Annotated in this window: 55 protein-coding genes and 1 pseudogene (2 of these 56 cut by a window edge); 28 read left to right on the forward strand and 28 right to left on the reverse strand. The window is 59.6% G+C overall.

Annotated elements, in window-relative coordinates:
• The 3 genes in view from QOL84_RS14445 to QOL84_RS14455 are tightly spaced (each overlapping or abutting the next) and all read right to left on the reverse strand, a layout consistent with a single transcriptional unit that may run on beyond the window.
• Window positions 1-237 carry the 5' portion of a DUF3325 domain-containing protein gene (locus QOL84_RS14445; protein ID WP_283437629.1) on the reverse strand. 90 nt of this gene lie to the left of the window's left edge, so 237 of the gene's 327 nt are visible here — the first part of the coding sequence; it begins with the start codon at window positions 235-237; its stop codon lies off the left edge, out of view.
• Window positions 237-1,826, reverse strand: coding sequence for a PepSY-associated TM helix domain-containing protein (locus QOL84_RS14450; RefSeq protein ID WP_283437630.1), 1,590 nt, complete (start codon window positions 1,824-1,826; stop codon window positions 237-239). The genes QOL84_RS14445 and QOL84_RS14450 overlap by 1 nt, the downstream gene beginning before the upstream one ends.
• Window positions 1,823-2,128 carry a DUF3649 domain-containing protein gene (locus tag QOL84_RS14455; protein ID WP_129389346.1) on the reverse strand — a complete coding sequence of 102 codons (306 nt, stop codon included), beginning with the start codon at window positions 2,126-2,128 and terminating at the stop codon, window positions 1,823-1,825. Before QOL84_RS14455 ends, QOL84_RS14450 begins: the two co-directional genes overlap by 4 nt.
• Before the next feature lie 190 nt (window positions 2,129-2,318).
• Here QOL84_RS14455 and QOL84_RS14460 point away from each other — a divergent pair, with 190 nt between their 5' ends.
• From QOL84_RS14460 to QOL84_RS14475, 4 genes are all read left to right on the forward strand, one after another.
• Window positions 2,319-2,807, forward strand: a complete 489-nt coding sequence (locus QOL84_RS14460) for a sigma-70 family RNA polymerase sigma factor (RefSeq protein ID WP_283437631.1) — start codon at window positions 2,319-2,321, stop codon at window positions 2,805-2,807.
• The gene (locus tag QOL84_RS14465; protein WP_283437632.1) at window positions 2,804-3,736 is read left to right on the forward strand and encodes a DUF4880 domain-containing protein; all 933 of its coding nucleotides are present in this window, start codon (window positions 2,804-2,806) and stop codon (window positions 3,734-3,736) included. The genes QOL84_RS14460 and QOL84_RS14465 overlap by 4 nt, the downstream gene beginning before the upstream one ends.
• A gap of 175 nt (window positions 3,737-3,911) precedes the next feature.
• Entirely contained in the window at window positions 3,912-6,245 is a 2,334-nt protein-coding gene (fecA, locus tag QOL84_RS14470) for a TonB-dependent Fe(3+) dicitrate receptor FecA (protein ID WP_283437633.1), read from the forward strand.
• A 353-nt stretch (window positions 6,246-6,598) separates the two neighbouring features.
• Window positions 6,599-6,967, forward strand: a complete 369-nt coding sequence (locus QOL84_RS14475) for an endonuclease domain-containing protein (protein WP_283437634.1) — start codon at window positions 6,599-6,601, stop codon at window positions 6,965-6,967.
• A 392-nt stretch (window positions 6,968-7,359) separates the two neighbouring features.
• Here QOL84_RS14475 and QOL84_RS14480 read toward each other — a convergent pair whose 3' ends face one another.
• A complete protein-coding gene (locus QOL84_RS14480) occupies window positions 7,360-7,767 on the reverse strand; it encodes an HPF/RaiA family ribosome-associated protein (protein ID WP_129389333.1) in 408 nt (135 codons plus the stop codon).
• Between the two features lie 201 nt (window positions 7,768-7,968).
• Entirely contained in the window at window positions 7,969-8,916 is a 948-nt protein-coding gene (locus QOL84_RS14485; protein WP_129389330.1) for a LysR substrate-binding domain-containing protein, read from the reverse strand.
• 135 nt (window positions 8,917-9,051) lie between these two features.
• On the opposite strand from QOL84_RS14485, the gene QOL84_RS14490 reads away from it, so the two are divergent.
• The 3 genes from QOL84_RS14490 (at window position 9,052) to QOL84_RS14500 (ending at window position 12,435) form a co-directional block, all read left to right on the forward strand.
• A complete protein-coding gene (locus tag QOL84_RS14490) occupies window positions 9,052-10,428 on the forward strand; it encodes an L-serine ammonia-lyase (protein ID WP_283437635.1) in 1,377 nt (458 codons plus the stop codon).
• An 86-nt stretch (window positions 10,429-10,514) separates the two neighbouring features.
• Window positions 10,515-11,816: an HAAAP family serine/threonine permease gene (locus tag QOL84_RS14495; protein ID WP_283437636.1), complete on the forward strand. Its 1,302-nt coding sequence runs from the start codon at window positions 10,515-10,517 to the stop codon at window positions 11,814-11,816.
• A 304-nt stretch (window positions 11,817-12,120) separates the two neighbouring features.
• Entirely contained in the window at window positions 12,121-12,435 is a 315-nt protein-coding gene (locus QOL84_RS14500) for a DUF3509 domain-containing protein (RefSeq protein ID WP_283437637.1), read from the forward strand.
• Here the strand turns inward: QOL84_RS14500 and QOL84_RS14505 are convergent.
• Window positions 12,432-12,932 (reverse strand): phosphate-starvation-inducible protein PsiE, encoded by a 501-nt coding sequence (locus QOL84_RS14505; protein WP_283437638.1) that lies wholly within the window; start codon window positions 12,930-12,932, stop codon window positions 12,432-12,434. The genes QOL84_RS14500 and QOL84_RS14505 overlap by 4 nt on opposite strands.
• Before the next feature lie 338 nt (window positions 12,933-13,270).
• Here QOL84_RS14505 and QOL84_RS14510 point away from each other — a divergent pair.
• Window positions 13,271-13,525: pseudogene (locus QOL84_RS14510) on the forward strand (YebG family protein); the annotation flags it as partial.
• A 143-nt stretch (window positions 13,526-13,668) separates the two neighbouring features.
• Here QOL84_RS14510 and QOL84_RS14515 read toward each other — a convergent pair.
• The gene (locus QOL84_RS14515) at window positions 13,669-14,688 is read right to left on the reverse strand and encodes a Glu/Leu/Phe/Val dehydrogenase family protein (protein WP_283437639.1); all 1,020 of its coding nucleotides are present in this window, start codon (window positions 14,686-14,688) and stop codon (window positions 13,669-13,671) included.
• Between the two features lie 185 nt (window positions 14,689-14,873).
• Between QOL84_RS14515 and QOL84_RS14520 the strand changes: the two genes are divergently transcribed.
• A complete protein-coding gene (locus QOL84_RS14520; RefSeq protein WP_283437640.1) occupies window positions 14,874-15,677 on the forward strand; it encodes a SirB1 family protein in 804 nt (267 codons plus the stop codon).
• Window positions 15,678-15,728: 51 nt separating this feature from the next.
• On the opposite strand, the gene QOL84_RS14525 is transcribed toward QOL84_RS14520, so the two are convergent.
• The 4 genes from QOL84_RS14525 to hmgA form a co-directional block, all read right to left on the reverse strand.
• A complete protein-coding gene (locus QOL84_RS14525; RefSeq protein ID WP_283437641.1) occupies window positions 15,729-17,099 on the reverse strand; it encodes an MFS transporter in 1,371 nt (456 codons plus the stop codon).
• Between the two features lie 164 nt (window positions 17,100-17,263).
• Window positions 17,264-17,899: a maleylacetoacetate isomerase gene (gene maiA, locus QOL84_RS14530; protein ID WP_283437642.1), complete on the reverse strand. Its 636-nt coding sequence runs from the start codon at window positions 17,897-17,899 to the stop codon at window positions 17,264-17,266.
• 12 nt (window positions 17,900-17,911) lie between these two features.
• On the reverse strand, window positions 17,912-19,216 hold the full coding sequence (gene fahA, locus QOL84_RS14535; protein ID WP_283437643.1) for a fumarylacetoacetase: 1,305 nt from the start codon (window positions 19,214-19,216) through the stop codon (window positions 17,912-17,914).
• Window positions 19,217-19,219: 3 nt separating this feature from the next.
• Complete coding sequence (gene hmgA / locus QOL84_RS14540) at window positions 19,220-20,524, reverse strand: homogentisate 1,2-dioxygenase (protein ID WP_283437644.1); 1,305 nt, start codon at window positions 20,522-20,524, stop codon at window positions 19,220-19,222.
• A 164-nt stretch (window positions 20,525-20,688) separates the two neighbouring features.
• On the opposite strand from hmgA, the gene QOL84_RS14545 reads away from it, so the two are divergent.
• Window positions 20,689-21,471 (forward strand): IclR family transcriptional regulator, encoded by a 783-nt coding sequence (locus QOL84_RS14545; RefSeq protein ID WP_283437645.1) that lies wholly within the window; start codon window positions 20,689-20,691, stop codon window positions 21,469-21,471.
• 21 nt (window positions 21,472-21,492) lie between these two features.
• Here the strand turns inward: QOL84_RS14545 and QOL84_RS14550 are convergent, their stop codons facing one another.
• The 3 genes from QOL84_RS14550 to QOL84_RS14560 form a co-directional block, all read right to left on the reverse strand.
• Window positions 21,493-24,042, reverse strand: a complete 2,550-nt coding sequence (locus tag QOL84_RS14550) for a LuxR C-terminal-related transcriptional regulator (RefSeq protein ID WP_283437646.1) — start codon at window positions 24,040-24,042, stop codon at window positions 21,493-21,495.
• 139 nt (window positions 24,043-24,181) lie between these two features.
• Window positions 24,182-25,549, reverse strand: coding sequence for a DUF1329 domain-containing protein (locus tag QOL84_RS14555; RefSeq protein ID WP_430458718.1), 1,368 nt, complete (start codon window positions 25,547-25,549; stop codon window positions 24,182-24,184).
• Window positions 25,550-25,572: 23 nt separating this feature from the next.
• Window positions 25,573-27,366: a DUF1302 domain-containing protein gene (locus tag QOL84_RS14560; RefSeq protein ID WP_283437648.1), complete on the reverse strand. Its 1,794-nt coding sequence runs from the start codon at window positions 27,364-27,366 to the stop codon at window positions 25,573-25,575.
• 678 nt (window positions 27,367-28,044) lie between these two features.
• Between QOL84_RS14560 and QOL84_RS14565 the strand changes: the two genes are divergently transcribed.
• Genes QOL84_RS14565 through QOL84_RS14575 form a run of 3 tightly spaced genes read left to right on the forward strand, consistent with a single transcriptional unit; the run spans window position 28,045 to window position 30,758 of the window.
• Window positions 28,045-30,222: an S-type pyocin domain-containing protein gene (locus QOL84_RS14565; RefSeq protein ID WP_283437649.1), complete on the forward strand. Its 2,178-nt coding sequence runs from the start codon at window positions 28,045-28,047 to the stop codon at window positions 30,220-30,222.
• Window positions 30,212-30,475: a bacteriocin immunity protein gene (locus QOL84_RS14570; protein ID WP_129389283.1), complete on the forward strand. Its 264-nt coding sequence runs from the start codon at window positions 30,212-30,214 to the stop codon at window positions 30,473-30,475. The genes QOL84_RS14565 and QOL84_RS14570 overlap by 11 nt, the downstream gene beginning before the upstream one ends.
• 19 nt (window positions 30,476-30,494) lie before the next feature.
• Entirely contained in the window at window positions 30,495-30,758 is a 264-nt protein-coding gene (locus QOL84_RS14575) for a bacteriocin immunity protein (RefSeq protein ID WP_283437650.1), read from the forward strand.
• 44 nt (window positions 30,759-30,802) lie between these two features.
• Here QOL84_RS14575 and QOL84_RS14580 read toward each other — a convergent pair whose 3' ends face one another.
• The 5 genes from QOL84_RS14580 to QOL84_RS14600 all read right to left on the reverse strand — a co-directional run bounded on the left by QOL84_RS14580 (window position 30,803) and on the right by QOL84_RS14600 (window position 34,783).
• Window positions 30,803-31,714, reverse strand: a complete 912-nt coding sequence (locus QOL84_RS14580; RefSeq protein ID WP_129389280.1) for an SDR family oxidoreductase — start codon at window positions 31,712-31,714, stop codon at window positions 30,803-30,805.
• Window positions 31,715-31,904: 190 nt separating this feature from the next.
• Window positions 31,905-32,807: an alpha/beta fold hydrolase gene (locus QOL84_RS14585; protein WP_129389277.1), complete on the reverse strand. Its 903-nt coding sequence runs from the start codon at window positions 32,805-32,807 to the stop codon at window positions 31,905-31,907.
• Entirely contained in the window at window positions 32,807-33,589 is a 783-nt protein-coding gene (locus QOL84_RS14590) for a class II aldolase/adducin family protein (protein ID WP_283437651.1), read from the reverse strand. Before QOL84_RS14590 ends, QOL84_RS14585 begins: the two co-directional genes overlap by 1 nt.
• A 131-nt stretch (window positions 33,590-33,720) precedes the next feature.
• The gene (locus QOL84_RS14595) at window positions 33,721-34,407 is read right to left on the reverse strand and encodes an LrgB family protein (protein WP_283437652.1); all 687 of its coding nucleotides are present in this window, start codon (window positions 34,405-34,407) and stop codon (window positions 33,721-33,723) included.
• Window positions 34,397-34,783, reverse strand: coding sequence for a CidA/LrgA family protein (locus QOL84_RS14600; protein ID WP_283437653.1), 387 nt, complete (start codon window positions 34,781-34,783; stop codon window positions 34,397-34,399). Before QOL84_RS14600 ends, QOL84_RS14595 begins: the two co-directional genes overlap by 11 nt.
• A gap of 95 nt (window positions 34,784-34,878) precedes the next feature.
• On the opposite strand from QOL84_RS14600, the gene QOL84_RS14605 reads away from it, so the two are divergent.
• Window positions 34,879-35,766 carry a LysR family transcriptional regulator gene (locus QOL84_RS14605; RefSeq protein ID WP_283437654.1) on the forward strand — a complete coding sequence of 296 codons (888 nt, stop codon included), beginning with the start codon at window positions 34,879-34,881 and terminating at the stop codon, window positions 35,764-35,766.
• Here the strand turns inward: QOL84_RS14605 and QOL84_RS14610 are convergent.
• Window positions 35,756-36,211, reverse strand: coding sequence for a flavodoxin (locus QOL84_RS14610; protein ID WP_283437655.1), 456 nt, complete (start codon window positions 36,209-36,211; stop codon window positions 35,756-35,758). The genes QOL84_RS14605 and QOL84_RS14610 overlap by 11 nt on opposite strands.
• A gap of 154 nt (window positions 36,212-36,365) precedes the next feature.
• Here QOL84_RS14610 and QOL84_RS14615 point away from each other — a divergent pair, with 154 nt between their 5' ends.
• Window positions 36,366-36,824, forward strand: coding sequence for a PAS domain-containing protein (locus QOL84_RS14615; protein ID WP_283437656.1), 459 nt, complete (start codon window positions 36,366-36,368; stop codon window positions 36,822-36,824).
• 72 nt (window positions 36,825-36,896) lie between these two features.
• Window positions 36,897-37,502 carry a hypothetical protein gene (locus tag QOL84_RS14620; RefSeq protein ID WP_129389259.1) on the forward strand — a complete coding sequence of 202 codons (606 nt, stop codon included), beginning with the start codon at window positions 36,897-36,899 and terminating at the stop codon, window positions 37,500-37,502.
• Window positions 37,503-37,505: 3 nt separating this feature from the next.
• Here QOL84_RS14620 and QOL84_RS14625 read toward each other — a convergent pair whose 3' ends face one another.
• Window positions 37,506-38,465, reverse strand: coding sequence for a MerR family transcriptional regulator (locus QOL84_RS14625; RefSeq protein WP_283437657.1), 960 nt, complete (start codon window positions 38,463-38,465; stop codon window positions 37,506-37,508).
• Window positions 38,466-38,676: 211 nt separating this feature from the next.
• Here QOL84_RS14625 and QOL84_RS14630 point away from each other — a divergent pair, with 211 nt between their 5' ends.
• The 6 genes from QOL84_RS14630 to QOL84_RS14655 all read left to right on the forward strand — a co-directional run bounded on the left by QOL84_RS14630 (window position 38,677) and on the right by QOL84_RS14655 (window position 41,768).
• Window positions 38,677-39,243 carry a putative antibiotic biosynthesis monooxygenase gene (locus QOL84_RS14630; protein WP_283437658.1) on the forward strand — a complete coding sequence of 189 codons (567 nt, stop codon included), beginning with the start codon at window positions 38,677-38,679 and terminating at the stop codon, window positions 39,241-39,243.
• Between the two features lie 133 nt (window positions 39,244-39,376).
• A complete protein-coding gene (folM, locus tag QOL84_RS14635; RefSeq protein ID WP_283437659.1) occupies window positions 39,377-40,087 on the forward strand; it encodes a dihydromonapterin reductase in 711 nt (236 codons plus the stop codon).
• A 21-nt stretch (window positions 40,088-40,108) separates the two neighbouring features.
• Complete coding sequence (gene folE / locus QOL84_RS14640; RefSeq protein ID WP_129389247.1) at window positions 40,109-40,669, forward strand: GTP cyclohydrolase I FolE; 561 nt, start codon at window positions 40,109-40,111, stop codon at window positions 40,667-40,669.
• The gene (gene folX, locus QOL84_RS14645) at window positions 40,670-41,041 is read left to right on the forward strand and encodes a dihydroneopterin triphosphate 2'-epimerase (protein ID WP_053117178.1); all 372 of its coding nucleotides are present in this window, start codon (window positions 40,670-40,672) and stop codon (window positions 41,039-41,041) included.
• Between the two features lie 99 nt (window positions 41,042-41,140).
• Window positions 41,141-41,437 (forward strand): DUF1244 domain-containing protein, encoded by a 297-nt coding sequence (locus QOL84_RS14650; RefSeq protein ID WP_129389244.1) that lies wholly within the window; start codon window positions 41,141-41,143, stop codon window positions 41,435-41,437.
• The gene (locus tag QOL84_RS14655; RefSeq protein WP_283437660.1) at window positions 41,430-41,768 is read left to right on the forward strand and encodes a HopJ type III effector protein; all 339 of its coding nucleotides are present in this window, start codon (window positions 41,430-41,432) and stop codon (window positions 41,766-41,768) included. The genes QOL84_RS14650 and QOL84_RS14655 overlap by 8 nt, the downstream gene beginning before the upstream one ends.
• A gap of 242 nt (window positions 41,769-42,010) precedes the next feature.
• Here QOL84_RS14655 and trxB read toward each other — a convergent pair whose 3' ends face one another.
• Entirely contained in the window at window positions 42,011-42,973 is a 963-nt protein-coding gene (gene trxB / locus QOL84_RS14660; protein WP_129389238.1) for a thioredoxin-disulfide reductase, read from the reverse strand.
• A 311-nt stretch (window positions 42,974-43,284) separates the two neighbouring features.
• Between trxB and cysZ the strand changes: the two genes are divergently transcribed.
• Window positions 43,285-44,037 carry a sulfate transporter CysZ gene (gene cysZ / locus QOL84_RS14665; protein ID WP_283437661.1) on the forward strand — a complete coding sequence of 251 codons (753 nt, stop codon included), beginning with the start codon at window positions 43,285-43,287 and terminating at the stop codon, window positions 44,035-44,037.
• Between the two features lie 40 nt (window positions 44,038-44,077).
• Window positions 44,078-45,277: a glycosyltransferase family 4 protein gene (locus QOL84_RS14670; RefSeq protein ID WP_283437662.1), complete on the forward strand. Its 1,200-nt coding sequence runs from the start codon at window positions 44,078-44,080 to the stop codon at window positions 45,275-45,277.
• Between the two features lie 109 nt (window positions 45,278-45,386).
• Here QOL84_RS14670 and QOL84_RS14675 read toward each other — a convergent pair whose 3' ends face one another.
• The 3 genes from QOL84_RS14675 to QOL84_RS14685 all read right to left on the reverse strand — a co-directional run bounded on the left by QOL84_RS14675 (window position 45,387) and on the right by QOL84_RS14685 (window position 47,776).
• On the reverse strand, window positions 45,387-46,490 hold the full coding sequence (locus QOL84_RS14675) for an NADH:flavin oxidoreductase (protein ID WP_283437663.1): 1,104 nt from the start codon (window positions 46,488-46,490) through the stop codon (window positions 45,387-45,389).
• Between the two features lie 194 nt (window positions 46,491-46,684).
• Window positions 46,685-47,167 (reverse strand): glutathione peroxidase, encoded by a 483-nt coding sequence (locus QOL84_RS14680; RefSeq protein WP_077571144.1) that lies wholly within the window; start codon window positions 47,165-47,167, stop codon window positions 46,685-46,687.
• A 123-nt stretch (window positions 47,168-47,290) separates the two neighbouring features.
• Window positions 47,291-47,776, reverse strand: a complete 486-nt coding sequence (locus QOL84_RS14685) for an FKBP-type peptidyl-prolyl cis-trans isomerase (RefSeq protein ID WP_008085027.1) — start codon at window positions 47,774-47,776, stop codon at window positions 47,291-47,293.
• Here QOL84_RS14685 and QOL84_RS14690 point away from each other — a divergent pair.
• Genes QOL84_RS14690 through yihG form a run of 3 tightly spaced genes read left to right on the forward strand, consistent with a single transcriptional unit; the run spans window position 47,745 to window position 51,137 of the window.
• A complete protein-coding gene (locus QOL84_RS14690) occupies window positions 47,745-48,071 on the forward strand; it encodes a DUF3565 domain-containing protein (RefSeq protein WP_283437664.1) in 327 nt (108 codons plus the stop codon). The genes QOL84_RS14685 and QOL84_RS14690 overlap by 32 nt on opposite strands.
• Before the next feature lie 60 nt (window positions 48,072-48,131).
• A complete protein-coding gene (gene pta, locus QOL84_RS14695; protein ID WP_283437665.1) occupies window positions 48,132-50,231 on the forward strand; it encodes a phosphate acetyltransferase in 2,100 nt (699 codons plus the stop codon).
• Window positions 50,232-51,137 (forward strand): 1-acylglycerol-3-phosphate O-acyltransferase, YihG family, encoded by a 906-nt coding sequence (yihG, locus tag QOL84_RS14700; RefSeq protein WP_283437666.1) that lies wholly within the window; start codon window positions 50,232-50,234, stop codon window positions 51,135-51,137.
• A gap of 171 nt (window positions 51,138-51,308) precedes the next feature.
• Here yihG and cysN read toward each other — a convergent pair whose 3' ends face one another.
• From cysN to QOL84_RS14715, 3 genes are all read right to left on the reverse strand, one after another.
• Complete coding sequence (gene cysN, locus QOL84_RS14705; protein ID WP_283437667.1) at window positions 51,309-53,207, reverse strand: sulfate adenylyltransferase subunit CysN; 1,899 nt, start codon at window positions 53,205-53,207, stop codon at window positions 51,309-51,311.
• A gap of 9 nt (window positions 53,208-53,216) precedes the next feature.
• A complete protein-coding gene (gene cysD, locus QOL84_RS14710; RefSeq protein WP_008085033.1) occupies window positions 53,217-54,134 on the reverse strand; it encodes a sulfate adenylyltransferase subunit CysD in 918 nt (305 codons plus the stop codon).
• Window positions 54,135-54,379: 245 nt separating this feature from the next.
• A complete protein-coding gene (locus QOL84_RS14715) occupies window positions 54,380-55,138 on the reverse strand; it encodes a Nif3-like dinuclear metal center hexameric protein (protein ID WP_283437668.1) in 759 nt (252 codons plus the stop codon).
• A 103-nt stretch (window positions 55,139-55,241) separates the two neighbouring features.
• Here QOL84_RS14715 and algW point away from each other — a divergent pair, with 103 nt between their 5' ends.
• Window positions 55,242-55,331, forward strand: partial view of a Do family serine endopeptidase AlgW gene (gene algW / locus QOL84_RS14720; RefSeq protein ID WP_129389209.1) — the 5' portion only. Its footprint extends 1,068 nt past the window's final position; the window shows 90 of its 1,158 coding nt (coding positions 1-90); it begins with the start codon at window positions 55,242-55,244; its stop codon lies off the right edge, out of view.

The following is a 55,331-nucleotide window of genomic DNA, read 5'->3' on the forward strand; positions in this document are numbered from 1 at the left end:
CACCAGCGCCAGCGCACTGAACATCAGCACGGCAAACCAATCGACCAGGCCGAAACTCCAGCCGTTGGCCGCAACCGCTGCCGACAACGACAAGCCCAGCAACAGCCATCCACCCAGCTTCAGCCCTTGGCGGCGACGCGCCGAGGGCTTGCTGCCGAGCAATTCATCGTGATGGCGCGGCATCGACAGACACAGTGCGGTAAACCCGGCGTAGCACAGCAACAGCGCCAGCAGCATCAGTGGCTTCCTTGCTCAAGCGTGATCGGCGGCGCCGCTTCACGGCGTGGTTTTTTCGCGCCGACGGTGCTGGCGGCGCGACGCATTTTCCAGGCAGCCCAGGCGAGGAACAGGCCCGCGCCCAGACACGTCAGGTCGAAACCGGCCAAGGCCCAGTCACCCTGCGCCACACTAGTTACGAGGTTCCACGGCGTTGTCAGCGCATTGATCAACGGCACCGCGCTAAACAACAGCGCCCCCAGCGCAAGCTGTTCGATCCACGCCGCGCGCCCTTTGCGCAACGAGGCGTGCACCACGCTCAGGCCCCAAGCGATAAAGAACCCGTTCACTTCCCAATCCGCTCGCCCGCTCAGGCTCAATGGCAGCAGCCGATTGGCGAGGAAAAACACCGCCACTGCCGAAACCAGACCGGCCATGCCGGCAATGTTCAGCACCTCGACCAGGCGCAATTCGAACGGCATCACGCCGCTCTTGGCGTGTTTGAGTTGACGCTTGCCGAGCCAGATCACCAGCCCGGTGCCGATCATCGCCGTACCGGCCAGACCGCAGAGGAAATACAGCCAGCGCAAAACCGGACCGGCGAAGTGGCCAATGTGCAAACCGTAAAAACCACCGGCAATGGTCATCGGCACGGGTTTGTCCGGGGTCGCGCCGAGCTGCTCGCCGGTGATGGCGTTGAAGGTCACATCGCTGCCGTATTCGTAGGCAATCTTGTCGGAAGTGGCACGCGACATTTGCACAGAGGCATTGGCGTCGCCGGGATTGTTCACCGTCACGCGTTTGATATGCCCGCCCGCCCAATGCTCGCTCGCCCGAGTCAAAAACGCTGTCAGCGGGGGTAATGTCAGCGCTTGTCCGGCGCGTTCGGGAATTGCCGTTTCTGGAAAAACCTCATCGTAAAACGCATCGATGTTGCTGCCGTACGACGCCACGATGCTCGCCGGCATGACCATCGACATGAAAATCACCAGGCTGCTGTAGGTGATCATCAAGTGAAACGGCAACACCAGCACCCCCACGGCATTGTGCCCGTCGAGCCACGAGCGCTGGCCTTTGCGCGGGCGGAAGGTGAAGAAGTCCTTGAAGATTTTCTTGTGGGTGATGATCCCGGTGATCAGCGCGACAAACATCAGCATCGCCGCACTGGTCGCCAGCCAGCGCCCCCACGGATAGGGCATTTGCAGCTGGAAGTGGAAACGATAGAAGAACTCGCCGCCCATGGTGTCGCGGCCCTGCACTTCGGCGCCGGTTTGGGCGTCGAGCGTTGTCGATTCGAAGCGCCCGCGCTCACCGGGTTTGCCCGGTTCCTGCTGCCAGCGCACCGTCAGCGCAGGGTCGCGGGCATCGGGCAAGTCGATCAGCCAGCGCGAGGCGCCGGCCGCATGTTGTTGCAGATAATCCTGCGCCAGCGTCAGGCTCGCCTCAGCATTGATTGGCCGCGCGGGGATCTCCGGCTGCATCCAGTGGCTGGTTTCATCTTTGAAATACGCCAGCGTCCCGGTCAGGAAAATCGCGAACAGCAGCCAGCCGAAGACCAGGCCGGTCCAGGTGTGCAGCCAGGCCATCGCCTGGCGAAAACCCTCTTTCATGCAAAACCCAACCCGCGTGCAGCGCCGGAAACGGTCGCCAGAATCACGCTCGGCACCAGCAAGCCGACCCACGCCGACCACGCCGTGCGGCAGGCGAAGCACCACAGCACCGCCACCAGATAGACCAGAAAGGAAATGGTCATGCCGGTCACCACGGCTTCGGCGCGGCTCAGTGGCAGCCACATCGTCAGGGTGACGCTGGCCAGCGCCGCGACCAGATAGCCGCCAAACACTGCCGCCAGCACCCGCGAGGTGACGGCCAGACGATAGGACATGGGAAGTGTCGCGAGTTTGCCTTTCATGTTTCGACCCTGAAACGGAATCGTCCGGCCGACAGGCCGAACCAACAGACCAGCAATATTAATGATAAATATTCTCATACGCAAAAGCATCTGATTGCCGGCGAGGATCATCGCCGCCTACAATGCGAACAGTTCTTGTTCTCTAACGCATGCTCTTTACTCGCTAAAGAAAGCGCCCGGAGTAATACCGTTGCCGTCCGCCCATCCCGTCGAAGCGCTTTATCAAGCCCACCACAGCTGGCTCACCGGCTGGCTGCGGCGCAAACTCGGCTGCCCGCACAGCGCGGCGGATCTGGCGCAGGACACCTTCATCAACGTGCTGACGGCCCGCGAAGCGCCGTTGATCATCGAGCCGCGGGCGTTCCTCACGACGTTGGCCAAGCGCGTGCTGTTCAACCATTACCGCCGCCAGGACCTCGAACGCGCTTACCTCGATACCCTGGCGCAGATGCCGGAAATGGTCGCGCCGTCCGAAGAAGACAAAGCGATCATCCTGCAAACCCTGATGGAGCTGGATCAATTGCTCGACGGCTTGCCGCGTCAGGTCAAACGCGCGTTTCTGCTGGCACAGGTCGATGGCCTGACGTATCCCCAGATCGCCGCCGAACTCGGCATCTCCGTGGCCACGGTCAAACGTCACCTGAACAAAGCGGCAATGCGCTGCTATTTCGCGCTATGAACCACGCGCCGGATTTCTCCGCACAAGTCGCCGAGCAGGCGGTGCACTGGCTGATGGAAATGCAGCAAGGCGCGCTCAACCCACGTCAGCAACATGCCTGGCAACAATGGCTGGATGCGCACAGCGAACATCGTCGGGCGTGGGAGCATATTCAGCGGGTCAACCAGCGTTTGCGCGGTGTGTCTTCGCCGCTGGCGCATGCGGCGCTGAACGGGCCGAAGTCCGCCAGCCGCCGCCAGGCACTCAAGCTGCTGCTGATTCTCGGGGCCGGCAGCGCGGCGACCTGGGGCATGCGCGAGCACAATCCACTGCCATCGTTGCTCGCCGATTACCGCAGCCCGATCGGTCAGCGGCGCAGAGTGGCTTTGGGCGCGGGCAATCAGTTGCAACTGAACACCGCCAGTGCGGCGGATGTACGTGTCGATCAGGGTTTGATCCGTTTGCTCGAAGGCGAAATTCTTCTGACTGCCTCGCAAGCATTCGAAGTACGTACCGCGCAAGGCCTGCTGAAAACCCAAGGCGCCCGTCTCAATGTGCGTCAGTTTGCTGATCGCACGCAGGTTGCGCTGTTTGAAGGCCGGGTCGAACTGAGCATTGCCGGTCGCACGCCGATGCTGCTGCCGGTCGCTCGTCAATTGAGCTTCAGCACCACCTCGGTCAGCGCAGCCAGTCCTCTGGACGCCAACAGCGGCGCCTGGGCCGACGGCATGCTGGTGGCGGCGCATATGCGTCTGGGCGACTTCCTTGATGAGCTTGGCCGCTATCGTCGCGGGCAGCTCAAGTGCGACAGCAAAGTTGCCGACCTGTTGATCTCCGGGACGTATCCGCTGGACGACAGCGAGCGGATTCTCGATCTGCTGGAAATCAGTTTGCCGGTCAAGGTGAAGCGGCTTACCCGTTATTGGGTGACCGTTGAGGCGCGGGTTTAAGGAGCAAGATCAAAGGATCGCAGCCTTCGGCAGCTCCTACAGGAGATATGCATTCCAAATGTAGGAGCTGCCGCAGGCTGCGATCTTTTGATCCTGAAAAATAAATGAGCCGTTTTTCAGATCTGGCGTGACAGAGAAGGAAAGCTCCCTTGATTCAACCTTCTCAGGATCCGACATGCACCCCACCCGCCTCACGCCGCTGGCCCGCAGCCTGCGCAATCTTGTCCTCGGCGCCAGCCTGAGCTTCAGCGCCCTGCCCGTCGCACTGGCCGCCGACGCCAAGGCTTACCACATCGCGCCAGCATCGCTGGAAAATGCCCTCAACCAGTTTGGCCGGGAAGCGGGCGTGCTGATTTCTTTTGGCTCGCAAGTCACCAGCGGTGTGCAAAGCCGTGGCCTGGAAGGCAGCTACACGCCCGAGCAGGGCTTGAATGCATTGCTCGAAGGCACCGGCCTGCAAGCACGCGCCGAGGGCAATAACGCCTTCAGCCTGCAATCGGCGGGCGATGCCGCGCTGGAGCTGGACACCTCGAAAGTCGTCGGTGACTGGCTCGGCGACGCGGCGCAGATCAATGTCTTCGAACATCCCGGTGCCCGTGACGTGATCCGCCGCGAAGAATTCGAACGCCAGGGCGCGACCCAGGCCCGCGATGTGCTCAACCGCATCCCCGGGGTCAACGCGCCGGAAAACAACGGCACCGGTAGCCACGACATGGCGCTGAACTTCGGCATTCGTGGTTTGAACCCACGCCTGGCTGCACGCTCGACGGTGTTGATGGATGGCATCCCGGTGCCGTTCGCACCGTATGGTCAGCCGCAGTTGTCATTCGCGCCGATCAGCATGGGCAACATGGACGCCGTCGACGTCGTACGCGGTGGCGGCGCGGTGCGCTACGGCCCGCAGAACGTCGGCGGCGTGGTCAACTTCGTGACTCGGGCGATTCCTGACGAACCAACGGTCAAGGGCGGCTTCCAGACCGAAACCAGCCCATCGTCGAGCCATGACGGCTTCAAGACCAGCGCCAACCTGTTGGCCGGCGGCACCAATGCCAACGGTCTCGGCGGCGCCCTGCTTTACTCCGGCACGCGTGGCGGTGACTGGCGTGAACACAGCGACACCGAGATCGACGACCTGATCCTCAAGGGCAAATATCAGCTCGACGAAGCCAACAGCTTCAACGCCATGGCCCAGTATTACGAGGGCAAGGCCGACATGCCCGGTGGCCTCAACGTCGCCGATTACGATGCCGATCCGTATCAGTCAACGCGCCCGAAAGATCAGTTCTGGGGCCGCCGGACGATGTTCAACTTCGGCTATCGCTATCAGGAAGATCGCCGCGAATTCACCGCCAACACCTTTTTCAACAAGACCCTGCGCAGCGGATATCTCGATCAGGGCACCTTCCTTTCGCTGTCGCCGCGTGAGTATTGGGTGCGCGGTCTGGAAACCCGTTTCGCCCAAGGCTTCGACCTCGGCCCGACCAGCCATGAAGTCGGCGTCGGCTACCGCTACATCAACGAGGCCGGCCACGAACTGCGTTATCGCACGCCGATCAGCAGCAACGAATACCCGACCACCAACAGCCGCAACGACCGCGACACCCGGGGCGGCACCGAGGCCAATGCGTTCTTCGTCGACGACCGCATCGACATCGGCAAATGGACGATCACCCCGGGCGTGCGCTACGAGATGATCGACTCGCAGCAGACCAACAACCTCACCGACGTCAAATACAAAGGTGACTACAACACCGCGCTGCCGGCGTTGAACGTTCTCTATCACCTGACTGACAGCTGGAATTTGTACGCCAACACCGAAGGCTCGTTCGGCAGCGTGCAGTACAGCCAGATGCCCAACCGTGTGAGCAGCGGCGAAGTGAAACCGGAGAAGGCGCGCACCTGGGAACTCGGCACGCGCTATGACAACGGCGCGTTGCGCGCGGAGATCGGCGCGTTCCTGATCAACTTCGACAACCAGTACGAAAGCAATCAGACCAACGATTCGGTGATCGCCCGTGGCGAAACCCGCCATCAGGGCATCGAGACCAGCGTCAACTATGCGCTGGATGACTTGAGCCCGGCGCTGGCCGGTTTTGATGTCTACGCCACCTACGCGTACGTCGATGCGAGCATTCGCGAAGACGGCCCGAACAAAGGCAACCGCGTACCGTTCTCGTCGAAGCACAAAGGCACGGTTGGCGTGGGTTACACCGAAGGGCCATGGAAACTCAATCTGGACAGCAGTTTCCAGAGCGACCAGTTCGCCGACAACGCCAACACCGCGAAAGAAAGCGCCGACGGCAGCACCGGCAAGATCCCCGGTTACATGCTGTTCAGCAGCCGCGCCGGTTATGACTTCGGCCCGCAATTGTCGGATCTCAACGTCGCGGTCGGGGTGAAAAACATCTTCAACACGCAGTACTTCACACGCTCGTTTGATGACAACAACAAAGGCAAGTATGTCGGTGAACCGCGCACGGTTTATGTGCAGACATCGGTAGCGTTCTGAGGATTAAAAAGCCCCTCACCCTAACCCTCTCCCGGAGGGAGAGGGGACTGATTGGGGGATGCTCATGATCTCCGTCGACCTGAACGTGCAGTGCGGAATCCATAATCGTTTGAACCTGAAGCTGCTTTGCCGAATACATAATCGACTCGACCTGTAGCTGCTTTGCCGAATACATAATCGACTCGACCTGTAGCTGCTTTGCCGAATACATAATCGACTCGGTTTTTCAGGTCGATGTACTCCGCAAGACACCTCGGTCGGCCCCCTCTCCCTACGGGAGAGGGCTGGGGTGAGGGTCAGCAGGTCATGGTCTACAGTAAAACTTCAAATCAACTTCACAAGGATCGTGAAGCATGCAAAATCGCCCCACCCTCGCCCAATTCGCCCGCCAGTTACGCGTTCAGCAAACCGACTGTGAATACCTGCTCTGGCAAAAGCTTCGCGCCCGCCAGATCGCCAATCTGAAATTTCGTCGGCAGTTTCCCTCCCCGCCCTACGTGCTGGATTTCTACTGTGCTGAGCTGAAACTGGCGATTGAGCTGGACGGTGGTCAGCACTATGAAGCGTCGGGATTGATATACGACCAGCGCCGAACAAATCACCTGTATCAGCAAGGCATTCAGGTCGTACGTTTCAGCAACCTGGAAATACTTCAGCAGATGGATGACGTACTGGAGCAGATCATACAAATTGCGGCAGCTCGAAGACTGCCCTCACCCTAACCCTCTCCCACAGGGAGAGGGAACTGATTGCGGGATGTTTGAGAAATACATCGACCTGAAAGTGCCTTACCGAATCCATAATCGACTCGATCTTCCCGGTCAATGTACCCCGCAATACGACTCGGCCGACCCCTCTCTCACAGGGAAAGGGGGCTGATTGGGGGATACTTGCGAGCTACGCCGACCTGATTCTGCCTTACCGAATCCATAATCGACTCGGTCTTTCAGGTCGATGTACCTCGCAATACGATTCGGTCGGCCCCCTCTCACGCAGGGAGAGGGCTGGGGTGAGGGGCAGCCCATTCATGCCCTGCGCAATAACCGCCACACAAACAAAAACGGGCCTGCAAAAGCAGGCCCGTTCTCATTGGGTGAATTAAATAATCAGCGCATCAACTGTTGATCGCTGCCTGCTCATTCTCATCAAATTCTTCAGCGAGCAGCTTGTCGTTGGCTTTGCCCGTGAATGGCACCACAGCGGCGCGTGGTTTACCTCGCAGTTTGCCGAACAGGTGCTCCAGCGCGTGCTCGAGTTTTTCGGCGGCGCCATCGATTGCCTGTTCCAGCGAATCGGCTTTATGGGTGACGGAAATCGGTTGATGGCCTTTTGGCCGCGCTTCCAGTTGGCAGCGCATGTCATGGGGACCTGGTTTCTCGCCGTTCTCGTCGCTCAGGTGGACTTCGACACGGGTCAGGTCTTCTTCATAACGGTCGAGCGTGCTCTCAATGGTTGTACGTACCCACTCCTCCAGTCGTTTACTGCCTTGAACATGGTTATCGCTGTTGACTTGGATTTGCATAGTTCCATCCCTTATTTCAGCTAGCTCGTGAGAGGCCTTGAGTTGAATTTCCTGACCTCCTGGTTACAACAATCGGCCCGACCGGCGAACATTTCAACCCCTGGAAAAAGATAAATATTCATTCGCAAAAAAAGTCGGACAACCGAGCAAAGCGCTGGTAAGGTCGGGAGTTGGGTCGCCTCGCAACCCGGCAAAATCTGCTCACAATTGCCCGTCATTCAACGGGTGCAAACCGCGAAAAATCCCCGCCTCTTCGACCAGCCAGTCATGCACCGCACGCACGCCCGGATGGCTCAACGCCCCTGGCGCGTACAGCAACACGTAACGTTTATGGTTGGGCACCGACAGGCCGAACGGCACGATCAGGGTGCCGCGCTCCAGTTCATCGTTGAGCAACGTACGCCGGGCGATCGCCACGCCCATCCCGGCAATCGCCGCTTCGATGGTCAGGTGATTGCGGTTGAAGGTGTGCCCGCGCCGTACGTCGGCGCCTTCAAAGCCGATCGCATGCAAATAAAACTCCCACTCGGCATATTCGTAACTGCCACGCCAGGCGGTGATGTCGTGCAGCAACGGAAAATGCACCAGGTCCGCCGGGCCATGCAGCGGTGGCCGCCCGCGCAACAGACTCGGCGCGCACACCGGGAATATCTGCTCGTCGAGCAAGGCTGTGGATAACAATCCCGGGTAACTGCCGTCGTTCAGATCGATCGCCAGATCAAAGTCGCCCTCGTGCAACGGCACGCTGCTGTCCTCGGCAACCAGGCGCAACTGAATGTCCGGATAACGCTGTTGCAGACGTGGCAAGCGCGGCGTCAGCCATTTGCTGAGGAACGATGGAATCGAGCGCACGCGCAAAATTCCGCTGATCATTCCCGCATCGAGGCGACGCAACTCAGCGTCGATGCTGCCGTAGGCCTCGTTCACCGTGATCGCCAGCCGCTGGCCTTCTGCGCTCAGTTCAACGCCACGGGCACGCCGATGAAACAGGCGAAAACCGAGGCGCTCTTCCAGTTGGCGGATCTGCTGGCTGACCGCTCCGGGAGTGATGTGCAGCTCTTCTGCACAACGGGTGAATGACAGGTGCCGCGCGGCACAGGAAAACACCTGCAGCCAGACGTAAGTCTGGGCATGCAATTGACGACTCATCGTTTAGTCCTGCTAAAGGCTTACTTAGGAAGTTTCGTTAGTCACGTAGGACCGAGGTAGGCAGTATCGCCGACATTGCGCTTGTCCTACAAAAAATGGCAGCGATTCCTACTCCATTGCTTGTAAGGGTTTAGCATGGCTATCAGTGTTTTCGATCTATTCAAAGTCGGCATCGGTCCGTCCAGTTCCCACACCGTCGGGCCGATGCGTGCCGCCGCGACCTTCGCTCAGGCGCTGATCGATCAGCATTTGCTGAACGATGTGCGTCGTGTCGAAATCCGTTTGTACGGCTCGTTGTCAGCCACCGGTGTCGGTCACGCCACCGACCGCGCAACAGTCATGGGCCTGATGGGCGAATGGCCAGACAGCATCGATCCGTCGACCATCGATCCACGCATCCAGCAACTGCGCGAGACAGGCCAACTGTGCCTCGCCGGGCGAAGAGAAATTGCCTTCGACTGGCAGCGCGATCTCCTGCTGCTCGACGAGAGCCTGCCCTACCACCCCAACGCCATGTCGCTGACCGTCTTCGGCGAAACCGCCGAGCTGTTCGAGCAAACCTACTATTCAGTCGGCGGCGGTTTCATCATCGAAGCGGCAGAAGCCGAATCCGGTGTCGCACCAGCCGGTGACGTGGTGTTGCCGTACGATTTTTCCAGCGCCGCGCAACTGCTGGCGCTGTGCAAACAGCACAACCTGCGCGTGTCCGAGCTGATGATGGCCAACGAGCGCGCGTGGCGTTCCGACGCGGAAATCCGTCAGGGCCTGCTGCATATCTGGTCGGTGATGCGCGAATGCGTCGAACAGGGTTTGCGCCATGAAGGCATCCTGCCGGGCGGTCTGAATGTGCCGCGTCGAGCGGCGAAGTTGCACCGCAGCCTGTTGGAAATCGGCAAGCCGAATGTCATCAGTTCAACGCTGTCGGCGATGGAATGGGTCAACCTGTTCGCCCTCGCCGTCAACGAAGAGAACGCGGCCGGCGGGCGCATGGTCACCGCGCCGACCAACGGTGCCGCCGGGATCATTCCGGCGGTTCTGCACTACTACATGAAATTCAATCCGGACGCGTCTGACGATGATGTCGTCGCGTTCTTCCTCGGTGCAGCAGCCGTCGGCATCCTCTGTAAGAAAAATGCCTCGATCTCCGGCGCTGAAGTCGGCTGTCAGGGCGAGGTCGGTTCCGCGTGCGCGATGGCCGCTGCCGGCCTGGCCGACGTGCTCGGCGCCACCCCGGAGCAGTTGGAAAACGCCGCTGAAATCGGCCTGGAACACAACCTCGGCCTGACCTGCGACCCGGTCGGCGGTCTGGTCCAGGTGCCGTGCATCGAGCGCAACGCCATCGCTGCGGTAAAAGCGATCAACGCCACGCAAATGGCCTTGCGCGGTGACGGCAACCACTTCATTTCCCTCGACCGGGTGATCCGCACCATGCGCGATACCGGCGCCGACATGCACGACAAATACAAAGAGACTTCACGGGGCGGCCTGGCTGTGAACTGGGTGGAATGCTGAGGCGCATTCCCTGACCGCCCCGGCAGACCGCATTCGACGGTCTGCCAACCGTGAGCCCGAGCAAGAATAATAACGAGGCGATAACGATGACCGATGTACGTACACCTGCTGCCGAAAATCCCGCTGTAGACCTCACACGCAATACAGAAACTGCCCACAAGGGCTGGAGCAAATTCGACACCACCTGGATGCTTGGCTTGTACGGCACGGCGATCGGTGCTGGCACCTTGTTCCTGCCGATCAACGCCGGTGTCGGTGGTTTCTGGCCGTTGCTGATTTTGGCGCTGCTGGCTTTCCCGATGACCTTTTTTGCCCACCGCGGGCTGACCCGTTTCGTCTTGTCCGGGCGCTCCGGTGACATCACCGAGGTGGTTGAAGAACACTTCGGCATCGGTGCCGGCAAGCTGATCACGCTGCTGTATTTCTTTGCGATCTTCCCGATCCTGCTGGTGTACAGCGTCGCGCTGACCAACACCCTGAGCAGTTTCCTCGAACATCAATTGCACATCGCCCCGCCACCCCGGGCGATCCTCTCGCTGGCGCTGATCCTTGGTCTGATGGCCATCGTCCGCTGCGGCCAGAGCGTGATCGTCAAAGCCATGAGCGTGCTGGTCTATCCGTTCGTCGCCGCCTTGCTGTTGCTCGCGGTCAGCCTGATCCCGAACTGGAACGGCGCCTTCTTCGCCAGCGCTCAAGAATCGATGCCGATGTCGGTGTTCTTCAAAACGCTGTGGCTGGCGATCCCGGTGATGGTGTTTTCGTTCAACCATTCGCCGATCATCTCCGCGTTCGCTGTGGATCAGAAACAGCGCTACGGCGACCAAGCCGAACGCAAGAGCAGCGGCATCCTCGCCATGGCGCACGGCATGATGGTGGTGACGGTGATGTTCTTCTGCTTCAGCTGTGTGCTGGCGTTGTCGCCGGCGGATCTCGCGGCAGCGAAGGCGCAGAACATTTCGATCCTGTCGTACCTGGCCAACCACTTCCAGACCCCGGTGATCGCTTACGCTGCGCCACTGATTGCGTTGGTGGCGATCACCAAATCCTTCCTCGGCCACTACATCGGCGCCAGCGAAGGCTTTCAGGGTCTGATCGTGAAAAGCCTGCGCGGCCGTGGCCGCGTCATGTCGGCGAACTGGCTGAACCGGGTGACTGCACTGTTCATGATTCTCGCGTGCTGGGCAGTGGCCACGTTCAACCCGAGCATCCTCGGCATGATCGAAGCGTTTGGCGGGCCGGTGATTGCCTGTCTGTTGTTCCTGATGCCGATGTACGCCATCCGCCGCGTGCCAGCCTTGCGCCAGTATTCGGGCCAGGTTTCCAACGTGTTCGTGGTGCTGATCGGCCTGATTGCACTGTCAGCGATCATCTATTCATTCCTGCCCTGAAAACGCGCTACAAAAAAAGGCGAGCCATGTGGCTCGCCTTTTTTATCCCCATGTTCATTGTTCGACAAATTTCCCGGCACAGCCCTTGCAAACTCCCCCCTGTAGGAGCTGTCGAGTGAAACGAGGCTGCGATCTTTTGATCTTCATGACCGAAATCAAAACATTGAAGAGCAAAAGATCGCAGCCTCCGGCAGCTCCTACATGAAACCAGTACAGGACACGGAATGGCCGATGGTCTGGTATGGCGAACCAACCCGATCATGGCCGGTCAACAACTGCACGTTCAATCAGGCGGTGACGCATCATGGACAATCCCTTTCAGATCATTACCGATGCCTTCGCGCCGGACTATCAGATCAACCTGAGCATTCAGGGCCTGGACGGCAGCATCATGCTGACCCTGTCCAACAGCGGCCATATCGTCGCCAAACGCATGATCAGTGCCGAGCAGCGCAACGATCCGGCGCGCCTCAAGCGTCTGGTGCAAAGCATCCAATTCGGCATCGCCATCGAACAGGGCCACAGCGCCATGGCGATCCTCGAGGCGATGACCAATGGCGACGGGCTGACCCCGCCACCACAAGTCCTCGGCCAATCCCGGCAAGTCGCGGGACTTTAAAGTTCGCCCTTCTCGACTTCAGGATGCTCGCTGGAGCCGGCGCCGAGTTTGCGTTGCGGTTTGTCGATTTTCACCGAAGGAAATTGTGACGAGGCGTAACGCACCACCAGAATCGAGAACGCCAGCAGCAGAATCCCGCCGCACAGGTAGATGATGCCCATGTCCGGCGGGTTGTGGTGCGAGACGTTGGAGATCAGCAGGCGCGTCAGCGCGGTGATCGCCACGTAGATCAGGAAGCGCACCGGCATGTGATTGGTCTTGAAATAAATCCCGACCATCGCCCCCAGTTCCAGATAGATGAACAGCAACAGAATGTCATCAATCTTGATGTGGCCTTCCTCGAGCATGCCGAGAAACTCCATCACCGCGGCCCACGCCGTCACTGCACCGATGGCAAACAGCGCCAGGTAGTGGAAGGTTTCGACGAACAGGTTGCCCAGGGACTCGGCCAGTTGATGCACGTTTTGCCGCAGTTTCTCGGCCCAGTTGATTTTCACGATGATGTTCCTTAGCCCGATTCGAGCGGATGATGCGTGTTGGACGTGACGGTTTTCTGCACGTAACGCTTGTCATGCAGAAAAGAGGCCACGCCATCATGGCGAGCCGCCGCCAAACCCGCGCCGTGGCGTTTGGTCGCAGGTATTCGCTGTGCACCGCCCCCTGTGGGGGCGAGCCTGCTCGCGAATGGCCTCAACACGATCCCCCTGACAAACCCGAAATCCGGTCTACATTCAAAAGCCACTACCCATGGCGCAGGGATTCGCTTATCCTTTTCGCTGTATATGGATACAGTAGTCGTCAAGACAACTTAATGTGAAGGCATGTGAGGTGGTGAATGGCCGTCGAAGTGGTATACCGCAGCAGCCGAGATCTGGAGCGCTTGTTCATGGATAAAGCCGAAGCTGACCGTCATGACAAAATGCTCGAGCTGGCCGAATATCTGGCCGATGTCCTGCAAAAAGCCGTTCCGTCCCTGACTGAACAGCAAGTGGAAGAAGCCGGGATCTACATGGCGAAGAACCGCGATGTGTTTGCCCGCGCGTTCAAGAGCCAGCCTGACGCGCTGTCGGAGCTGCTCAATGCACCGGCAGAGCCTGTCGAGAATGTTGAAGCTGCAGACTCTGCTGAAGCGCCGGCGAAGCCAGCCAAAGCAGCAAAGGCCCCGAAGTAATCAACAAAGGATCGCAGCCCCTGTAGGAGCTGCCGAAGGCTGCGATCTTTTGATCTTCCCCGTCACCGATACAAAACCCGCTCTGCCAACTCGTCCGCCACCCGCGCCGGCGAACGCTTCTCCGCCTGCGCATGCGCAAACACCTCGGTCAACCGCGAACTGATCTTCGACAGATGCGCGGTAATCGTCGTCAATTCCTCGCCACGATGTTTCAACGACACATAAATCAGCCCACCGGCATTGATCACATAATCCGGCGCATAGAGAATCCCGCGCCGCTCCAGCTGATCAGCCACGTCCAGGTGCGTCAGTTGATTGTTCGCTGATCCCGCCACCGCTGAACAGCGCAGTTGCGTAACCGTATGACTGTTCAACACCCCACCCAGACCGCACGGCGCAAGAATGTCGCAAGGCGTACTGAGCAGCGCGTCGTTGGCGATCGGATGTGCGTTGAGTTGTTCCATCGCTAATTGCACTTTGCCGTGGTCGATATCGCTGACCAATAAATCGGCGCCCGCCGCGTGCAGTTGTTCGGCCAGGGCAAAACCGACGTTGCCCAACCCCTGAATCGCCACGCGCAAACCTTCGAGGTTATCGCTGCCCAGCCGCGCCATGGCCGTCGCGCGAATACCGGTGAACACGCCCATCGCCGCATGCGGCGCCGGGTCTCCGGCCGACGTGGTGCTGGTGACATGCTGGGTCTGCTGGGCAATGCAATCCATGTCCACCACGGAAGTGCCGCTGTCGATGGCGGTGATGTAGCGGCCGTCGAGCTGATCGATGCAGCGACCGAACGCTTCAAACAGCGCGCCACGGTTTTCCACATGCGCCGGGCGCACGATCACCGCAACTCCGCCGCCCTGCTCCAGACCCGCCAAAGCGGCTTTGTAGCTCATGCCCTGAGCGAGGCGAATGGCGTCCTCGACAGCGGATTCGTCATTGGGATAGGCAAGATAACGACATCCGCCAAGGGCTGGCCCGAGGCGACTGTTATGGATGGCAATGACCGCCTTCAACCCGGACACCGGGTCAACGCTAAGGTGCAGCGATTCCAGGCGAGTGCTTTGCATGAGAGCAAACATCGTTGGGCTCCCGAATCACTTCTTGTAGAACGCCAGTATAGGCTCGCGCCTGAAAATTGCTGGAGCGCGCCGGAATAAGCGGCGCTGCTAACGATGGCTTTACGGCATATCTCGCCGCCCTTGCCGCGAGCCACTGGACGAATCTTGCGCACGGGGCTAAAACGAGGCATTCCCCGGAGATTTCAATGAGTCCGCGCCAACGCTTTTTCGAGTGTCTGCACCGTTCACCGCCCGCGCTGCTGGAAGCTGCGCTGTGGATCGCGGCCGAGCATGAGAAAGAGGTTGATCCCGCTGCACTCCTGCTGGATTTCAAAGAGCTGCAACAGAAGGTCAGTTACGGCTTGCCCATGCTATCGGTCAGCGAACTGGCGCAGCCGCTGCTGCGGCGCATGATTGAATTGGGATTCGCTCAGGACGACTTCCTGCCATTGCGCCCACAGGCGGCGTTACTGCATAAAGTCTTGCAGACGCGACGCGGTCAGCCTTTGGCGCTGGCACTGATTGCTCTGGAACTGGCGCATGGTCTGGAGATTCCGCTGGTCGGGGTCAATTTTCCCGGGCACTTTTTATTGCGCGTACCCGGCGCGGATCATTTGCTCGATCCTTGCGGCGGTCGACGCCTGTACCCGAATGATTGTCGCGAGCTGTTACAGCGCCAATACGGGCCGAACATGAAGCTCTCCGCCGAGCACTTGCTGACCGCCTCACCCCAGCAGATGCTCCAGCGCCTGTCGCGCAACCTGCGCCAGTTGCACCTGACGCAGGACGACTTTATTGCCGCGCTGATCGACGCCGAACGCGTACTCGAACTGGGCAACGGCGCTGCCGCCGATTACCTGGCGCGGGCCAGTCTGTATCAGCGGCTGGATTGCCCGAATGCCGAACGTTTCGACCTTGAGCATGCCCTGCTGCTGAGCGACGACCCGATCCAGCGATTGCGCCTGACCGAACGCCTCGGCCACCTCCCGCCCAACTCCGTGGTCCACTGAATACCCTGTGGGAGCTAGCCTGCTAGCGAAGCAGGCGGCTCGGTCTTTCAGTTAAACCGCGTTATCGTTCTTCGCTAGCAGGCTAGCTCCCACAGGAGATTGCGCTGTGTCGGCAGGCGAACGCACCTGAATGATCAGCAGTGCTGCAATGACAGCCGGAATCGCACAGAAGAAGAAAATCTGCTCCACCGGAATGTGCATCGCCAGCAGCAGGCTGCCAAACAGCGGCCCGAGAATCGAGCCGAAACGCCCCACGCCCAGCGCCCAACCGGTGCCCGTGGCGCGGACATGCGCCGGGTAGAAATTACTGGCGAACGCATTCAGCGTCAGTTGCCCGCCGATGATGCAGAAGCCGGCGGCAAACACGCAGGCCACCAGATAACGCGGATTGTCGTGATTGAGCCCGAGCAGAATCGTGCACAACGCAGCTCCGGCAAGCACGCCGGATAACAGGCGAACTTTGCGTTTCAAACGGTCGGCGAACCAGGCCATGCAAATCGCCCCCAGAGTACCGGCGAACAGAAACATCGACGTCACCAGATTGGCTTCGTTGAGCTTCAGGCCACTTTCCAGCAACAGCGTCGGCAGCCAGCTGATCATGAAATACAGCAGGATCAGGCTGACGAAAAACGTCGCCCAGATCAGCAACGTCGGGCGCGCGTAGCCGTTGCGGAACAACTCGACCACAGTCAGTTTGCTGCCCTGCTCGCGCTCGTTCTGTTCGACGGAGGCAATTGGCGGTTGCCAGTCCGGCAGCATCCGCGCGGTGACTTTGCACAGGCGCGCATACGGTGGCGCATCACGCAGCAGGCGTGGCAGCGATTCCGGCAGCATCCACCAGAGAAACGGGAACAGCAGCAACGGCGTCACGCCGCCTGCAAGAAACACCGCCTGCCAGCCGAACTGATCGATGAACCCGGCCGCGACAAAACCACCCGCCGCACCGCCGAAAGAAAAGCCGCAGGCGGCCAGTGTCACCATCAAGGTGCGCAGGCGCGGCGGCGAATATTCCGACATCAACGCCATCGCGCTGGGCATCGCACCGCCCATGCCGATGCCGCAGATGAAGCGCGCAATCATCAACGTATTCAGCGAATCGGCGAACACCATCAGCACTGTGAGGGTGGCGTAGATCAGCACGCAGGCGAGCAGAATCCGGCGTACGCCGAAACGGTCGGCCAATGGCGTTACCACCAGCGAGCCAATGGTCAGGCCCAACAGGTTGGCGCTGAAAACAGGTCCGAATGCGGCTTTTTCCAGACCCCAGTCCTGCGCCAGTGCCGGGACAACGTAACCGAGTACCTGCGCGTCATAGCCATCGGTGACGAGCAGCAAGGCGAGCAGGATCAAGAGCAACCACTGATAGCGGGACACAGGACGGGCGTCGAGTGCCGCGCGGAAGCTGGCAATCTGGTTATGCATCGCAAGGTACCTGTTTTGTTTTTATGATTTTTTGCTGTGGCAACCGGATCGTTCCCACGCTCCGCGTGGGAATGCCGCCGGGGACGCTCTGCGTCCACTGTGACGCAGAGCGTCACCGGATGCGTTCCCACGCAGAGCGTGGGAACGATCAGTCACAATTTTGGTTACGGGGTGTCAGGTTGATTCGCGGGATGGGCTTTGATGAATGCCGGATGCTCAGCCGCCAATGCAGCAACGCGGCGAATTTTTGGGTACGCCTCCAACGAAACATTGAACCGCTCAGCCGCATACAACTGCGCAATCAGATACACATCCGCCACACACGGCCACTCGCCGAAACAGAAACCGCTATCACCAATCAACTGCTCCACCGTCGCCAACCCCTGGTGGATCCAGTGGCTGATCCACTCCACCACCTGCGGCTCTTCCTGCCCCGACTGGCGCAGACGATTGAGCACACTGACGTTGTGCAGTGGATGCACATCGCAACCGATCACCGCCGCGACGCCGCGCACATGGGCGCGGGCAACCAGATCTTCCGGCAACAACGGCACCTGTGGATAACGCTCCTCCAGATACTCGATGATCGCCGGCGACTGAATCAGCAACTCGCCATTATCGGTGCGCAGCGCCGGCACGCGCCCCTGTGGATTGATCGCCAGATACGCCGCTTGCCGATGCTCGCCACCGGCCGCTGCGATCAGGTTGACCGGCAAGGCCTGATAGTCGAGGCCCTTCAACGCCAGCGCGATGCGCACCCGGTACGACGAGGTCGAACGGTAGTAGGTATAGAGATCCATGAGCCGCTCCTGTCAGCGCGCCGCGAGCACTTTGCCGCGGCATTCGCCGAAACCGATCGAGGCAAAACCGTCACGGGCACAACGCGCACGGAGGATGATTTCGTCACCGTCTCCAAGGAATTTACGCACTTCGCCAGACGCCAGTTCGATCGGCTTTTTACCGCCCTCGGTGATTTCCAGCAGGCTGCCGAACTGACCGGTTTCCGGGCCGGACAAGGTGCCCGAACCAAACAGGTCACCGGCCTGCAACTGGCAGCCGTTGACGCTGTGATGCGCAACCATCTGCGCGACGGTCCAGTACATGTAACGGGTATTGCTCAGGGTCAGGCGATGGGCCGGCAGATTTTGCTCGCGCATGGTTTCGGTGAGCAACAGCACTTCCAGTTCGATGTCGAAGGCACCGCCGTCCTGATCGCGTTTATCGAACAGATACGGCAGCGGCTGCGGATCACCTTCAGGACGCGCCGGTTGCGCGGTGCGAAACGGCTCCAGCGCCTCTGCCGTGACGACCCATGGCGAGACGCTGGTGATGAAACTCTTCGACAGGAACGGCCCCAGTGGCTGGTATTCCCAAGCCTGGATATCGCGCGCCGACCAGTCGTTGAGCAGACAGAAACCGGCGATGTGATCAGCGGCGTCACCGATGGCGATCGAATCGCCCATCTCGTTGCCCTGGCCGATCCAGATACCCAGTTCCAGTTCATAGTCCAGACGTGCGCACGGGCCGAAGGTCGGCTCGCTCGCACCCGCTGGCAAGGTCTGACCTTTCGGCCGACGTACATCGGTTCCGGAGGCGCGCACGGTAGAGGCGCGACCGTGATAACCGATCGGCACGTGCTTGTAGTTCGGCAGCAGCGGGTTATCCGGGCGGAACAGTTTGCCAACGTTTTGCGCGTGTTCGATACCGACGTAGAAGTCGGTGTAATCGCTGATGCGTGCTGGAAGATGCAGTTGGCAATCGGCCGCCAATGGCAGCAGTTTCGCGCCTTGGGCTTCGATGTTGCCGCGCAGGGTGCTGCCTTCGCTGAACAGTTCCAACAGGCGCGTACGCAGGGCAACACGCGCCTCGCGACCGAGATCGAAGAACGCGTTCAACTGTCCGCCGTGCATGGCTTCCACTGCACTGCGCGCAGCTCCGTCGAACAGGCCGGCTTCCAGCGCCACTTGCAGATCGAAGATGTGTTCGCCAATCGCCACGCCTGCACGCGGCGCCGAACCGTTGGTGCTGAACACACCCAACGGCAGGTTCTGCAACGGGAAATCGCTGTGGCCGTTGGCTGAAGCGACCCAGCTACGGGTGATGGAATTCTGCGTCATGGGTTATCTCCGGGTCGGGTCGAACGTGGCGGGCAAAGTGGCCCAGCAGGCGTCGTAAGTAGATTGCAGTTGCGGGCAGTCGAGGGCGAAGCGGCTTGGGCGCAGCACTTGGCTGGTCTCGAACATGAAGGCCATGGTGTTGTCGATCTTTGCCGGTTTGAGTTCGGCGTTGATCGCTTTGGTGCAGGTCTCACCGTCCGGGCCGTGTGCGCTCATGCAGCTGTGCAGCGAGGCGCCACCGGGCACGAAGCCTTCGGCCTTGGCGTCGTATTCGCCCTGGATCAGGCCCATGAATTCGTTCATCAGGTTGCGGTGGAACCACGGTGGCCGGAAGGTATTCTCGGCAACCATCCAGCGCGGCGGGAAGATCACGAAGTCGAGGTTGGCCAGACCATGCACGCTGGTCGGCGAGGTCAGTACAGTAAAGATCGACGGATCCGGATGATCGAAACTCACCGTACCGATGGTGTTGAAACGGCGCAGATCGTATTTGTACGGCACGTTATTGCCGTGCCAGGCGACCACGTTCAGCGGCGAATGATTGAGTTCGGTGGCCCACAACTGGCCGAGAAACTTCTGCACCAGTGTGGTCGGTTGCTGGAGGTTTTCGTAAGCGGCGACCGGGGTCAGGAAGTCGCGCGGATTGGCCAGACCGTTGCTGCCGATCGGCCCCAGATCCGGCAGGCGCAGCGGCGCGCCATGGTTTTCGGCGACGTAACCACGCGCCTGCGGGTCGAGCAATTCCACGCGGAACTTCAGCCCGCGCGGCAGCACAGCGATTTCCAGCGGCGCGACCTCCAGCACACCCAACTCGGTGGCGATACGCAGACGGCCAAATTGCGGCACCAGCAGAAGCTCGCCGTCGGCGTTGAAGAACACCCGTTCCATCGAACGGTTGGCGACGTAGTTGTAGATGCTGATCCCGGCCGGTTTTTCCGCTCCAGAGTTAGCCGCCATGCTCACCAGACCGTCAATAAAATCGGTCGGCTCGGCCGGGATTTCCAGCGGATTCCAGCGCAGGCGATTGGGCGTCACTTCACCCAACGGACCGCCCGCCAATTGACGTTCCAGTTTGACGAAGGCCGGGTGATTGGCCGACGGCTGAATGCGGTACATCCAGGTGCGGCGCGCTTCGCTGCGGGTCATGGTGAACGCAGTGCCGGAGAACAATTCGGTGTAGAGGCCGTACGGGGCTTTTTGCGGGGAGTTCTGGCCGACGGGCAGCGCGCCGGGCAACGCTTCAGTGCTGAATTCGTTGCCGAAACCGGACTGATACGCCAGCGCCTGAGCGGTTGAATCGAGGTTCATGGAGCCTCCTGAACAGGGAGTCGGCAGTGGCCCATCGCTCTGGCTCAGAGGTTTCGGCACGCCGGGGTTGTTATTATCGTAATTCGATTACGCATAACGTAATTTGCTCGCTATCCAGCGTCAAGCTATAAAGACGCCCATTCGTATCGGAACCCGGCCGCACCATGGAAAAAACCAGCGACAGCAACGGCAAACAGAAAGTCCGCTCCGCCGAAGTCGGCACCGACATCCTCAAGGCCCTGGCCGAGTTGTCGCCATCGACGTCGTTGTCGCGTCTGGCCGAGCATGTGCAGATGCCGGCGAGCAAGGTCCATCGCTATCTGCAGGCATTGATCGCCTCGGGATTTGCCGAGCAGAACGCCGCCACCAACCATTACGGTCTTGGCCGTGAAGCGTTGCGCGTAGGCCTCGCTGCACTGAACAGTATGGACGTGCTGAAAGTCGCCGCCCTGCCGCTGGCCGAATTGCGCGACGAACTGAACGAGACCTGCTTTTTGGCGGTATGGGGCAATCAGGGCGCAACCGTGGTGCACATCGAACCGGCGGTGCGCGCGGTGACGGTGGTGACGCAATTGGGTTCGGTGCTGCCGTTGCTCAGTTCATCGACGGGACTGGTGTTCAGCGCGTATTTGCCGCCTCGGGAAACCGATGAGCTGCGCGAACGGGAAATCGCCGTCGCCGATCATCCGCTGAAGGACGACAACGCCTATTCGACGCAGTGCGAACAGATCCGCGCGCGCGGCCTGCATCATGTCCACGGCCTGCTGATGCCGGGAGTCGATGCGTTGTCGGCGCCAGTATTCAATGCCGTCGGCCAGATCGCAGCGGTACTGACAATTGTCGGCCCGACCTCGTTGTTTCACGCTGACGAAAATGGCCCTGCTGCCCAGCGTTTGCTCGCGGCAACGCGCGCGGTGAGCTGGCGCATGGGTTATGACGCAGGCTGATTGACCTCGACGCCAACCTCGTCAGCACAGCCCGAGCACTTTGGCCTTGGCCACCGCTTGGGTTCTGCGCTCCACGCTTAACTTGGCGTTGATCCTGCGCGCATGGGTCTTGACCGTGTGCAGGGAAATGTACAGTTGCTCGGCGATCTTCTGATTGGATTCGCCTTGGGCAATCAGCTTCAACACCTCAACTTCACGCCGGCTCAACAGCGCTTCGGCTGCGACCGCCGGCGTTTCAGCGCAGAGCTCGGCGGCTGCGCGGATCAGCGCTGTATCGGGATGACGCAAGCGCCACTCGAGCAGCGACTGCTGCAACTGACACCGCACCACCAGCGCTTGGCCCTGTTGCAGCGCCCGTTGTGCCAATGACACTTCACCTTTGTGCCAGGCAAGTTGCGCCAGCACCAAGTGCAACTCGGCTTCGAGGCTCAACATGCCTTTTTGTTGCGCGCCGCTCAACGCCTGCTGGATTTCCGCCAGATCAATCAGCGATGGCTGTATTTGCGCCCTGGCCGTGAACAACAAATACTCCAGGCGCGGAATCAGCTCGAGGGTTGCCGGTGGCGCTTGCCGCGCGTGCGGCCCGTGAAAGTGGCGTAAAACTCGGCTCAGCGCTTCATGCGCCAGTTCCGCCCGGCCCTGTTGCAACCAGAATTGACTGCTGACCTGCAGCAACACGCCGCGATACACCGTGTCCGGAATCTGCCGTTGCTGCATCAACCGTTCCGCATCGCGCAGGCGCACAAACGCTTGCGCATAATCCTGCTGATTGGCCGCCAGTTGCGCCAGCCCGAGAAAACCATACAGCACGCGTTTGTCGTGACTGCGCAGGCAGTCTTCCAGCCCGCGCTGGAACCACTCGGCAGCACGCGCTTCGTCGCCCATGCACAGGGCCAGCCTGCCGCGCCGCAACGCGATGCGGCCGAGCAACGGCACCGGGCGATGTTCACGCTGGCACAGCAGTTCCTGCGTGCTGGCCAACAGATCGTCGGCGCGGGCCGGCGCACCGCGCTGCTCCAGCAATTGCGCATGGTCGAGTTCGAGCAAACCTTCGAACAGCAATGAACCCTGAGCGCGCGCCAGGCACAACGCCTCGCGGTTTATGCCATGGGCCAGTTCCAGTTCGCCACAGAGCAAGGCTTGCTGGGTTTGCCCGGACAGGCACAACAGCCGTGCGGGCCAGGCGTCGCTTGCCAACTCGGCCAGCGCTTGGCGGAAATGCTCGCGCGCTGGCGCCATTCGCCCCTGCAAATGCAGCAACCAGCCTTGCAGCGCCTGCCATCGCGCCAGCCATTGCCGCTGTTTTTGTGCCGAGGGTTGCGGGACGAATCGCGACATGTGTTCGATGCTGGCAGCGGCCTGATCAAAACGGCCGGCGAACAGCAGCGCTGCCGTGATCAAGCCGACCAATTGCGGCGAGCCCAACGTCAACTCTTCGCCTTGCTGCTCATGCAAGCGCAACAGCAGCACCACCGTTTGATCATCGAACAGATGCTCGAAAGTGAAGTGCTGCAACAAGCTCACCGCCACTTCGAATTCTTCCGCCAGCAAGGCTTGTTCGAACGCCGAACGCCAGTCCTCTCGCGCGGTAAACCATTGGCACGCGCGCCGGTGCCAGGAGCGCCCCTGTGGCCAGCGCGACTCTTGGATCACGCGGGTCAGCGGCGGAAAAACCTGCAGCCATTCGGCCGAGTCCTGCCAGGGTTCGATAAAACAGCCGAGGCTCTGCAACGCGCGCAAGAGCTGTGCACCGTCCCCGGCACCGAACAGATGCTCACACAATTCATTATTGAAGCGCGGTAAATGCGCCAACACGCGCCAAGCCTCGGCCAGCTCCGGCGACAGGCTGCTGAAGAGTTCGTGTTGCAAGTAATCGAGCAGCGTGTCCACCCGTTGCTGCGGCTGATTGCTCTGCGCCCAGTCGCACTTTTGCAGCAGCGCCATGCGCACGCCGGCGCACCAGCCACCGGTACGTTGCCCAATTCGCCCGGCAACGCTCAGCGCTTGTTCGGCTGGTAAATGGTGCAGCACCTGGGCGATTTCACTTTGCGTGAGAGCCAGTGTTGCGGCTTCACATTCATACAGCTCATCGTCGAGTAGCAAGCGCGGCCAGTTGCACTGTGGCCGCCGCCGCGTGCCGATCCACCAGATCAAGGCCGGACCGCTGATTGCCAACAGTCGATCGAGCCAGGCGTCCAGCGCCGGATCCGGCTGACGACAATAATCGTCGATAAACAGCCACGTCGGTTGCGACCAGCGCGCCAGTGCAGCAAGCAGGCCGGCCTCATCCGTTGCGATCAGGCCCAGCGCTTGCGTCAGCCGCTGAGAGAATTCGCCGCGACTGATCGTGGCCCCCGCCAACGCTATCCAGTGCAGCGAACACTGGGCCGGCGCCTGCAACAGGCATTCGGTGAGCAATGCACTCTTGCCGCTACCGGCCGGCGCGCAGATCAGCCGCACCCGTGCCGCTGACGCCAGTAATGGTTCGCACAAGCGTGCGCGCGCCTGATGATGAGAGGACAGTCGGGGAAGAAATCCGGGGCGATCCAGGCACGGCGTCATGGCGGTCATCAGGTGAGCCTTTTTATCGTTGTGCAGTCACCCTAGCCCTGTCCAGTGAGCTTGTTGACGAGTATTCAGCGCGCTGATTGCCAGCCATAAAAAAGGCGACCGTGCGGTCGCCTTTTGTACAGCCGATGTATCCGAAACGTTACCGAACGCCCTCTGCGCGCAGGGCCGATGGCGTGAAGTCGGCAGCCTTGGCTTCGAAGCCGAACTCGAAGCTGTGTTTCTCTTCGTTCTTCATGCCCAGGGCAATGTAGCGGCCGGCAATGATGTCGTAGAGCGCTTCCAGGGTGTAAGCCTGGGCCTGGTGATCGTAGTAATACTGCGCATGCCCTTCGGCGACACGCCACAGTTGGCCGCGGCCATCGTAGTGATCGACCAGTGCCACCTGCCAGCTGTCCTCGTCGATGTACATGTGGCGCTTGGCATAAATGTGCCGCTCGCTCGGTTTCACCGTGCCGATGACTTCCCAGACGCGGTGCAATTCATAGCGGGTCAAGTCCTGGTTGATGTGCCCGGCCTTGACGATGTCGTCGTACTTGAGCGTCGGCGAATCGAGCTTGTAGCTGTTGTACGGAATGTACATTTCCTTCTTGCCGACCAGTTTCCAGTCATAGCGATCCGGTGCGCCGGAGAACATGTCGAAGTTGTCCGAGGTGCGCAGACCGTCCGCCGCAGTGCCCGGGCCGTCATACGCCACTTGCGGCGCACGCCGAACCCGACGCTGGCCGGCGTTGTAGATCCACGCCAGACGCGGCTCCTTCACCTGATCGAGGGTTTCGTGCACCAGCAGCACGTTACCGGCCAGACGCGCCGGCGCCGTCACCGATTGCTTGAAGAAGGTCAGCACGTTGGCGGCTTTGTCCGGATCGAGATCCTTCATCAACTGCGGCACGGCGATTTCTTCTTCGAAGCGGATCGGCGTGTAGCTGCCGTTGGTCTGCGGCGTCACCTGAGTGATGATGCGTTTGACGTTGCCGCCGTGATAGCGGGTGATGTGGTTCCACAAGACCTCGACGCCGTTCTTCGGAATAGGGAAGGCGTAATAGCGATTGCCGGTGAAATTGGCCAGGCCGTTACCGTCATTGATTGTCGTCACGTTCAGCGCACTGCGCTTGGCCGACTCGTAGATGTCCGCCGGCACGGCGACCGTGCGATGCGTTGGGTAGACCGGGATCTTGTAGGTTTCCGGGTAGCGCTTGAACATCGCCACCTGGCCTTCGGAAAGTTTGTCCTTGTACTTGTCGACGTTGGCCGGGGTGATGGTGAACAACGGTTTTTCGTTGGCGAACGGATCGGCGAGAAAGCCCTTGCTGTCCACCGCCCCGGCGTTCTTCGGAATGCCGCCGGTCCATGCGGGAATCGAGCCGTCAGCATTACCGGCCTTCTCGGCACCCAGCGGAGTCAGGCTGGTGCCAAGCTTGTTCGCTTCATCCGCCGACACCGCCGCCATCACGTTGGCCGCCAGCAGACTCAGGGCGAGGACACCACATTGCAGAATCATTTTGCGCATTGCTTTCATCCTTCTCGGGCAGATCAGAAGTTCACGCCGAAGCTCAGGGCCACGAAGTCACGATCTTCGAGGACGTTGTAGTCGCCACCAAAAAAATCGGTGTAACTGAGGCTCGCGGTGTAGGTGTTGCGGTAGTCGGCATCGACGCCGACGCTGATCGCTTTCGCGCCTTCGTTGAACAGGCCGTTGGGGCCGTAACCGGCGACGTCATGCGACCACGACAGGTTGGGTTTGAGGTTGATCCCGCCGATCACGTTGGCGTAATCGAGGATCGCCCGGGCGCGATAGCCCCACGACGTCGAGGTGACAAAACCGTCGGTGTCGCCACCAAAACCGTACTGGCCGTAGACCGAGTCGCGGCCATAACGTAGCTGGCTGCGCGACTCCAGACCGCCGACATGCACGACCGCCGCTTCACCGACCACGGTCAGACGCTCAGCGCCCAGCACTTGATCGAAAAAGTGCGTGAGGGTGCTCTGGATCTGCGTGACTTCCTTGCGGCGATAGCCCTTGTTGTCTGCACCCGGCGTGGTCACCAGTGGCGATGCTGTGCCAGCGGCAATTGGGTTAAGCAGCGCCAGCGTCAGGTCGTTGGTGTTGACCTGCACCGGTGCGTTCGGCCGATAGCTGATCTCGCCGGTCCAGGCAGTACCGGTGGGCAGCGTGGTGGAAAAGCTCGCGCCATACAGGCGAATGTCTTCCGGGTATTCGAGGTAGTACTGACCGCGTCCGAGCATCACGCTTTGCGCCAAGCCCGAACCGCTGCCAGGCGCCAGGCCGTTGGCGATGCCGACCATCGCCGGCAATGTCGCCAGCGTCGACAGGCCTGCCGTGGTGGTACCGACTGTCGGTGTGCGGCTGTGGTAATTCATGAAATAGAGGCCGTACTCAGTGTCGTCGCCCAGCCAGCGCAGCGCCGTGCCCCACTGCCCGGAATCGCGCGCGTCACGGTCGCCGCCACGGGGAACGACTACGCCCTCGCGGGTCACTTCGATGGGTTGGCCGAACGCCGCTGCCAGCGGTGCCAGCGGCGCAATCGCCGGGCTGCCGACGGTGTAGCCGTTGTTGCAGCCGTCCGCCGCGACGTCGACACCAAAGAACGTGCCGCAGTTGTCGAGAACCGTCTGATCCCATTCCAGTTGATAGAAACCTTCGACCGAAAGTTTGTCGGTGAGGCTCTGCGAGCCGAACAGCATGTTCACCGGAATCAGGCCTTCCTTGATCTCTGCGCCCGGGCGGCGGAAGGCTGAGACGTCGATCGGGTTGATGCTGTTGATCGAGTTGCCGATGAAGGTACTTTCACCCCAGCTCACCACCTGCTTGCCCGCGCGCACGGTACCTGGCAGGTCGGCGATGGTGTAGTTGTGATAGACGAAGGCATCGAGAATCTGCGCACCGGACGACTTCGCGCCCTCCTTGCGGCCACTGTCACTGATCGGCTTGAACTCGCGGTCTTCGTCCTTCAATTCAAAGTCGTACCAATACTTGCCACGCACAAACACACCGGTGTCACCGTACTTCAGTTCGAGGTCGTGGATGCCTTTGAAGATTTTCGAGAACGTCTCGCCCTTCTTGAAGTTCAGGCGCCCGTCATCACCGGTCGAAGATTGGCCCGTGCCACCGTTGACCGTACCGACCAGCGACTTGTCGGCATCGCGCAGGCCCCAACTCGCGCCCACCGACAGCGACGAGTCGAACGTGCCTTCGATTTCCCCGATGTTGAACGAAACCGCGTGCGCCTGGGCGCAGCAACCCAGAGCCACCGCGGCTGCCAGCGCCTGCGGTGTGAAGATGGCGCGCATTGTTGTTTTTGTCATGCGTCTTCCCCGGTGAGTGACAGAAGGCCCCACCCTACTGCCGGGCGAGCAGGTCGATAAGCGCACCAAGGAGGTATTCGCGTTGTCGCTCGAAAGGATGAATGCCCGCACCGCACGGGGCGTTGCGCGCGCCATGGACCGGCTGGATGGACGATCATCAGCGCAATGCATGGTGCGCAATCGGCCACCGGACTGTTGCATGCCCCGCAACAGTGCATGTCCGGAATCGCTATTTTTCCTACAGCCCCAAGCCCTTATTCTGAACGGGCTTTCACGGAATACGTCGCAAAGCACAATGCCAGCTACGCTCAGTCAGCGAAGCGATTGGCAACAGATATCAGGTGAATCGAAGCATTCGGTTGACCGTCCCGCTGTTCACTGACGTTGATTTGTAGCTCCTTGATCCAACGTCTTACCTTGGCCGCTGCGTTTGCAGCGGCCTTTTTTATGGGCGCATGAAATACCTTTCCTGATTTCATGCAGGAAATGTCCGACTCCGTGTAAGAACTTCCCTGGCTTAAAGCCGCCGCGCTGAAACTTCATACTTTATCCACAGCAAAAACCCACACCCCTTCCGGACACTTCCGAAGCACTTTCGCTGTAACTTCAAATGGCAGAGGCAACCAGTTTCTGTGAAGTTTCAACTTCCAAAAAATGCACATTCAAAAGGATATGAATATGCAAAGGCCTCCACCGTTTGAATTAACGGAACCGGTTCATACAATAGGTACGTTGCCGCCGTCGATGCTGCCAACTTCCGGCACAGTCGATCATTACCGCCATGGGGGCACTTTCGGTACTGTGCGAAGTCCGGCGCGTTATCAACCGATACTGCAAAGTTTCATCATCCCGCAAGAACGCGAGTTCAAAAGTAGAACCGAACAGATCCCCCAGACCATTGAAGTGGAACTGGCCGCCACGCGTCTGGAAGAGTCCACACAGCCGTTGCCACCGGCGGCCGCAATCATTCGCGAGTTGGGCGTACGCAACAAACTGATTCAACGCAAGAATCAGCAACTGCAACACCAGACAGCCCTGTCACAGCAGTTTTACGGCAGCGACCCAACTAACAAAAGCGCCGATCAGTTTCTTGCTCGCGCCAATGTCATCGACAACCGCTTACGGCCCGACGGCCCGGGCATGAATCTGTGGAAACAGTCCTACCGCGCGGCACTCGAAGCCCGCCTGCTGACCCAGACGCTGGCGGTTCTGCACCAACAACAGATCAGCGTGCACCAATGGCTCGCAGCGGTACAAGCCAACGACCACACGCAGAACCTCGCAGCAGAAGCCACGCGCCAGGCGGCAGAACAGGCACGAATCGCCGTCGAGCAACAGCGTCAGCGAGACCTGCAGGAACAAGTCCGTCGCCAGCAGGAACAGGCAGAAATACAGGCACGCGAGCAGGCTCGACTGGCGGCATTGGCCGAGGCGCAGCGTGTGGCTGCCGAGCAGGCGCGTGTTGCTGCCGAAGCCGCCGCACAACAAATCGTCGCTGAGAAGAGGCGACTCGAAGTGCTGGCCGAACAGCAACGCCAGACTGAAGCCGACAGAGTCCGTACCGCGCAGGAAGCCCGGCAGAAGACTGAAAAAGCCCGTATCGAACAGCAACAAAAAGCCGATCGATCAGCGAAAAGAAAAAACCAGAAACAGGCACGCCGCAAAGCCCGAGCGCAGGCTCAAGAGCATGCCGAGCGCAAACGCCTGCACGCCGAATGGCAGCAGCAAACCGAAGCGCGCTGGACAAGCCCGACATTCGCCAATGCCGGCGCAGCCGCAGCTTTTGGCCCGACCTTCGCCGGAACACTCGGCATTATTGCCAACCCTGCAACCACGACGGCGGCACTGCAGACCTCGTTGCGCACGGGTGTAGCCCTTGCGGTAGCAGCCGCTTCCACCTTCGCCGTGCCGTTTGTGGTGGGTTTCGCCGCGTTATTGGTCCCCTCCGATCTGGGCAACGGCGATCTCTATTCCGCGAGCGTTCCTCTTGCAGAGCTTGCGCCTGACCTGGCAGTCGATCTGTATCAATTGGCAGCCTCCGGCGGTGCCGTCGATCTGCCGGTGCGGCTTGGCTCAAGGTCGCTGGGCAACCGTGTCGACATTGTCGTCGTCAGCACTGATGGCGTGGTTGTCCCGCACACAGTGCCAGTGAGACTGGCGCGGTTTGATGCGCAGAAAAACCTTTACGTTTCGAGCGCCGCTGACATTGGAGCGAAGGGCCCCACGGTCACTTGGACGCCATTGGTCGCGCCGCTGAATCCTTCGACCGAAGCCCCTCAGGTCGAAATGGATTTGCCGATCTACGAAGGCGCCGAGGTAACCGCCGACAGCGGTCGGATCGATCTCAACCCGGTATGGGATCAATACGGATTCGGTGGCTGGATCACCGTCTTCCCGATCGACTCCGGGCTACCGCCCATCTTCACGATGTTCCGGGATCGAAGGCAGGATCCCGGGGTGGTCAGCGGAATGGGACAGGCGGTTTCGAGCAATTGGTTGGCAGCGGCAAAAACCCCGGAAGGCGCCCCGATCCCGGCGCAAATTGCGCATAAGTTTCGAGGGCGGGAGTTTTCGAGTTTCAGGGCGTTTCGCAGGGCGTTTTGGAAAGCGGTTGCAAATGATGTTTTTCTGGTTGAACAGTTTTCTCGATTTAACAAATTCGACATAAAACGAGGGCTTTCACCGACTGCCTCTGGATCAGAACGAATTGGAGGAAAAATCAAACTAGATATTCATCATATTGAGCCTATTTTCGATGGTGGCTCGGTGTATGACGTAGACAACCTTCGCATACTCACACCCAGGCAGCACATTGAAACCCATTCAAGAATGAGAAAATTAAAAAATGAAGCCTAATAAGAAATTTGAGGAATATACAGAAGCAGAGTACATATCTCTCATCAATCGTTTGGTTGAGGGCGATTACTCATCAGAGAAAGAACACGACGCTATTGTCAACGAGATTATTCTATCGTCTGAGCATCCCAATGGAACAGACGTTCTTTACTATCCCGAGGACGGTACGGACGACAGTCCAGCTGGGGTATTAGAAACTATAAAATCCTGGCGCACTGTCAATGGAAAACCTGGATTCAAAACACAACAGTAATAAAAAGGCAGATTTTTAATTGAAGCTAAAAAATGCGCTAACAGACTATACAGAGGCCGAATATCTAGAAATCATACAGCGCTTATTTAAAGGGAAATTACCTTCGGAAGAACAGCATGACGAGCTTGTCGATCACATCGTAAAAACCTCCGAACACCCGAATGGAACCGGAGTGCTCTACTACCCCGAAGAAGGTATTGAGGACAGCCCAGAAGGCGTATTAGGAGCCATTAAAGCCTGGCGCGCAGCCAACGGAAAACCCGGATTCAAAACCGAGGAATGAAAAAAAAGCGAGCAGGCTTCAACGCCTGCTCGCTTTCGCTTCGATTACAACGAGTACTTCTGCAAATTCGCCATCATTTCCTTCAGCGCCTCGATATTGTCCTTCGGATGCGCCGCCCCTTCGAAATCGCAAATCTGCTGCCAATGCGCGGCAACGTCCTCAGGCGAGAAACCCGCACGCGGATCGAACCCGGCGCCCAGGCTGCGTTCCCAGCGCACTTTGCCCATCCAGCCGCCACCGACTTCGAACAATCCGGAAGTCTCCTGGCACTGTTCGCTCGCCAGGTACACCACCAACGGGCTGACCAGCTCCGGTTTGAGTTGCTCGAACACTTGTGGCGGGATCAGGCCTTCGGTCATGCGCGTGCCGCCGGTTGGCGCGATGGCGTTGACCAGAATGTTGTTCTTGCGACCTTCGATGGCCAGGGTGCGGGTCAGACCATAGAGGCCGAGTTTGGCCATGCCGTAGTTGGACTGGCCGAAGTTGCCGTAGATACCCGAGGTCGAAGCCGTGAAGATCACGCGGCCGTAGTTTTGCTCGCGCAGATGCGGCCATGCGGCGCGGGTGACTTTGTAGGCGCCTTCGACGTGGACGCGATACACCAGATCCCAGTCGGCGTCGTCCATTTTGTGGAAGGTCTTGTCGCGCAGGATACCGGCGTTGTTGACCACCACGTCGACGCGGCCGAAGGCATCGAGAGCGTTCTGTACGAGTTTGTCGCCGTCGGTGACCGAGTCGTGGTTGGCTTCGGCGATACCGCCGGCCTGACGGATTTCCGCGACCACGCGATCGGCAGCGGAAGCATTCGCGCCCTCGCCCTGCGTCGAGCCGCCGAGGTCGTTGACCAGCACTTTGGCGCCCTGCTTGGCGAACAGCAGCGCATGAGCGCGACCGAGGCCACCACCGGCTCCGGTGACGATTACGACTTTATCTTCGAAACGCACAGACTCATTCATCGCGGCAACTCCAGCAGGCCAGTATTGACCCCGAGTGTCAGGCACGCGGCTTTCGGTCACAACGAATACGGCAGAGGCTGAATGGTGCGCGATAAGGTTGGGGGATAGTGAAGATCAAAAGATCGCAGCCTGCGGCAGCTCCTACACAAATCCAATGTAGGAGCTGCCGCAGGCTGCGATCTTTTGATCTTCAGGAGCAGGCCACTCTGCGCGGTGGCAAGACAAAGCGTTCACGAAACTCCAGGTAGTGCTTAAGCACCTGCACCGGCGCCTCAGTTTGCGGGTAGTGACCAATGCCCGGCAGCAGCACAGCGTCGGCATCAGGAATCAACTCGCAATAACGCTGCACCATGTGCGCACCAGAGATCGGATCGACTTCGCCATCGATCACCCGCAGAGGAATTTCACCGCGCTGCATCGCCGCGACCCAACGGTCACGCTGGACCCGGCGTTCGGGGATGTAGCTGATCAGTTTGTGCATCACGCGCGGGCCGTGATTGCTGTCGACCAGACTCCAGAAATCATCCAGTTCGCTTTCGCTCGGCCGGGTGTGCGGGCCGAAGATCTGGCGGAAGCTTTTCACCAGAGCATCACGGGTAAACGCACGGCCGATCATCCAGCCCAACGGGCTCAACAACAGTTTTTGCATCAGCACCGGGCGATGGGTTTCCGGGAACAGGCCGCCATTGAGGAATACGCAACTGGCCACTTCGATGCGGTCTTCGTAATGCCGGGCGAGCAATTCCTGCGCGACGCTGTCGCCGTAATCGTGTGCCAACAGATGCACCGGTTGCTCGACCTGCAAATGCGCGAGCAACGCCTGTTGCAGATCGGCCTGTTCCAGCAGGCTGTAGGTGTGATTGAGCGGTTTCGCCGAGTCGCCAAAACCGAGCATGTCACAGGCGATCACCCGATAACGCTGCGCCAGTGGCTGCCACAGGTAGTGCCAATCCCAACTGGCCGTCGGAAAGCCATGGATCAGCAACAGTGGCTCGCCCTGCCCGGTTGTCCAGTAACGGATCGGCTGGCCACGAAAGACAAACGTCTGGCTGCGTTTGCGCCAGACACACAGAGGAATCTCGGCGAGAGGCATTAGAGTTTATACCCGGGGTCTTGTTTATCGAGTTTGCGCAGCAACGCTGGCCAGGCCAACGCACCACCCATGCCTTGAGCACTTTTGGTGACGCCGGCGATCATCGCTTTGGCGCCTGCGAGAATCTGCGGTTCGATGGCGATGAGTTCAGCACCACCGGTTTGCGCCATTACCTGGATGTCGCAGGCACGCTGGAAGGTGAACATCATCAGAAAGGTATCGGCGATGCTGCCGCCACAGGTCAGCAGACCGTGGTTGTGCAGCATCAGGAAATTGTTTTCGCCCAGATCGGCCTGCAAGCGCGCCTTCTCTTCGTGGTTCAGCGCCACGCCTTCGTAGGCGTGATAGGCCAGGCTCGACAGCACGAACAACGATTGCTGGCTGATCGGCAGTACGCCCTGCTTTTGCGCCGACACCGCAACACCGGAGGCAGTGTGCGTATGCAGCACGCAAACCACGTCATGCCGCACTTCGTGCACGGCGCTGTGGATGGTGTAGCCGGCGGGATTGATCTCGTGGGGGCTGTCCATGAGTTTGTTGCCGGCCTGATCGACTTTCACCAGGCTCGACGCGGTGATCTCATGAAACATCAGACCAAACGGGTTGATCAGGAAATCTTCGGTGCCCGGTACCTTGGCGGAAATATGGGTGAAGATCAGATCGTCCCAGCCGTGGGCGGCGACCAGACGATAACAAGCGGCGAGATCGACACGGGCCTGCCACTCCGCGGCGCTGACCTGATCTTTGACATTAAGGGACGATTGGACGGGGGCTACGCTCACTGTATGCACCTCTGCGTTCTTATTGTTCTGCACGTGTGAGCAGTCTAGTCAGGCGCAGAGGATCGCGTAGTTGCATTGGCAGCCAGCTTGATGACTGATCGAGTCAGCGATGCAAACAGCTTGGATCCATGTCAAAGCAACGACGCCAACAATGGCGCGGCAAACAGATTGAGTAACCCGGTCAAGACCATCACCAGCCCGGCGACAGAGCCTTCTTCGCCGCCCACTTCATGGGCCCGGCTGACCCCGGCACCGTGCGCGCCAACCCCGAACAGCGCACCCCGGGCCAAGGCACTGCGCAGTGGCAGCCACTTCAACAGCACGCCACCGAGCATTGCCCCAAACACACCGGTGAACATCACGAACACCGCCGTCAACTCCGGCACCCCGCCCAGATTCTGCGCCAGCGGCATGGCGAACGGCGTAGTGATCGAACGCGGCAGCAGTGACATCGTCACCGAGCTGTCGAGTGCCAACGCCTTGGCCAGTCCGAACGAGGTGCCGATCGACGCGGCACTGCCGGCAATCATCCCCAGCAGGAGTGCCAACCAGTGCCGCATCAACAAGCGGCGTTGTTGCCAGATCGGCACGGCGAAGGCGACGGTCACCGGGCCCAGCACCAGCATCAACCAGTGGGTGTTGCTCGAATACTCGGCATACGCGGTGTGCAGCGGCACGGCGAGCGCCAGCAACAGCGCAGGGACCAGAATCAGCGGTGACAACACGTAGCGGCCGGTGCGCCGATAAATCCAGCGGCTGAACAAATACGCCGACAAGGTGAAGGCGAGCCAGAACATCGGCATCCATTCAAGCTTCATGGGAACGCCTCGCGCGCACGGCCAGTTCCACAGTGAACGCAGTCACCAGCATCACCATCAAAGTGCTGCCCGCGATCACCAGCAAAATCCGCCAACCGTCATTGCGCAGCAACGCGCCGTAGTCGAGCAAGCTCATCAGTGCCGGAATGAAAAACAGCAACATCTCGGCCATCAGCAAACCCGCGCCCAATTGCAGCGCCGCCGGTTTGACCCAGCCGAAAGCGAAGGCCAACAGCAACAGCGCCATGCCGATGACGCCGCCGGGAATCGGCCAGGCTAGCCATGCGGCTAGTTGGCAGCCGAGCAGGTAGAGACCGAGTAACACGGCGAGTTCGACAAAGAGACGGAAAAAGTGTTTGAGACGGGCGGCGTTCATGATTGTGCTCCTGACAGGGGCCTATTTTACGAAGCGGCCTGCCATCCCCGAAGCGAATTGTTAGACTCAAGACCATTCCAAAATGGAATCAGGCAATGGAATTCAAACAGCTGCGCAGTTTTGTCGAAGTCATGCACCAGGGCGGTTTCACTCAAGCCGCAAAAACCCTGCACATCAGTCAGTCAGCGGTAAGCAAACAAATCGCGCAGCTCGAACAAAGCCTCGGCACGCCTTTGCTCGAGCGGCTCGGTTCGCAATTGCGCCTGACCGCCGCTGGCAGCGTGGTGCTGCAACGGGCCGAGGGCATGCTGCGCCTGCGCAACGAGTTGCTCGCGGAACTGGATGATCTTAGTCACCTGGCGCGTGGAGAACTGCGCCTTGGTCTGCCGCTGCTGGGGAGCGACGCACTGTTCGCAGAACTGTTTGCCGAATACCGGCGGCGCTATCCGAACATCAGCATCCAGTTGCTCGAAGGTGGCAGCCGCAACATTGAGCAGGCTGTGCTGAGCGGTGAACTGGAGTTGGGCGGCAGTCTGTTGCCCAAGGATCAGCAATTCGACTGGCAGCCGTTTTGCGATGAACAACTCGACGCTTTGCTGCCGGTGGATCATCCGTTGGCCGATCGGGGCGAGATCGGTCTGGAAGAATTGGCCGAGACGCCCTTTCTGCTCTATCAGCGCAGCTTCGTGCTCAACGACCGCTTGCTGCAGGCATGCCAGCAATTGGGCTTCACGCCGAAGGAAGGCGGACGCAGCGGTCAGGCCGATTTTCTTGCGGCGCTGGTCGCCGCCGGGCAAGGCGTGGTGCTGTTGCCCAGCGTGGTCGCACGCGGTCTGGTGCGACCTGGCGTGGTGCGACTGACCTTGCGAGCACCAGATTATCTGCGCTGGGATATCGCGTTCATCTGGCGTCGGGGCGCGTATTTGTCGAAAGCCGCGCAAGCGTGGCTGAGCTTGTTGCGCGAGCGGACGATCAGCCCTTGAGCGCGTCGATCAACTGCGCTAGCCAAGGCTCGGCGTCGGTTTCCGGGGTGACACTTTCACTGGCATCGATGCGCAGCATCTCTTGCACTTCGCGCACACCCAGTTCGCCGAACAGTTCGCGCATTTGCTCGCCGCCGCCGCAGAAAGTTTCACCGTAACTGGCGTCGCCCAGAGCAATCACTGCGCCCGGCAAACCACGCCACGCCGCCGGTAACTGGTCGCGAATCGCCGAGTACAGCGGCATCAGGTTGTCCGGCAACTCGCCCATGCCGGTGGTCGAAGTCACCGCGAGGAACGCGTCAGGGCCGAACGCTTGAATGTCCGCCAGGCTGGCGCGCGAGTTATAGAAGGTTTCAAAACCAGCGGATTTCAGCAGGTTCTGGGCGTGGCGAGCGACTTCTTCGGCGGTGCCGTAGACCGAACCGGAGAGGATGGCGACTTTCATCAATCTGATCCTGAAACTGGAAAAAAAGAGCGGCGATAGTAACAGCCTCGAGCGCAAAGCTGCGACTGGATCTCAACTGGCGATAATGGCCAGTAGACAGCGCTTACGGTTCTTCTAGAATGCGAACCACTGACAACTCTGAAAGGATTCAAAGATGATCAACGCCAGTCTGCTGCAAATGGTGATCAATGCGTCGAACGACGGCATCGTGGTCGCCGAGAAGGAAGGCGAGCACGACAATATTCTGATTTATGTGAACCCGGCGTTTGAACGTCTGACCGGCTACACCAGCGAAGAGATCCTCTACCAGGACTGCCGTTTTCTGCAGGCTGGAGACCGTGACCAAGAAAGTCTGGAGCTGATTCGTGAGGTGTTGCACAACAATGGATCGTGCCGTGAGATCCTGCGCAACTATCGCAAGGACGGAACGCCGTTCTGGAATGAGCTGTCGCTTTCGACGGTGAAAAACGCCGCGGACGGGCAGACTTATTTCGTCGGCGTGCAGAAAGATGTGACTGTCCAGGTCAAGGCGCAACAGCGTGTCGTGCAGCTAGAAGCACAGGTTGCGGCGCTGCAGGCAGAGCTGGAAGCATTGAAAGCGACAAACGGTTAAAACAAAACAGCGAACTAATTGTCATTAACTACAATCACCAATGACTTTGTAACTATTTCTTTCGAGCTAGCCATGCAACGCGACGCCCTTCTCACTCAGGATGAGCTGGATTTCATCCAGACCATGCAGCACAACCCGCAACTGAACGTGCGGGATGCGACGTCGAGTCTGCTGGTTAATGGCGGTTCGCAGATCCGTGACTTGCTCACGCGCCTCGCGGCGCATGAACAAGTCACCATTCAGGCCAACTTCGAAAACCAGCAAATGACCTTTCCGCTGCACCTGGTGGAAGACGAGTTTCATGCGCTGCACCTGCGCCTCGGTGTCCCGAGCATTTACGAAGACGGCCCGATGGTGCGCCCATGGCGACTGGTACTTGAAGAGCCGGTCGCGCTGGAAAATGCCAAAGGCCAGCCAGGCATGATGTGGGTGCACGAGGTTTCGCATAAAGGCGTGTTGCTGGAAATGCGCAACAAGACCAAACCACCCAAGCATTTCGCCTTGTGGTTCAGCCCTTCGGGGTATGAGCGGATTTCATTGCGCGGCAATTTCGAACGCGAAACCGAACAGGGTTTCTACGCCTACGAGCTGAGCCAGACCGATGCCGATGAAACCGAACGTCTGCGTCAGTTCATCCTGCAACAGCATCGCTTGACCCATCCTGCCCTGCACACCTGATTCTCAGGTATCCAGTTTACCGGCGAGAAATTGCGTCAGGCGCTGACGCATGGTTGCACCTTCGTTACCAATGCAACCGATTGAACTGGCCGCCAGACTGTCTTGCGCCAGATCGGCCGCGTCTCCCGCCAGCAACACCTGACAATCGAGACTCAACGCCAGCCGTTGCAAGCGTCGCGGTAATTCCGCGCTGGGCGCATGATTGGAAAACAGCACCAGCGCTTCCGGTTTGATCTTCTCGCAAATCAGCGTCAGCTCGTCGAACGGCTGCCCAGTGGTCAGCACCCGCACACCCGATTCGCTGGTACTGAGAAATAACGCCGCCACCAGCAATTCCAGTTCGCGGCACTGACCGGCCAAAGCGCTGACAACAATCCTGCGCGGCTGAGCAGCACGCAATGTGACGATCCGCTGCAACACCCGCGCGCGCAGAAAACCATCGAAAAACAGCCATTCGCTGGTTTGCCCGAACGCCTCCTGACGCTGCAACAATGCCCGCCAGAGCGGCATCAGAATGTCCTGAAACACCACAGCGAGCGAATACGAAGAAAATATCTGCGCATACACCCGATCCATTTCCTGATCATCAAACGAACTGATCGCGCGCTGCACCTGATGCTGCCACTGCTGATAGTCAGCCTGCACCAGATCGTCGGAAATGATGTGCGCCAGCGCTTTCAAGGGCTCGGTCTTGGCGAGAATCCTGCCGATCTTGCTGACCGCTACGCCACGGTCGATCCATTCGACAATGCTGCGAACGCGCTCGATATCGGTGATCGAATACAGCCGATGCCCGCTTTCGGTGCGTGTCGGCTCGATCAATCCGTAACGTCGCTCCCATGCGCGCAAGGTGACCGGGTTGACGCCCGTCAGCCGCGAGACTTCGCGGATAGGGAACAGATCTTCGCGCTCGATCGCCACAGATGCCTGCGAAACAGGGTTTACGTCCGTCATGACAGGCATTGTGCGGTCAACTTCCATGCTGGTTAATTGGATCCCATTCTACCCCTGATGCCCCTTCATCGTTCAAGTAGCTATCTGCGACGAAAGTCGCTGGTTTAATCGTTAAAATCAGGAATAATCCTTGCTTGTTGAAAAGCGCAGGCCTCTACCCCGGCCTGCGTCAGGCGAACTTCCTACCCGGAACGACGCAATCGAAATACGGAGATACACAATGTCTACTTCCCCCGTCACGCTGATGGTCGCGCGTCGCGTCGCCGATGGCCGCTATCAGGATCTGATTGCCTGGCTTCGCGAAGGCGAACAACTGGCCACCGACTTTCCCGGTTATCTCGGTTCTGGCGTGCTCGCTCCGCCGCCCGGCGATAACGAATTCCAGATTATTTTCCGCTTTGTCGATGAACAGACCCTGCACGCCTGGGAGTACTCCGCGTCGCGCACTGCGTGGCTCGATCGTGGCAGCGATCTGTTTGCACATCCGAAGGAGCATCGAGTCAGCGGCATCGAAGGCTGGTTCGGTGCGGCCGGTCAGCGTCCTCCACGCTGGAAACAGGCGGTCGCGATCTGGCTGGCGTTCTTTCCGGTGTCGCTGCTGTTCAATTTTGCCCTCGGCCCGTTGCTCGCTGAATTGAGCCTGTTGCCGCGTGTATTGATCAGCACGGCATGCCTGACACCGCTGATGGTCTACTTCTTTATTCCACTGTCGACGCGCTTGCTGGCGAACTGGCTGAACAGCACGCCGGTACGACTGCCGGTGTCGGCAGTACCTCAGAAACATTAAAGATCGCAGCCTCGTTGCACTCGACAGCTCCTACAGGGATGTGAGCTGGCCGGTGCGGGAGCTGCCGCAGGCTGCGATCTTTTCAGGCGCGTCGCTGTTATAGTTTTTGCTCCCACCGCGATGCGAGCCGTTCATGCCTGATTCCGCAGCCCCGATCCTCATCACCGGCGCCGGCCAGCGAGTCGGTCTGCATTGTGCGCAGCGTTTGCTCGAGGATGGTCATCGGGTCATCTTCACCTACCGCACTGAACGGCCCGGCGTACAGGCACTGAGAGACCAAGGCGCGCTCGGCTTGTACGCTGATTTTTCCAGCGAAGCGGCCATTCTCGCGTTCATCACCGAGCTGAAAACCCACACCGACAGCCTGCGGGCGATCATCCACAATGCGTCCGAATGGTTGGCAGAGTCGCCGGACAACGAGGCTGATGCCTTCACGCGCATGTTCAATATCCACATGCTCGCGCCTTATCTGCTCAACCTGCACTGCGGCGAGCTGCTGCAACGCTCGACGCCTGCCGACATCATTCACATCAGCGACGACGTCACCCGCAAGGGCAGCAGCAAACACATCGGTTATTGCGCCACCAAGGCCGGGCTCGACAGCCTGACCCTGTCTTTTGCCGCGCGTTATGCGCCAGCCATCAAGGTCAACGGCATTGCCCCGGCCCTGCTATTGTTCAACCCCGAGGACGACGCGGCCTACCGCGCCAAGGCCCTGGCGAAATCCGCGCTGGGCATCGAACCTGGCAGCGAAGTGATCTACCAAAGCCTGCGCTATCTGCTCGACAACCCTTATGTCACCGGGACGACCCTGACCGTCAACGGCGGACGGCACGTCAAATAAGCCGCCTCGCGAGGATGTTCCATGACCCGCTCACTGCCCGAGAATTACCGCGACATCCTCATCGGCCTCGGTGAAGATCCCGATCGAGAAGGACTGCTCGACACCCCGACGCGCGCGGCCAAAGCCATGCAATACCTGTGTCACGGCTACGAACAGAGCGTCGACGAGATCGTCAATGGCGCACTGTTTGCCTCGGACAGCGACGAGATGATCATCGTCGCTGACATCGAGCTGTACTCGTTGTGCGAACATCACTTGCTGCCCTTCATCGGCAAGGCCCATGTGGCTTATATTCCGACGGGCAAGGTACTGGGTCTGTCGAAGATCGCGCGACTGGTGGACATGTTCGCCCGGCGTCTGCAGATTCAGGAAAACCTCACTCGGCAAATCGCCGACGCGGTGCAACAGGTCACCGATGCTGCCGGCGTTGCCGTGGTCATCGAGGCCAGACACATGTGCATGATGATGCGCGGTGTTGAAAAACAGAATTCGACCATGAACACCTCGGTCATGCTCGGCGCCTTCCGCGAGTCGAGCAATACCCGCCAGGAGTTCCTGCAATTGATTGGACGGAGCAAGTAAATGCCACAACTTCAGCCGGGAATGGCGCGCATCCGGGTCAAGGATCTGCGCTTGCGCACCTTTATCGGGATCAACGAGGACGAGATCCTCAACAAGCAGGATGTGCTGATCAACGTGACAATCCTGTATGCCGCGCAGGAAGCGGTGCGGGACAACGACATCGATCACGCATTGAACTACCGCACGATCACCAAGGCGATCATCGCCCACGTCGAGGGCAACCGTTTTGCGCTGCTCGAACGCCTGACTCAGGAGTTGCTCGATCTGGTGATGAGTAATGGCTCGGTGCTGTACGCCGAAGTCGAAGTCGACAAGCCGCATGCGCTGCGTTTTGCCGAGTCGGTATCAATTACGCTCGCGGCAAGCCGCTGAGCTTCAAGCTTCAAGCTTCAGGCGGTAAGCTAACGGCCGACCCCGATCCAATCTTGCAGCTTGAAGCTTGCCGCTTAAAGCTGTCTCGCAGAGACTCCCATGACTGATCAACAACGCCTCGAACTCGAAGCCGCCGCCTTCCGCCGGCTGGTCGCTCACCTGGACAGCCGCAAGGACGTGCAGAACATCGACCTGATGAACCTCGCCGGGTTCTGCCGCAACTGCCTGTCGAAGTGGTACAAGGCCGAAGCCGACGAGCGCCAGATCGACGTCAGCCTCGATGACGCCCGAGAAGTGGTTTACGGCATGCCGTACGCCGAGTGGAAAGCCCAATATCAGCAAGAAGCCAGCGCCGATCAGCAAGCGGCGTTCGCCAAAGGAAAAACCCATGAGTGACCTCAACACCCTGCGCGTCAGCCTCAACAGCGGCGAACACGTGTTCGCCGACACCCTGGCTTTTGTTGCCGCCGGTTACGACTACCAGCCGCAAGCCTTCAACAACGGTGGCGTGGAAAACGCTGCCGGGCAGAACGAAGGTTCGTGCAAGACTTTGGGTCTGGCGCTGCTGGAAGGGCTGAGTGATGAAGAAGCGCTGCTGGCGTTTGGCGAGCATTACCGCTCGGTGGTGGCGACGCCTGAGGGCAGCGATCACGGCAATATTCGTGCGTTGATCGAACATGGCCTCGCTGGCGTGAAATTCACCGCCCAGCCCCTGACCCGCCGCTGATCAAGATCAAAAGATCGCAGCCTTCGGCAGCTCCTACACTGATCTGATCGTTCCCACGCTCCGCGTGGAAATGCAGCTGGGGACGCTCCGCGTCCCAACGGACGCAGAGCGTCCAGATGAGGCATTCCCACGCAGAGCGTGGGAACGATCATCATGGGATCAGTGTAGGAGCTGCCGAAGGCTGCGATCTTTTGATTCTCATAAAAAAACCGGCCGAAGCCGGTTTTTTTGTGCCTGCGATCTTAGAACGAAGCGTTCTGCAGACCGTCCAGGTAACGCTCGGTATCCAGGGCCGCCATGCAACCGGCGCCGGCCGAGGTGATGGCCTGGCGGTAAACGTGGTCAGCCACGTCACCGGCAGCGAAGATGCCTTCGACGCTGGTCGCGGTAGCGTTGCCGTCACGGCCGCCCTGCACCACCAGATAACCGTCTTTCAAGGTCAGCTGGCCTTCGAACAACGAAGTGTTCGGGGTGTGACCGATGGCGATGAACACGCCGTCGACGGTGATTTCGTCGAAGCTGCCGTCGTTGTTCTTCAGACGCGCACCGGTCACGCCCATGTTGTCGCCCAGGACTTCATCGAGAGTGGCGTTCAACTTGAGGATGATCTTGCCTTCAGCGACGCGAGCGTTGAGCTTGTCGATCAGGATCTTCTCGGCGCGGAAGGTTTCGCGACGGTGGATCAGGGTCACGGTGCTGGCGATGTTGGCCAGGTACAGTGCTTCTTCAACGGCGGTGTTGCCGCCGCCGACCACTGCAACAGGCTTGTTGCGGTAGAAGAAACCATCGCAGGTCGCGCAGGCGGAAACGCCTTTGCCCATGAACGCTTCTTCCGATGGCAGGCCCAGGTAACGCGCGCTGGCGCCAGTGGCGATGATCAGGGCGTCGCAGGTGTAGGTCGCGCTGTCACCGGTCAGGGTGTAAGGCTTGGCAGCGAAGTCGACGGCGTTGATGTGATCGAAAACGATCTCGGTTTCAAAACGCTCGGCGTGCTCGCGCATGCGCTCCATCAGGACTGGACCGGTCAGGCCGTGGACGTCGCCCGGCCAGTTGTCGACTTCGGTAGTGGTGGTCAGTTGACCGCCAGCCTGCATGCCGGTGATCAGCAATGGCTTGAGGTTGGCGCGGGCCGCGTATACCGCAGCGCTGTAACCGGCAGGGCCGGAACCGAGAATAATCACTCGCGAATGACGGACTTCAGACATGACCTGCTCCTGTTGACCGGGCCGAAAAACGGGCACGGATCGCCGGACTGCCGGCGGGAATAAAAAAGGACTGTGGATAACCTTGGGGAAGGCGTGAGCTCGACAGTCCTGTAAAAAGTTGGGTGCAGCGTATCGAGGGGGGCAAGATTAAGGAAATACGGTTTAACAATCCAGCTCATAGGTGGTCTCTATGCCGACACACTGACGAGATGGACGTCTTTGTTACAGTGAATGTCGATCGCTCTACCGCGCTTTCGCAGCGGTTGCAAAGTCGGTAAGGTCGGCGCGATTTCCCTTGCTCGGAGCATCTTATGCCCGCCCCTGTTCTGTCCGGTCCGCAATATCTGCGCGAAGGCCTCAAACTGGTCTTGAGTCCAGGCCTGCGCCTGTTCGTGTTGTTGCCGCTGGCGATCAATCTGGTGCTGTTCGTCGGATTGATCTATCTGGCCGGCCACCAGTTCAGCCTGTGGGTCGATACGCTGATGCCGTCTCTGCCCGAGTGGCTGAGTTTTCTCAGCTACATCCTCTGGCCCCTGTTCGTGGTGCTGGTGGCGTTGATGGTGTTCTTTACCTTCACCATGCTCGCCAACGTCATCGCCGCACCGTTCAACGGTTTCCTCGCGGAAAAAGTCGAAGTGGTGGTGCGCGGCACCGATGATTTCCCGGCGTTCAGCTGGGGCGAACTGATCGCCATGGTCCCGCGCACCCTCGCTCGGGAAATGCGCAAACTCGGTTATTTCCTGCCCAGGGCGATCGGCCTGTTCATCCTCTCCTTCATTCCGGTGGTCAACATCGTCGCCGCGCCGCTGTGGCTGCTGTTCGGGGTGTGGATGATGGCGATCCAGTACATCGACTACCCGGCGGATAACCACAAACTGGGCTGGAACGAGATGCTCGCCTGGCTGCGCCAGAAGCGCTGGCAGAGCATGAGTTTTGGCGGGATTGTCTATCTGGTGCTGCTGATTCCGGTGGTGAACATCCTGATGATGCCGGCTGCGGTGGCCGGGGCGACACTGTTCTGGGTGCGTGAGCGTGGCGCCGAGAACCTTGTGAGCCAGCGCTAGGCGCGTCACAAATCCATCATCCGAACGTCACAGGCACGACATGGCCTCAGCCGACACTGAGGTCATGACGACAGCTCTACACATCACCCTGATCAGCGAAACCTTCCCACCGGAAATCAACGGCGTGGCCAATACCCTTGGCCGCTTGTGCGAGGGACTGCGCGCGCGCGGGCATCAGGTTGATCTGGTGCGGCCGCGTCAGGCCGGCGATCCGCAGCGTAGTGAAGATAATGCGCTGTTGTTGTGTCGAGGCTGGCCGCTGCCGGGGTATCCGGGGCTGCAATGGGGTCAGTCGTCGATGCACAAACTGCTGCGACGCTGGAAGCGCCAGCGGCCGGATGTGCTGTACATCGCCACGGAAGGTCCGCTCGGCTTGTCGGCGCTGCGCGCGGCGCGGCGTTTGGGAATATCGGTGGTCAGCGGGTTTCACACCAACTTTCAGCAATACACCAGTCAATACGGGCTCGGTCTGCTGACGCGGATGCTCACGCATTACCTGCGCTGGTTTCACAATCGCTCGGCCATGACTTTGGTGCCCAGTCCCAGTCAGCGTCTGGAACTGGAGCGTCGGCATTTCGAGCGTTTGGCGTTGTTGTCGCGCGGTGTGGACAGCCAGTTGTTTCATCCGAGCAAACGCCTGAATGCGTTGCGTGAGCAATGGGGATTGGGCGATCGCGATGTTGCGGTGATTCATGTCGGACGCCTCGCACCGGAGAAAAACCTCGGTCTGCTCAAACGCAGTTTCGAAACGCTGCGCAGCACTTATCCACAACGCAATCTGAAACTGATCGTGGTCGGTGACGGGCCGCAACGGCTGGCGCTGGAAAAAGAACTGCCTGAGGCGATTTTTTGCGGTGCACAGCGCGGTGAGGCGTTGGCGGCGCACTATGCGTCGGGCGACGTATTTTTGTTTCCGAGCCTGACCGAAACCTTTGGCAATGTTGTGCTCGAAGCTTTGGCGTCGGGCCTCGGTGTGGTGGCTTACGATCAGGCGGCGGCGGCGCAGCATATTCGTCATGGCTACAGCGGCGTGCTGGCGATGCCCGGGGACGAAGAGGCGTTTTGCGAGGCGGCGGTGTGGTTATTGGAAGAGGATGAGCGGTTGCGTTGCGTGCGGCTGAATGCGCGACAGCATGCGAGTCGCCAGGGATGGGCGGCGATTATCGAGCAGTTTGAAAAGCATTTGCGCGGGGCTTGCCTGGGGGAGCAGGTGGTGCCGAATGCGCAGACATTGCCTTGAGTTCAGGCAACTTGGAGACCGCTACCGCGAGCAGGCTCACTCCTACAGGGGGAATGCATTCCAATTGTAGGAGTGAGCCTGCTCGCGATGGCGTCAGTACAGCCGCCGCTTAAACCAGCGTCATCAACGCCTCACGGCTGAATGGCAGAATGTCCTGCTCACGCCCTTCGCGGACTTTCTGCGCCCAGTCCGGATCGACCAGCAGCGCGCGGCCCACTGCCACCAGATCAAATTCCTCTTTGTTCAAACGCTCCAGCAGGTTCTCCAGACTGGCCGGTTGCGCGACCTTGTCGGTATTGACCATGAACTGCAGGAACTCGCCATCCAGGCCGACGCTGCCAACGGTGATGGTCGGTTTACCGGTCAGCTTACGGGTCCAGCCCGCCAGGTTCAGGTCAGAGCCATCGAACTCCGGCTCCCAGAAACGCCGCGTCGAGCAGTGAAAAATATCCACGCCAGCGTCGGACAACGGCTTGAGGAACTCGCCCAGCGCTTCCGGGGTTTGCACCAGACGCGCGGTGTAATCCTGCTGCTTCCACTGCGAGAAACGGAAGATGATCGGGAAACCTTCGCCGACCGCAGCACGCACCGCTTGAATCAGTTCGATGGCGAAACGCGAGCGGTTGGCAAGGCTGCCGCCGTATTCGTCGCTGCGCTGGTTGCTGCCTTCCCAGAAAAACTGGTCGATCAGGTAACCGTGCGCGCCGTGGATCTCGACGCCGTCCATGCCGATGCTTTGCGCTTCTTTAGCCGCTTGGGCGAAGGCTGCGATCACGTCCTGGATGTCTTGTTTGCTCATGCCGTGTACCACGACCTGACCGTCCTTGAGCTTTTCCGACGGGCCGTAACCCGGCACGCTGGCGTCCGGCTCGGTGCCGATGCGACGCACGCTGCCGACATGCCACAGTTGCGGAACGATCTTGCCGCCTTCGGCGTGCACCGCGTCGACGACTTTTTTCCAGCCGGCCAACGGCGCTTCACCAAAGAATTGCGGCACGTTCGGGTAACCGTTGGAGGCCACGTGACCGACGGTGGTGCCTTCGGTGATGATCAGGCCAACCCCTGCGGCGGCGCGACGGCGGTAGTACTCGATGACTTTCGAATTAGGCACGCCGCCTGGCGAGAAAGAGCGGGTCATCGGCGCCATGACCACACGGGTCGGCAGTTCGAGGGCACCGAGGTGGAACGGTTTGAACAAGGCTTGAACGGGCATCGATAAGCTCCACAGAGATGGCTTTATGACGGCGATAATATGGAGGACCGAGGCCTTTGAACAGCATTATTGATTTTGGTGATTAAGGATTAAAAGACGCAAAGCAAAAGATCGCAGCCTTCGGCAGCTCCTACACGGGGATAAGGTTTCCCTGTAGGAGCTGCCGAAGGCTGCGATCTTTTGAACTAGCTTTATCAGCCCAGCGCTTTTTCAATCGCATGCACGATGGTCGGATCATCCGGGGCCGTGCGCGGCGAGAACCGCGCCAGCACGCGACCATCCTTGCCGAGCAGGAATTTCTCGAAGTTCCAGGTGATGTCACCGGGAAACTCCGCGCCCTCGCCCGCCAGCAAGCGGTACAACTGATGACGGTCATGACCGTTGACTTCGAGCTTGCTCGACAACGGGAACGTCACGCCATAGTTGAGGCTGCAAAAATCCTGAATGTCCTTTTCAGAACCGGGTTCCTGGCCGGCAAACTGGTTGCACGGCAGGCCCAGCACACTGAAGCCTTTGCCTTTGAATTGCTGATAGAGGTTTTCCAGCGCCGCGTACTGAGGCGTCAAGCCGCACTTGGAGGCGACGTTGACCACCAGCACGACTTGGCCCTTGAACGGCGCCAGCGGTAGCTCCTGACCATCCAGGGCTGTCAACTTAAGGTCGTGAAAAGCACTCATGACGAACTCCAGGATTCCGATGTTCTACTCGAAACAGCCACTTGGCGAGGCCACCAAGGACAGCCGCGGACTAAAAAGGCGCCCGCAGGCGCCTCTCCAGTACTCGAAGCTTAGCGCAGAAAATCAGTGGTGATGGCCACCTTCGCCATGGACGTGGCCATGAGCGATTTCTTCCTGGCTGGCATCACGGATGTCAACGATCTTCACTTTGAAGTTCAGGCGCTGACCGGCCAACGGGTGGTTGCCGTCAACAGTCACGTCGTCGCCGTCGAGGTCACGGATGGTGACGATCTGCATCTGGCCGTCCGGCGCCGAAGCGTGGAACTGCATGCCGACTTCCAACTCGTCAACGCCTTCGAACATGCTGCGGCTCAGGGTGCTGACCAGTTCAGCGGCGTATTCGCCGTAAGCATCTTCCGGCTCAACGGAAACTTCCAGTTCGTCGCCGACAGCTTTGCCATCCAGAGCTTTTTCCAGGCCCGGGATGATGTTGCCTGCGCCTTGCAGGTAGACCAGCGGAGCGCCGCCGGCGGAGCTGTCGATGACCTCACCAGCGTCGTTGGTCAGGGTATAGTCGATGGAGACAGCCTTATTGGCGGCGATCAGCATGGGGCGAGACCTTTTGCAGAAGAATATAGAAAGGCCAAGTTTAGCGAAGCAATCGCGCGAAAGCGAACACAACCCGGACAAACGGGTTTCGACGATCACAGGCTTCCATCAGGACGAAGAGGGCCATTGGGTGGCCGAGCTTTCCTGTGGCCACACCCAACACTTGCGTCACCAGCCGCCCTGGCAATCGCGGGCGTGGGTGCTCGACCCGGCGCAACGTATTGAAAAAATAGGCCAACCCTTTGCCTGCGGTTGGTGCGCTCAAGCCTCGGTTAGCGATAACCTTGGCGACTGAATTTCGGTAGTCAGCCAGACATAAGCTGACACCATTGCCATGCACCCTTAGAGAATTCGCATGCAAACTTTTTTTATCGCGCCCACCGATTTTGGCGTGGGTCTGACCTCCATCAGCCTCGGGCTGGTGCGTACATTGGAGCGCGCCGGCTTGAAAGTCGGCTTCTTCAAACCGATCGCCCAGCCGCATCCGGGCGACACCGGCCCTGAGCGCTCCACCGAACTGGTGGCGCGCACCCACGGCCTGAAACCGCCGCAACCATTGGGCCTCGCTCACGTAGAGAGGATGCTCGGCGACGGTCAGCTCGATGAGCTGCTCGAAGAAATCATCACCCTGTATCAGCAAGCCGCCATCGGCAAAGACGTGCTGGTCGTCGAAGGCATGGTGCCGACCCGCAGCGCCAGCTATGCCGCGCGGGTCAACCTGCATCTGGCCAAAAGCCTCGATGCCGAGGTGATTCTGGTCTCGGCGCCGGAAAACGAAGTGCTCGCCGAACTCTCCGGTCGGGTTGAACTGCAGGCGCAATTGTTCGGTGGCCCGAAGGACCCGAAAGTCCTCGGGGTGATCCTCAACAAGGTCAAGACCGACGAGAGCATTGAAGCCTTTGCCACGCGCCTGAAGGAGCATTCGCCGTTGCTGCGCAGCGGTGATTTCCGCTTGCTCGGCTGCATTCCGTTCCAGCCCGAACTCAACGCGCCACGCACCCGCGACGTCGCCGACCTGATGGGCGCACAAGTGCTCAACGCCGGCGACTACGAAACCCGGCGGATGACCAAAATCATCATTTGCGCGCGGACCATGCGCAATACCGTCGAGCTGCTCAAGCCCGGCGTGCTGGTGGTGACGCCGGGGGACCGCGACGACATCATCCTCGCCGTCAGCCTCGCGGCGATTAACGGCGTGCCGCTGGCCGGCCTGTTGCTGACCAGCGACACCCTGCCCGATCCGCGCATCATGGATCTGTGCCGAGGCGCGTTGCAGGCCGGCTTGCCAGTGTTATCGGTGAGCACCGGCTCGTATGACACCGCCAACCTGCTCAACGGTTTGAACAAGGAAATCCCGATCGATGACCGCGAGCGTGCGGAGATCATCACTGATTTCGTCGCCAGCCATCTCGACGCCAAATGGCTGCACCAGCGCTGCGGTACGCCACGGGAAATGCGCCTGTCGCCGGCGGTGTTCCGCTATCAATTGATCCAGCGTGCGCAAGCGGCGAACAAGCGCATCGTCCTGCCAGAAGGCAGCGAGCCGTTCACCGTGCAAGCGGCGGCGATCTGTCAGGAGCGCGGGATTGCCCGTTGCGTGTTGCTGGCGAAACCGGAAGACGTCGAAGCCGTCGCTCGCGCGCAAGGCATCGTCTTGCCGCCGGGGCTGGAGATTCTCGATCCGGACCTGATCCGCGAGCGCTACGTCGAGCCGATGGTTGCCCTGCGCAAAACCAAAAGCCTCAACGCACCGATGGCCGAGCAGCAACTGGAAGACACCGTGGTGATCGGCACCATGATGCTCGCGCTGGATGAAGTCGACGGATTGGTTTCCGGTGTGATCAACACCACCGCCAACACCATTCGCCCGGCCTTGCAGTTGATCAAGACCGCACCGGGTTGCACGCTGGTGTCGTCGGTGTTCTTCATGCTGTTCCCGGAAGAAGTGCTGGTGTACGGCGACTGCGTGATGAACCCGCACCCAAGCGCCACCGAACTGGCCGAGATTGCCCTGCAAAGCGCCGACTCGGCAGCGGCGTTCGGCATCACCCCGCGTGTGGCGATGATCAGTTACTCCAGCGGCGAATCGGCCACCGGCGAAGAAGTCGAAAAAGTCCGCGAGGCCACCCTGCTCGCTCACGAACAACAGCACTCGCTGCTGATCGACGGCCCGCTGCAATACGACGCCGCCGCCAACGCTGAAGTAGCCCGGCAACTGGCGCCGAACAGTCAGGTCGCCGGTCGCGCCACGGTGTTTGTCTTCCCGGATCTGAACACTGGCAACACCACGCACAAAGCCGTACAGCGCAGCGCCGATTGCGTCAGCCTCGGGCCGATGCTGCAAGGCCTGCGCAAACCGGTGAACGATTTGCCGCGCGGCGCGCAAGTCGACGACATCGTCTACACCATCGCCCTCACCGCGATTCAAGCCGCCAACCGACCTATGGATGTGTAAATGCTGGATTTTCTACCTGCACCCGTGCGCGGTGTGATCGCCTCGCTACTGTTGGCGCTCAACACGATTCTGCTCTGCTCGTTTCTGTTCTGCGTGGCGCTGGTCAAGGCCTTGCCGTTTGCCTTGACCCAACGCATCGCCGGTTGGCTGATGAGCCACACCCATGAAGCGTGGATCAGCAATAACAAGGGCTGGATGAACCTGGTACGCCGCACGCGCTGGCACATCAGCGGCTTGCAAGGCCTCGACTATCAGCACTCGTACCTGATCACCAGCAACCACCAGAGCTGGGTCGATATTCTGGTGCTGCAATACGTGCTTAACCGTCGTATTCAGCCGCTGAAGTTCTTCCTCAAGCAGGAGCTGATCTGGGTGCCGGTGATTGGTCTGGCCTGGTGGGCGCTGGGCTTTCCGTTCATGAAGCGCTACTCCAAGGCGTACCTGGCCAAGCATCCGGAGAAGAAAGGCAAAGACCTCGAAACCACGCGCAAGACGTGTGCGAAGTTTCGCAATAATCCGGTGGGGATTTTCAACTTCGTCGAGGGGACGCGGTTTACCGAAGGCAAACATGCGCAACAGCAATCGCCGTTCAAATACCTGCTCAAGCCGAAGGCTGGCGGGATTGCCTTTGTGCTGGATGCGATGGGTGAGCAACTGGAGTCGATCGTCAATGTGACGATTCACTATCCGGCCGGGCGTCCGGGGTTTTGGGACTTGCTGTGCGGCAATGTGCGCGATGTGGTGGTGCATTTTGCAGAGCTGAAGATCCCGCAGCAATTCATCGGCAAGAACTACGATCAGGACGGTGAGTATCGCTTGCAGTTTCAGGGCTGGATCAATCAGCTGTGGCTGGACAAGGATGCGCTGCTCGAACAGATGCACCGCGAATATCCAGGCAAGCTCTAATCCCCTGTAGGAGTGAGCCTGCTCGCGATGGCGGTGGATCAGCCACCAACAATGTTGAATGACACACCGCTATCGCGAGCAGGCTCACTCCTACAATTGACCGAGTTGGCCCGAATAAAAAAGCCCGCCGATGATCACTCATCGGCGGGCTTTTTGTTTGGCAGCTAACGCTTAGATCGCGCCACGCTGACGCAGCAGATCCAGCACTTGCTTGACGCTTTCTTCCAGACTCAGCGTCTGCGTGTCGATCACCAGATCGGCATTCAGCGGCACGTCGTACGGGAAGGATTCGCCCGGGATGTTGTCGCCACCAGCAGCGTACAGACCTTGTGGATCACGCTCGGCGCACACGGCCGGCGAAGCCTGTACGTAGACCGTCAACAGACGATCCTTGCCGATCAGGTCCTTGGCCTGCTCGCGCCCTTCGGCACTCGGTGCAACGAACGCGGCCAGGGTCACCAGGCCGGCTTCGTTGAACTGACGCGCCACGTGCGCGGCACGACGCCAGTTTTCGGTACGGCCGATGCGATCCTGTGGCAGACCTTTATTCAGGTCATGACGCAGGTTCTGCCCATCCAGCACAAACACCGCACGGCCCATGTCGAACAGCTTGCGCTCGACCGCATACGCCAGCGTGCTCTTGCCCGCGCCCGACAGACCGCTGAACAGCACGGTAGCCGGTTGCTGGCCGAAACGCTGAGCGCGTTCTTCAGTGGCAACGTGCGCGAGTTTGCCGTGGTGCGTGGCGGTGCCGTGTGTCACTGGCTGCGCGACGATCATGCCGGCGCCAACCGTGCCGTTGGTCAAGCGATCGATGATGATGAACGCGCCGGTGGTGCGGTTGCTTTCGTAACCGTCGAGGGCGATCGGCGCATCGAGCGCGATCTTCACCTTGCCGATTTCGTTGAGCTGCAACGCGCTCGCCGGGCCTTCTTCCAACGTGTTCACGTCGACCTTGTTGACGATGCTGGCAATCGAGCCCGGCACGTAACTGGTGGCGCGTTTGATGTCGTATTTCTTGCCCGGCAGCATCGGCTCTTCAGCCATCCACACCAGCATCGCTTCGAAGCTGTCGGTGACCGGCGGCACGTTGTCGGCATGCACCAACAGGTCGCCACGGGAGATGTCGATTTCGTCTTCCATGGTCAGCGTTACGGCCTGACCTGGACCTGCGTGTTCCAGTTCACCTTCGAAGGTGACGATGGATTTCACGCGGCTGCTCTTGCCCGACGGCAGCACCACCACTTCGTCGCCTTTCTTGACGATGCCGCTGGCCAGCGTGCCGGCGAAACCACGGAAGTTCAGGTTCGGACGGTTGACGTACTGCACCGGGAAACGCAGATCGGTGAAGTTGCGATCGCCGGCGACTTCCACGGTCTCGAGGATTTCCATCAGCGACTGGCCTTTGTACCAAGGCGAGCGCTCGGACTTGTTCACCACGTTGTCGCCCTTGAGGGCAGACATCGGCACGAAGTGCATGCTGGTCGGCTTCATCTTCAAGCCTTCGGCGAACTTCAGATAGTCAGCCTTGATCGACTCGAACACGCCTTCATCGAAGTCTTTCAGATCCATCTTGTTGATGGCGACGACGATGTGTTTGATCCCCAACAGGGACGCGATGAAGCTGTGGCGTCGGGTCTGGGTCTGCACGCCATAACGCGCATCGACGAGGATGATCGCCAGGTCACAGGTGGAGGCACCGGTGGCCATGTTGCGGGTGTACTGCTCATGGCCGGGAGTGTCGGCGATGATGAATTTGCGTTTCGCGGTGGAAAAATAGCGGTAGGCGACATCGATGGTGATGCCCTGCTCACGCTCGGCCTGCAGGCCGTCGACCAGCAAGGCCAGGTCGATGTCGTCACCGGTGGTGCCGACTTTCTTCGAGTCGCGGGTGATCGCTTCGAGGTGATCTTCGTAGATCATCTTCGAGTCGTGCAGCAAGCGCCCGATCAGGGTGCTCTTGCCGTCATCGACGTTACCGCAGGTCAAAAAGCGCAGCAGCTCTTTACGTTCGTGCTGGCCCAGGTAGGCGAGGATGTCCTCGCTGATCAAATCAGATACGTGCGACATGACAACCCCTTAGAAATAACCCTGACGTTTTTTGTCTTCCATCGAGCCTGCGCCATCGTGGTCGATGACCCGGCCCTGGCGCTCGGAAGTTCGCGTCAGGAGCATTTCCTGGATGATGTCCGTCAGCGTCTCGGCTTCGGACTCCACCGCGCCCGTCAACGGGTAGCAGCCAAGGGTGCGGAAACGCACTTTCTTTTTGACGATGCGCGCTTTGTCTTCGTCGGACAGGTGTTCGAGGATGCGCTCGTCGTCGATCATGATCAGCGTGCCGTTCTTCTCGATCACTTCACGTTCGGCGGCGAAGTACAGCGGCACAATCGGGATGCCTTCGAGGTAGATGTACTGCCAGATGTCCAGTTCGGTCCAGTTCGACAGAGGGAATACGCGGATGGATTCGCCCTTGTTGACCTTGCCGTTGTAGACGTTCCACAACTCTGGGCGCTGGTTTTTCGGGTCCCAGCGGTGCTTGCTGTCGCGGAACGAGTACACGCGCTCTTTGGCGCGGGATTTCTCTTCATCGCGACGGGCGCCGCCGAAGGCTGCGTCGAAACCATGCTTGTCGAGCGCCTGTTTCAGGCCTTCGGTCTTCATGATGTCGGTGTGTTTAGCGCTGCCGTGGGTGAACGGGTTGATGTTCTGCGCCACGCCATCGGGGTTGATGTGGGTGATCAGGTCCAGGCCCAGTTCTTCGACCATCTTGTCGCGGAACTTGTACATCTCCTGGAATTTCCAGCGAGTGTCGACGTGCATCACCGGAAACGGCAGTTTGCCCGGGAAGAACGCCTTGCGTGCCAGGTGCAGCATCACGGCGGAGTCTTTACCGATGGAGTACAGCATCACCGGGTTATCGAACTCGGCGGCCACCTCGCGGATGATGTGGATGCTTTCCGCCTCCAGCTGTTTCAGATGCGTCAGTTTGTCGACCATGGCTACTCACGAAAACTTTCTTATGAACGGCCAGCGGGCCGTGTTCGAGCGGGAAATCCTAGCACAGCGGCCTCTTCTAATCAGGACGCCAACTAGATCGAAAGGGTATATGAATATGCCCACTCGTTTGGGCGATGCCCCCTGTAGGAGCTGCCGAAGGCTGCGATCTTTTTATCTGGTCTTTTAAAAAACAAGATCAAAAGATCGCAGCCTTCGGCAGCTCCTACACAGGGGAGCGGTGTTCGTCAGATCGGGTTTGGGCAGTCGATGAAGATGTGTTCGAGGGCGAAGCGTTTCGCCAGGTAGTCGCCTAGCGCCTGCACGCCGTAGCGTTCGGTGGCGTGGTGGCCGGCGGCGATGAAGCTGATGTCGTTTTCGCGGGCGCTGTGGAAGGTCTGCTCGGACGCTTCACCACTGAGATACAGATCGACGCCCGCCGCGACGGCCTGATCGATATAGCCCTGACCGCCACCGGTGCACCAGCCGACCCGGCGGATCATCGGGTTGCCCTCGATCAAAAGTGGCTCGCGGCCCATGACTTCCTGCACCTTGCGGGCAAAATCGCGCGCGGTCATCGGGTCTTTCAGCGAACCGACCAGACCAACGATCTTAAGATTGTCCGGATCCAGCGGCCCCTCCACCGTGATGTCCAGTTGGCGAGCCAGCTGCACGTTATTGCCAACGTCCGGGTGCAGGTCCAGCGGCAGGTGATAGGCCAACAGACTGATGTCGTGCTTGAGCAGGGTCTTCAGTCGACGCTGCTTCATGCCGGTGATGCACGGGTTTTCGCCCTTCCAGAAATAACCATGATGCACCAGCACCAGATCGGCCTCGGCCTCGACGGCGGCATCCAGCAAGGCCTGACTGGCGGTGACGCCGCTGACAATGCGCATCACCTGCGGACGGCCTTCGACCTGCAAGCCGTTGGGGCAATAATCGGCAATTTTCGCACTGCCAAGGTAACGGTCGGCTTCTTCGACGAGGGTGCTGAGGGCAACGGCCATGAAAGACTCCTAAATATCCCGTTCAGAGGCGCGCGCGGCCTCGTATAATGCGCGACATTATGGGCGGTCTGACCCCGCCTGCAACTCTTCCAGGACGTGCTTAATGTTCAAGGCGCTACGTTTTATGGGCTGGCCGCTGTTGGCCGGCGTGCTTATCGCTCTGTTGATTATTCAGCGTTACCCGCAGTGGGTC

The organism is Pseudomonas helmanticensis, from assembly GCF_900182985.1.
Taxonomy (GTDB): domain Bacteria; phylum Pseudomonadota; class Gammaproteobacteria; order Pseudomonadales; family Pseudomonadaceae; genus Aquipseudomonas; species Aquipseudomonas helmanticensis.

What these genes read in the sequence shown, in the direction of transcription:
- QOL84_RS14450 (WP_283437630.1), bottom strand. Translation starts at nt 1,826, where the DNA reads ATGAAAGAGGGTTTTCGCCAGGCGATGGCCTGGCTGCACACCTGGACC.
- QOL84_RS14455 (WP_129389346.1), bottom strand. Translation starts at nt 2,128, where the DNA reads ATGAAAGGCAAACTCGCGACACTTCCCATGTCCTATCGTCTGGCCGTC.
- QOL84_RS14465 (WP_283437632.1), top strand. Translation starts at nt 2,804, where the DNA reads ATGAACCACGCGCCGGATTTCTCCGCACAAGTCGCCGAGCAGGCGGTG.
- fecA (WP_283437633.1), top strand. Translation starts at nt 3,912, where the DNA reads ATGCACCCCACCCGCCTCACGCCGCTGGCCCGCAGCCTGCGCAATCTT.
- QOL84_RS14475 (WP_283437634.1), top strand. Translation starts at nt 6,599, where the DNA reads ATGCAAAATCGCCCCACCCTCGCCCAATTCGCCCGCCAGTTACGCGTT.
- QOL84_RS14480 (WP_129389333.1), bottom strand. Translation starts at nt 7,767, where the DNA reads ATGCAAATCCAAGTCAACAGCGATAACCATGTTCAAGGCAGTAAACGA.
- QOL84_RS14485 (WP_129389330.1), bottom strand. Translation starts at nt 8,916, where the DNA reads ATGAGTCGTCAATTGCATGCCCAGACTTACGTCTGGCTGCAGGTGTTT.
- QOL84_RS14490 (WP_283437635.1), top strand. Translation starts at nt 9,052, where the DNA reads ATGGCTATCAGTGTTTTCGATCTATTCAAAGTCGGCATCGGTCCGTCC.
- QOL84_RS14495 (WP_283437636.1), top strand. Translation starts at nt 10,515, where the DNA reads ATGACCGATGTACGTACACCTGCTGCCGAAAATCCCGCTGTAGACCTC.
- QOL84_RS14500 (WP_283437637.1), top strand. Translation starts at nt 12,121, where the DNA reads ATGGACAATCCCTTTCAGATCATTACCGATGCCTTCGCGCCGGACTAT.
- QOL84_RS14515 (WP_283437639.1), bottom strand. Translation starts at nt 14,688, where the DNA reads ATGTTTGCTCTCATGCAAAGCACTCGCCTGGAATCGCTGCACCTTAGC.
- QOL84_RS14520 (WP_283437640.1), top strand. Translation starts at nt 14,874, where the DNA reads ATGAGTCCGCGCCAACGCTTTTTCGAGTGTCTGCACCGTTCACCGCCC.
- QOL84_RS14525 (WP_283437641.1), bottom strand. Translation starts at nt 17,099, where the DNA reads ATGCATAACCAGATTGCCAGCTTCCGCGCGGCACTCGACGCCCGTCCT.
- maiA (WP_283437642.1), bottom strand. Translation starts at nt 17,899, where the DNA reads ATGGATCTCTATACCTACTACCGTTCGACCTCGTCGTACCGGGTGCGC.
- fahA (WP_283437643.1), bottom strand. Translation starts at nt 19,216, where the DNA reads ATGACGCAGAATTCCATCACCCGTAGCTGGGTCGCTTCAGCCAACGGC.
- hmgA (WP_283437644.1), bottom strand. Translation starts at nt 20,524, where the DNA reads ATGAACCTCGATTCAACCGCTCAGGCGCTGGCGTATCAGTCCGGTTTC.
- QOL84_RS14545 (WP_283437645.1), top strand. Translation starts at nt 20,689, where the DNA reads ATGGAAAAAACCAGCGACAGCAACGGCAAACAGAAAGTCCGCTCCGCC.
- QOL84_RS14550 (WP_283437646.1), bottom strand. Translation starts at nt 24,042, where the DNA reads ATGACCGCCATGACGCCGTGCCTGGATCGCCCCGGATTTCTTCCCCGA.
- QOL84_RS14555 (WP_430458718.1), bottom strand. Translation starts at nt 25,549, where the DNA reads ATGCGCAAAATGATTCTGCAATGTGGTGTCCTCGCCCTGAGTCTGCTG.
- QOL84_RS14560 (WP_283437648.1), bottom strand. Translation starts at nt 27,366, where the DNA reads ATGACAAAAACAACAATGCGCGCCATCTTCACACCGCAGGCGCTGGCA.
- QOL84_RS14565 (WP_283437649.1), top strand. Translation starts at nt 28,045, where the DNA reads ATGCAAAGGCCTCCACCGTTTGAATTAACGGAACCGGTTCATACAATA.
- QOL84_RS14570 (WP_129389283.1), top strand. Translation starts at nt 30,212, where the DNA reads ATGAAGCCTAATAAGAAATTTGAGGAATATACAGAAGCAGAGTACATA.
- QOL84_RS14580 (WP_129389280.1), bottom strand. Translation starts at nt 31,714, where the DNA reads ATGAATGAGTCTGTGCGTTTCGAAGATAAAGTCGTAATCGTCACCGGA.
- QOL84_RS14585 (WP_129389277.1), bottom strand. Translation starts at nt 32,807, where the DNA reads ATGCCTCTCGCCGAGATTCCTCTGTGTGTCTGGCGCAAACGCAGCCAG.
- QOL84_RS14595 (WP_283437652.1), bottom strand. Translation starts at nt 34,407, where the DNA reads ATGAAGCTTGAATGGATGCCGATGTTCTGGCTCGCCTTCACCTTGTCG.
- QOL84_RS14600 (WP_283437653.1), bottom strand. Translation starts at nt 34,783, where the DNA reads ATGAACGCCGCCCGTCTCAAACACTTTTTCCGTCTCTTTGTCGAACTC.
- QOL84_RS14605 (WP_283437654.1), top strand. Translation starts at nt 34,879, where the DNA reads ATGGAATTCAAACAGCTGCGCAGTTTTGTCGAAGTCATGCACCAGGGC.
- QOL84_RS14610 (WP_283437655.1), bottom strand. Translation starts at nt 36,211, where the DNA reads ATGAAAGTCGCCATCCTCTCCGGTTCGGTCTACGGCACCGCCGAAGAA.
- QOL84_RS14615 (WP_283437656.1), top strand. Translation starts at nt 36,366, where the DNA reads ATGATCAACGCCAGTCTGCTGCAAATGGTGATCAATGCGTCGAACGAC.
- QOL84_RS14620 (WP_129389259.1), top strand. Translation starts at nt 36,897, where the DNA reads ATGCAACGCGACGCCCTTCTCACTCAGGATGAGCTGGATTTCATCCAG.
- QOL84_RS14625 (WP_283437657.1), bottom strand. Translation starts at nt 38,465, where the DNA reads ATGCCTGTCATGACGGACGTAAACCCTGTTTCGCAGGCATCTGTGGCG.
- QOL84_RS14630 (WP_283437658.1), top strand. Translation starts at nt 38,677, where the DNA reads ATGTCTACTTCCCCCGTCACGCTGATGGTCGCGCGTCGCGTCGCCGAT.
- folM (WP_283437659.1), top strand. Translation starts at nt 39,377, where the DNA reads ATGCCTGATTCCGCAGCCCCGATCCTCATCACCGGCGCCGGCCAGCGA.
- folE (WP_129389247.1), top strand. Translation starts at nt 40,109, where the DNA reads ATGACCCGCTCACTGCCCGAGAATTACCGCGACATCCTCATCGGCCTC.
- folX (WP_053117178.1), top strand. Translation starts at nt 40,670, where the DNA reads ATGCCACAACTTCAGCCGGGAATGGCGCGCATCCGGGTCAAGGATCTG.
- QOL84_RS14650 (WP_129389244.1), top strand. Translation starts at nt 41,141, where the DNA reads ATGACTGATCAACAACGCCTCGAACTCGAAGCCGCCGCCTTCCGCCGG.
- QOL84_RS14655 (WP_283437660.1), top strand. Translation starts at nt 41,430, where the DNA reads ATGAGTGACCTCAACACCCTGCGCGTCAGCCTCAACAGCGGCGAACAC.
- trxB (WP_129389238.1), bottom strand. Translation starts at nt 42,973, where the DNA reads ATGTCTGAAGTCCGTCATTCGCGAGTGATTATTCTCGGTTCCGGCCCT.
- cysZ (WP_283437661.1), top strand. Translation starts at nt 43,285, where the DNA reads ATGCCCGCCCCTGTTCTGTCCGGTCCGCAATATCTGCGCGAAGGCCTC.
- QOL84_RS14670 (WP_283437662.1), top strand. Translation starts at nt 44,078, where the DNA reads ATGGCCTCAGCCGACACTGAGGTCATGACGACAGCTCTACACATCACC.
- QOL84_RS14675 (WP_283437663.1), bottom strand. Translation starts at nt 46,490, where the DNA reads ATGCCCGTTCAAGCCTTGTTCAAACCGTTCCACCTCGGTGCCCTCGAA.
- QOL84_RS14680 (WP_077571144.1), bottom strand. Translation starts at nt 47,167, where the DNA reads ATGAGTGCTTTTCACGACCTTAAGTTGACAGCCCTGGATGGTCAGGAG.
- QOL84_RS14690 (WP_283437664.1), top strand. Translation starts at nt 47,745, where the DNA reads ATGGAGACAGCCTTATTGGCGGCGATCAGCATGGGGCGAGACCTTTTG.
- QOL84_RS14685 (WP_008085027.1), bottom strand. Translation starts at nt 47,776, where the DNA reads ATGCTGATCGCCGCCAATAAGGCTGTCTCCATCGACTATACCCTGACC.
- pta (WP_283437665.1), top strand. Translation starts at nt 48,132, where the DNA reads ATGCAAACTTTTTTTATCGCGCCCACCGATTTTGGCGTGGGTCTGACC.
- yihG (WP_283437666.1), top strand. Translation starts at nt 50,232, where the DNA reads ATGCTGGATTTTCTACCTGCACCCGTGCGCGGTGTGATCGCCTCGCTA.
- cysN (WP_283437667.1), bottom strand. Translation starts at nt 53,207, where the DNA reads ATGTCGCACGTATCTGATTTGATCAGCGAGGACATCCTCGCCTACCTG.
- cysD (WP_008085033.1), bottom strand. Translation starts at nt 54,134, where the DNA reads ATGGTCGACAAACTGACGCATCTGAAACAGCTGGAGGCGGAAAGCATC.
- QOL84_RS14715 (WP_283437668.1), bottom strand. Translation starts at nt 55,138, where the DNA reads ATGGCCGTTGCCCTCAGCACCCTCGTCGAAGAAGCCGACCGTTACCTT.